Origin of the sequence: Rhizobium sp. NXC14 (genome assembly GCF_002117485.1) — a bacterium.
In the GTDB taxonomy this organism is placed as follows: Bacteria; Pseudomonadota; Alphaproteobacteria; order Rhizobiales; family Rhizobiaceae; genus Rhizobium.
Genome location: NZ_CP021033.1, coordinates 797,235 through 854,905, shown reverse-complemented (window position 1 = coordinate 854,905; position 57,671 = coordinate 797,235). Strand labels below are relative to the sequence as shown.

52 protein-coding genes and 2 pseudogenes (2 of these 54 cut by a window edge) are annotated in these 57,671 nt (G+C 58.9%); 24 read left to right on the top strand and 30 right to left on the bottom strand.

The features are described 5' to 3' along the window. Positions 1-868: the 3' portion of a DUF2493 domain-containing protein gene (locus NXC14_RS32055; RefSeq protein WP_085782093.1), read on the top strand. The gene continues 74 nt to the left of window position 1, outside the view; only the last 868 of its 942 coding nucleotides appear in the window; its start codon lies off the left edge, out of view; it ends in the stop codon at positions 866-868. A 78-nt stretch (positions 869-946) separates the two neighbouring features. Here the strand turns inward: NXC14_RS32055 and NXC14_RS32050 are convergent, their stop codons facing one another. The 3 genes from NXC14_RS32050 to NXC14_RS32040 form a co-directional block, all read right to left on the bottom strand. Next, on the bottom strand, positions 947-1,453 hold the full coding sequence (locus tag NXC14_RS32050; RefSeq protein ID WP_085781988.1) for an RES family NAD+ phosphorylase: 507 nt from the start codon (positions 1,451-1,453) through the stop codon (positions 947-949). Continuing rightward, positions 1,450-1,935 carry a DUF2384 domain-containing protein gene (locus tag NXC14_RS32045; protein WP_085781987.1) on the bottom strand — a complete coding sequence of 162 codons (486 nt, stop codon included), beginning with the start codon at positions 1,933-1,935 and terminating at the stop codon, positions 1,450-1,452. Before NXC14_RS32045 ends, NXC14_RS32050 begins: the two co-directional genes overlap by 4 nt. Positions 1,936-2,114: 179 nt before the next feature. After that, the gene (locus NXC14_RS32040; RefSeq protein ID WP_085781986.1) at positions 2,115-2,378 is read right to left on the bottom strand and encodes a WGR domain-containing protein; all 264 of its coding nucleotides are present in this window, start codon (positions 2,376-2,378) and stop codon (positions 2,115-2,117) included. Positions 2,379-3,007: 629 nt separating this feature from the next. Here NXC14_RS32040 and NXC14_RS32035 point away from each other — a divergent pair. The 4 genes and pseudogenes from NXC14_RS32035 to istB all read left to right on the top strand — a co-directional run bounded on the left by NXC14_RS32035 (position 3,008) and on the right by istB (position 6,360). Then, entirely contained in the window at positions 3,008-3,331 is a 324-nt protein-coding gene (locus NXC14_RS32035) for a DUF736 family protein (protein WP_085781985.1), read from the top strand. 317 nt (positions 3,332-3,648) lie between these two features. Next, on the top strand, positions 3,649-3,816 hold the full coding sequence (locus NXC14_RS33240) for a hypothetical protein (RefSeq protein WP_198175588.1): 168 nt from the start codon (positions 3,649-3,651) through the stop codon (positions 3,814-3,816). Between the two features lie 310 nt (positions 3,817-4,126). Further along, positions 4,127-5,684 (top strand): annotated as a pseudogene (istA, locus tag NXC14_RS32025) (IS21 family transposase). After that, on the top strand, positions 5,626-6,360 hold the full coding sequence (istB, locus tag NXC14_RS32020) for an IS21-like element helper ATPase IstB (protein ID WP_085777969.1): 735 nt from the start codon (positions 5,626-5,628) through the stop codon (positions 6,358-6,360). The pseudogene istA and the gene istB overlap by 59 nt, the downstream one beginning before the upstream one ends. Here the strand turns inward: istB and NXC14_RS33825 are convergent. The 5 genes from NXC14_RS33825 to NXC14_RS31995 form a co-directional block, all read right to left on the bottom strand. Then, positions 6,357-6,731 carry a heme-binding protein gene (locus tag NXC14_RS33825; protein WP_085781983.1) on the bottom strand — a complete coding sequence of 125 codons (375 nt, stop codon included), beginning with the start codon at positions 6,729-6,731 and terminating at the stop codon, positions 6,357-6,359. The two genes, istB and NXC14_RS33825, sit on opposite strands and share 4 nt — an antisense overlap. Position 6,732: 1 nt before the next feature. Further along, positions 6,733-7,452, bottom strand: coding sequence for a hypothetical protein (locus NXC14_RS32010; RefSeq protein ID WP_085781982.1), 720 nt, complete (start codon positions 7,450-7,452; stop codon positions 6,733-6,735). Between the two features lie 24 nt (positions 7,453-7,476). Continuing rightward, positions 7,477-8,307 carry an alpha/beta hydrolase gene (locus tag NXC14_RS32005; RefSeq protein ID WP_085781981.1) on the bottom strand — a complete coding sequence of 277 codons (831 nt, stop codon included), beginning with the start codon at positions 8,305-8,307 and terminating at the stop codon, positions 7,477-7,479. 1 nt (position 8,308) lies between these two features. Next, complete coding sequence (locus NXC14_RS32000) at positions 8,309-9,112, bottom strand: SDR family NAD(P)-dependent oxidoreductase (RefSeq protein WP_085781980.1); 804 nt, start codon at positions 9,110-9,112, stop codon at positions 8,309-8,311. A 103-nt stretch (positions 9,113-9,215) separates the two neighbouring features. Further along, positions 9,216-10,199 (bottom strand): MDR family oxidoreductase, encoded by a 984-nt coding sequence (locus NXC14_RS31995; RefSeq protein ID WP_085781979.1) that lies wholly within the window; start codon positions 10,197-10,199, stop codon positions 9,216-9,218. A 123-nt stretch (positions 10,200-10,322) separates the two neighbouring features. Here NXC14_RS31995 and NXC14_RS31990 point away from each other — a divergent pair, with 123 nt between their 5' ends. Next, positions 10,323-10,727, top strand: a complete 405-nt coding sequence (locus NXC14_RS31990; protein WP_085781978.1) for a helix-turn-helix domain-containing protein — start codon at positions 10,323-10,325, stop codon at positions 10,725-10,727. Positions 10,728-10,989: 262 nt separating this feature from the next. On the opposite strand, the gene NXC14_RS31985 is transcribed toward NXC14_RS31990, so the two are convergent. Next, entirely contained in the window at positions 10,990-11,889 is a 900-nt protein-coding gene (locus tag NXC14_RS31985) for a LysR family transcriptional regulator (RefSeq protein WP_085781977.1), read from the bottom strand. A gap of 96 nt (positions 11,890-11,985) precedes the next feature. On the opposite strand from NXC14_RS31985, the gene NXC14_RS31980 reads away from it, so the two are divergent. Then, a complete protein-coding gene (locus NXC14_RS31980) occupies positions 11,986-12,510 on the top strand; it encodes an SDR family NAD(P)-dependent oxidoreductase (RefSeq protein ID WP_085781976.1) in 525 nt (174 codons plus the stop codon). A 400-nt stretch (positions 12,511-12,910) separates the two neighbouring features. Here the strand turns inward: NXC14_RS31980 and NXC14_RS31975 are convergent, their stop codons facing one another. From NXC14_RS31975 to NXC14_RS31955, 5 genes are all read right to left on the bottom strand, one after another. After that, positions 12,911-14,143 carry an MFS transporter gene (locus NXC14_RS31975; RefSeq protein WP_085781975.1) on the bottom strand — a complete coding sequence of 411 codons (1,233 nt, stop codon included), beginning with the start codon at positions 14,141-14,143 and terminating at the stop codon, positions 12,911-12,913. A 60-nt stretch (positions 14,144-14,203) separates the two neighbouring features. Beyond that, positions 14,204-14,962: an SDR family NAD(P)-dependent oxidoreductase gene (locus NXC14_RS31970; protein ID WP_085781974.1), complete on the bottom strand. Its 759-nt coding sequence runs from the start codon at positions 14,960-14,962 to the stop codon at positions 14,204-14,206. A 140-nt stretch (positions 14,963-15,102) separates the two neighbouring features. Beyond that, positions 15,103-15,642, bottom strand: a complete 540-nt coding sequence (locus NXC14_RS31965; RefSeq protein WP_085781973.1) for a carboxymuconolactone decarboxylase family protein — start codon at positions 15,640-15,642, stop codon at positions 15,103-15,105. Positions 15,643-15,780: 138 nt separating this feature from the next. Continuing rightward, a complete protein-coding gene (locus NXC14_RS31960) occupies positions 15,781-16,743 on the bottom strand; it encodes a GlxA family transcriptional regulator (protein ID WP_085781972.1) in 963 nt (320 codons plus the stop codon). Positions 16,744-16,824: 81 nt separating this feature from the next. Beyond that, positions 16,825-17,226, bottom strand: a complete 402-nt coding sequence (locus tag NXC14_RS31955) for a helix-turn-helix domain-containing protein (protein ID WP_085781971.1) — start codon at positions 17,224-17,226, stop codon at positions 16,825-16,827. A 115-nt stretch (positions 17,227-17,341) separates the two neighbouring features. Here NXC14_RS31955 and NXC14_RS31950 point away from each other — a divergent pair, with 115 nt between their 5' ends. From NXC14_RS31950 to NXC14_RS31935, 4 genes are all read left to right on the top strand, one after another. Beyond that, complete coding sequence (locus tag NXC14_RS31950; RefSeq protein WP_085781970.1) at positions 17,342-18,364, top strand: zinc-binding alcohol dehydrogenase family protein; 1,023 nt, start codon at positions 17,342-17,344, stop codon at positions 18,362-18,364. Positions 18,365-18,439: 75 nt separating this feature from the next. Beyond that, positions 18,440-18,748, top strand: a complete 309-nt coding sequence (locus NXC14_RS31945; protein WP_085782092.1) for a putative quinol monooxygenase — start codon at positions 18,440-18,442, stop codon at positions 18,746-18,748. Positions 18,749-18,799: 51 nt separating this feature from the next. After that, on the top strand, positions 18,800-19,513 hold the full coding sequence (locus NXC14_RS31940) for an SDR family oxidoreductase (protein WP_085781969.1): 714 nt from the start codon (positions 18,800-18,802) through the stop codon (positions 19,511-19,513). A 132-nt stretch (positions 19,514-19,645) separates the two neighbouring features. Continuing rightward, positions 19,646-20,794 (top strand): major royal jelly family protein, encoded by a 1,149-nt coding sequence (locus NXC14_RS31935; protein ID WP_245362245.1) that lies wholly within the window; start codon positions 19,646-19,648, stop codon positions 20,792-20,794. 77 nt (positions 20,795-20,871) lie between these two features. On the opposite strand, the gene NXC14_RS31930 is transcribed toward NXC14_RS31935, so the two are convergent. Beyond that, positions 20,872-23,424, bottom strand: coding sequence for an MFS transporter (locus NXC14_RS31930; RefSeq protein ID WP_085781967.1), 2,553 nt, complete (start codon positions 23,422-23,424; stop codon positions 20,872-20,874). 197 nt (positions 23,425-23,621) lie between these two features. On the opposite strand from NXC14_RS31930, the gene NXC14_RS31925 reads away from it, so the two are divergent. Together NXC14_RS31925 and NXC14_RS31920 are read left to right on the top strand one after the other, a co-directional pair. Beyond that, entirely contained in the window at positions 23,622-24,236 is a 615-nt protein-coding gene (locus NXC14_RS31925) for a response regulator transcription factor (protein WP_085781966.1), read from the top strand. Positions 24,237-24,364: 128 nt separating this feature from the next. Continuing rightward, entirely contained in the window at positions 24,365-24,760 is a 396-nt protein-coding gene (locus NXC14_RS31920; RefSeq protein ID WP_245362244.1) for a response regulator, read from the top strand. A gap of 174 nt (positions 24,761-24,934) precedes the next feature. Here NXC14_RS31920 and NXC14_RS31915 read toward each other — a convergent pair whose 3' ends face one another. The 3 genes from NXC14_RS31915 to NXC14_RS31905 all read right to left on the bottom strand — a co-directional run bounded on the left by NXC14_RS31915 (position 24,935) and on the right by NXC14_RS31905 (position 28,121). Next, positions 24,935-25,435, bottom strand: coding sequence for an AraC family transcriptional regulator (locus NXC14_RS31915; RefSeq protein WP_085781965.1), 501 nt, complete (start codon positions 25,433-25,435; stop codon positions 24,935-24,937). Between the two features lie 531 nt (positions 25,436-25,966). Next, positions 25,967-26,842, bottom strand: a complete 876-nt coding sequence (locus tag NXC14_RS31910; RefSeq protein WP_085781964.1) for an N-acyl homoserine lactonase family protein — start codon at positions 26,840-26,842, stop codon at positions 25,967-25,969. A gap of 61 nt (positions 26,843-26,903) precedes the next feature. Next, positions 26,904-28,121 (bottom strand): MFS transporter, encoded by a 1,218-nt coding sequence (locus tag NXC14_RS31905; RefSeq protein ID WP_085781963.1) that lies wholly within the window; start codon positions 28,119-28,121, stop codon positions 26,904-26,906. Between the two features lie 260 nt (positions 28,122-28,381). Between NXC14_RS31905 and NXC14_RS31900 the strand changes: the two genes are divergently transcribed. Together NXC14_RS31900 and NXC14_RS31895 are read left to right on the top strand one after the other, a co-directional pair. Beyond that, entirely contained in the window at positions 28,382-29,191 is an 810-nt protein-coding gene (locus NXC14_RS31900) for an SDR family oxidoreductase (protein WP_085781962.1), read from the top strand. A 10-nt stretch (positions 29,192-29,201) separates the two neighbouring features. Continuing rightward, the gene (locus NXC14_RS31895) at positions 29,202-29,651 is read left to right on the top strand and encodes a cupin domain-containing protein (RefSeq protein ID WP_085782090.1); all 450 of its coding nucleotides are present in this window, start codon (positions 29,202-29,204) and stop codon (positions 29,649-29,651) included. A gap of 327 nt (positions 29,652-29,978) precedes the next feature. Here NXC14_RS31895 and tehA read toward each other — a convergent pair whose 3' ends face one another. The 3 genes from tehA to NXC14_RS31880 form a co-directional block, all read right to left on the bottom strand. Continuing rightward, entirely contained in the window at positions 29,979-30,977 is a 999-nt protein-coding gene (tehA, locus tag NXC14_RS31890) for a dicarboxylate transporter/tellurite-resistance protein TehA (protein WP_085781961.1), read from the bottom strand. Positions 30,978-31,222: 245 nt separating this feature from the next. Beyond that, entirely contained in the window at positions 31,223-31,528 is a 306-nt protein-coding gene (locus NXC14_RS31885) for a c-type cytochrome (RefSeq protein WP_085781960.1), read from the bottom strand. Positions 31,529-31,630: 102 nt separating this feature from the next. Next, the gene (locus tag NXC14_RS31880; protein WP_085781959.1) at positions 31,631-32,587 is read right to left on the bottom strand and encodes an alpha/beta hydrolase; all 957 of its coding nucleotides are present in this window, start codon (positions 32,585-32,587) and stop codon (positions 31,631-31,633) included. Positions 32,588-32,819: 232 nt separating this feature from the next. Here NXC14_RS31880 and NXC14_RS31875 point away from each other — a divergent pair. After that, positions 32,820-33,190 (top strand): annotated as a pseudogene (locus NXC14_RS31875) (DUF983 domain-containing protein). 70 nt (positions 33,191-33,260) lie between these two features. On the opposite strand, the gene NXC14_RS31870 reads toward NXC14_RS31875, so the two are convergent. Beyond that, entirely contained in the window at positions 33,261-33,977 is a 717-nt protein-coding gene (locus NXC14_RS31870) for a cysteine hydrolase (protein ID WP_085781958.1), read from the bottom strand. A gap of 1,068 nt (positions 33,978-35,045) precedes the next feature. Here NXC14_RS31870 and NXC14_RS31860 point away from each other — a divergent pair. From NXC14_RS31860 to NXC14_RS31825, 8 genes are all read left to right on the top strand, one after another. Continuing rightward, the gene (locus tag NXC14_RS31860; RefSeq protein WP_157131535.1) at positions 35,046-35,471 is read left to right on the top strand and encodes a hypothetical protein; all 426 of its coding nucleotides are present in this window, start codon (positions 35,046-35,048) and stop codon (positions 35,469-35,471) included. A 338-nt stretch (positions 35,472-35,809) separates the two neighbouring features. Then, positions 35,810-37,978, top strand: coding sequence for a type I secretion system permease/ATPase (locus tag NXC14_RS31855; RefSeq protein ID WP_245362243.1), 2,169 nt, complete (start codon positions 35,810-35,812; stop codon positions 37,976-37,978). Beyond that, positions 37,975-39,438, top strand: a complete 1,464-nt coding sequence (locus tag NXC14_RS31850; RefSeq protein WP_085781954.1) for an HlyD family type I secretion periplasmic adaptor subunit — start codon at positions 37,975-37,977, stop codon at positions 39,436-39,438. The genes NXC14_RS31855 and NXC14_RS31850 overlap by 4 nt, the downstream gene beginning before the upstream one ends. 162 nt (positions 39,439-39,600) lie before the next feature. Next, positions 39,601-40,128: a hypothetical protein gene (locus tag NXC14_RS31845; RefSeq protein ID WP_245362242.1), complete on the top strand. Its 528-nt coding sequence runs from the start codon at positions 39,601-39,603 to the stop codon at positions 40,126-40,128. 282 nt (positions 40,129-40,410) lie between these two features. Next, the gene (locus NXC14_RS31840) at positions 40,411-40,764 is read left to right on the top strand and encodes a hypothetical protein (protein ID WP_085781953.1); all 354 of its coding nucleotides are present in this window, start codon (positions 40,411-40,413) and stop codon (positions 40,762-40,764) included. 1 nt (position 40,765) lies between these two features. Continuing rightward, positions 40,766-49,051: a hypothetical protein gene (locus NXC14_RS31835; RefSeq protein WP_085781952.1), complete on the top strand. Its 8,286-nt coding sequence runs from the start codon at positions 40,766-40,768 to the stop codon at positions 49,049-49,051. A 594-nt stretch (positions 49,052-49,645) separates the two neighbouring features. Continuing rightward, entirely contained in the window at positions 49,646-49,897 is a 252-nt protein-coding gene (locus NXC14_RS31830) for an antitoxin (RefSeq protein ID WP_004669942.1), read from the top strand. After that, positions 49,894-50,205, top strand: a complete 312-nt coding sequence (locus tag NXC14_RS31825; RefSeq protein ID WP_012490253.1) for a type II toxin-antitoxin system RelE/ParE family toxin — start codon at positions 49,894-49,896, stop codon at positions 50,203-50,205. Before NXC14_RS31830 ends, NXC14_RS31825 begins: the two co-directional genes overlap by 4 nt. 389 nt (positions 50,206-50,594) lie before the next feature. On the opposite strand, the gene NXC14_RS31820 is transcribed toward NXC14_RS31825, so the two are convergent. The 8 genes from NXC14_RS31820 to NXC14_RS31785 form a co-directional block, all read right to left on the bottom strand. After that, the gene (locus NXC14_RS31820; RefSeq protein ID WP_085781951.1) at positions 50,595-51,659 is read right to left on the bottom strand and encodes an LLM class flavin-dependent oxidoreductase; all 1,065 of its coding nucleotides are present in this window, start codon (positions 51,657-51,659) and stop codon (positions 50,595-50,597) included. A gap of 48 nt (positions 51,660-51,707) precedes the next feature. After that, the gene (locus NXC14_RS31815; protein ID WP_085781950.1) at positions 51,708-52,712 is read right to left on the bottom strand and encodes a C-terminal binding protein; all 1,005 of its coding nucleotides are present in this window, start codon (positions 52,710-52,712) and stop codon (positions 51,708-51,710) included. Positions 52,713-52,727: 15 nt separating this feature from the next. Next, the gene (locus NXC14_RS31810; protein WP_085781949.1) at positions 52,728-53,627 is read right to left on the bottom strand and encodes an ABC transporter permease; all 900 of its coding nucleotides are present in this window, start codon (positions 53,625-53,627) and stop codon (positions 52,728-52,730) included. Beyond that, positions 53,620-54,453, bottom strand: a complete 834-nt coding sequence (locus NXC14_RS31805; protein ID WP_085781948.1) for an ABC transporter ATP-binding protein — start codon at positions 54,451-54,453, stop codon at positions 53,620-53,622. The genes NXC14_RS31810 and NXC14_RS31805 overlap by 8 nt, the downstream gene beginning before the upstream one ends. A gap of 71 nt (positions 54,454-54,524) precedes the next feature. Then, positions 54,525-55,574 (bottom strand): ABC transporter substrate-binding protein, encoded by a 1,050-nt coding sequence (locus NXC14_RS31800; protein ID WP_085781947.1) that lies wholly within the window; start codon positions 55,572-55,574, stop codon positions 54,525-54,527. Between the two features lie 269 nt (positions 55,575-55,843). Beyond that, positions 55,844-56,404 (bottom strand): FMN reductase, encoded by a 561-nt coding sequence (msuE, locus tag NXC14_RS31795; RefSeq protein ID WP_085781946.1) that lies wholly within the window; start codon positions 56,402-56,404, stop codon positions 55,844-55,846. A 38-nt stretch (positions 56,405-56,442) separates the two neighbouring features. Continuing rightward, the gene (locus tag NXC14_RS31790; protein ID WP_085781945.1) at positions 56,443-57,438 is read right to left on the bottom strand and encodes a 2-dehydropantoate 2-reductase N-terminal domain-containing protein; all 996 of its coding nucleotides are present in this window, start codon (positions 57,436-57,438) and stop codon (positions 56,443-56,445) included. Positions 57,439-57,440: 2 nt separating this feature from the next. Further along, a protein-coding gene (locus NXC14_RS31785; protein WP_085781944.1) for an acyl-CoA dehydrogenase family protein crosses the window boundary here: on the bottom strand, positions 57,441-57,671 show its final stretch. It continues 966 nt past the right edge of the window; the window shows 231 of its 1,197 coding nt (coding positions 967-1,197); its start codon lies off the right edge, out of view; it ends in the stop codon at positions 57,441-57,443.

The window sequence follows — 57,671 nt, the reverse complement described above, 5'->3', positions numbered from 1 at the left end:
CGAGATGCAGATTTATGGCCATCGCCCTTTCCAGGACGAACCGGACCCGCGCCCGCTGCCTGAGGAACCGGTCGTCCAGTCGGCGCTGACCGCCATGTTCTCCGCCCTCTTCGAAATGCTCGGCGACTCCCGTCTGGAGCCCGATCTCGAGGATCTCCTATGGTCGACGGTCAATCTCTTCCATCGCGCCGGCGAGCGCATCCAGCGGGAACTTCAGAGCAACGAGGATGGCCAGCGCAATGGCCAGCGCGAGCAGGACGGCTCGGAGGTAAAGAGCGTCGAGCTAGAGCGCCTCGTCGCCGAAGGCATCACGCTGCTGGAGCGCCGCAATGCCTTCGAGTTCATGCGGGACTATGCAGCCGATCTTTTCGAGGCGCAGACCGGTTCGGCCTGGCGGCCGCGCACCGGCTCCAAAGTCAACCACGCCCACGTCACCGCGGCGATGATCGACTCCCGGGACTTCCTGTCTGCACGCCGCCGCGTCGAAACCGAAGTGTTGATCCCCGCCGGCACCAAGATCGGTTTCTCAGGCGGCATGGACTACAACGATCATGAACTGATCTGGGCCAGGCTCGACCAGGCCCACGCCAAACATCCCGACATGGTCCTGCTGCACGGCGGCTCGCCGAAGGGCGCCGAGCGCATCGCCGCCTGCTGGGCCGAGGCCCGCAAGGTTACGCAGATCTCCTTCAAGCCGAACTGGACGAAGTATGCCAAGGCTGCTCCCTTTCGCCGCAACGACGAGCTGCTCTCCGTCATGCCGGCGGGCGTCATTATAGTCCCGGGTTCCGGAATCACCGGCAATCTCGCTGACAAGGCACGCCGTCTCGGCATTCCGGTCTGGGAGATAGCGGAGGATGGCGCGTGAGCGCCATCTCTTCTGGCGGCGGCCCCGATTGCAATTGAGATCGCATTATAGATTGCACGGGCGTGACCAAGGGCCAGTTCAGGTCGTTGGCGTGTGGGGCCGCGTATCGAGGCCAAAGATCTCTTGGAACTTCAGCGTATAGGCGTCCGCCGCTTTATCGGCCAGAAAAATCAGGTTCCAACTGTATGGAGAGACCGCGCTCGGGATCGCGACGAAACGGTGGCTTTGAAGCAACGCGTCGCCAAATGTTTGCTGGCCGGCGCCGGGAATGCCCGGACGAAGCCAGTCGGGATTGGGCACGCTCGCCGGATCGACGACATGAACATCGCCAGCATCGACAATGACGGCGGCGGTCATGATATGCGCCACGGTGTCTAGCGCCCTGAAACCCTTGTGGACAGCGACCTCAAGGATCGCTGTCGCGGGATCGAGCGAGCAGTAGACCGCGCGAACACCCTTGCTGTTCCAGCGGCCGCCGACCCTGTAGGCGCCTTCCCCGCTATTCCAGGTCGGCGCATGGACGGCCTGGTCGAGCCGCCACGCAACCAGCTCGGTCCCGCCGAGCGCGACTGGCAAAAGGGTCATGCATAGACGCCATACTCGAGGCGATCGAGATGATTCTCGACGAGTTCGACGCCGGCGGGTGTCCCTAGAAGGTCGATCGGTCGGCGCTGGTCAAGACCGACTGCGGGACGCTCCAGCCACTGTTCGGCTTCTGCTTGGGATCCGAAGATATCCGTCGCTTTTGCCAGGATCTCGGCAAATTTCCATGTACGGCCACTCTGTTCCTGGCTGAGTGGTTTGGAAGGCGTGTCCTTCCGCCGCTGCCATGTGCGAAGGCTCATGCCCACCGCCTTTTCCAGGGACTCGTTCTTGCCAATGACGACGAGCGTGCCGACAAGATGATCGAGCGCTGATGCGGGCAGGCCATGCAGAAGTAGTTCATGAGCGTCGAGTGCGTTGGTCAGGCGACGCGACAGAATGCGCGAGCCGCCGAGCAAGGCTTCGATTTTTTGCAGTTCACCACCGACTGCTGCTGAAGAAGATGCTTTTGCTGCGACGGTCATGATCTTTCCTGCGTCACTTGTCGCGAATTATATGTCATATGTCGCCGTCATTCAAGGTTTGAGGACGCCGCGTGCCCGCCGGACTGGACTTTGTTTCGCCGGCGAGCTGGCTCCACCAACCGCGCCGGAACGGGCGACGATCCCTGGCGCGATGATTGCCGCGGTCTTTTGAAGCCAGATCAGGTCATGACCGGCGCCGTCGCAGTCGGTATGTAGCCTTTGCGGTATTTCCGTCGTGCGAGGCCGAGAAAATGTGCCACGGCTTCCTCTTCGGTCGCGAACACGTCGGTCCTCTCGCTGCCACGCCTGCCGATCCGTCCCCAGTTTCGAACGACCGCAGTTTCGCCGAACAAGGTCGGTCGGATCGCAAGCATGTAATAGCGCGCCATGTTGCGACTGGAATCGATGCGGCGACAATGGAGGTGGAAAGACATCCGGCTCATGTCGAGAATCTTCCCCGCTGGGACCGGCCCCGTCCAACGATAGTTTTGAATCCTTCCCAGCCGATCGATTCCAGTTTGTGATGTATTGACGCGTCAGGACCTGCAAGCAACATCCTCTAAGCCGGCCCCAGGAGATTGGGCGGCTCCCGGGCACGATGGTTTGGTGTTCGGCGGAGAACGTCGGATCCGCAGCCGGCACTGCTGGGCGTGCCGGTCAAGATCCGGCATTCGGTCTCGGAGCGGCAGCTCCAAACGGCATTGCACATGGCCCGAGCGTCGATGCGATGGCTGCGTCGATTACGTCCGGCCGATCGATGATTGCGCAGCTGGCACGCGCTTCACGCCTTGTCGTGGCCAGGACCGGCGGGGACTCGAGTGCGTGGGGATTTCAAAACCCCCTGGCTCTCTCGCAACGCGCGATAGGGGGCTGCCATGTTGGTCTGTCCCGCCCTTCGGTCGCCGTTCAGGACCATTCCCGTTCTCTTGTGTCGCCTTTCTAAGGGACCGGCCGCCGTTAACGTCAACCCGCAAGGGGTTCCCCTGCGCTGGCGCTCCGGTGACGCCTGCGGCTCGGCCCCTTCTTCGGGCGCCATCGGGAATGGTCCCGAGCAACCGAAGGAGACAGAACCATGGCCACCACGATCGCAACGCTCACGCAGAAGACCGACGGCAGCCTCGAAGGCATCTTTGCGACCATCAGGGTCAACGCCCCGATCGCTATCGTCCCGAATGCCAGCAAGGCGAGCGACGACGCACCCGACTACCGCATCATCCACCGCAAGACCGGCTTCGAAATCGGGGCGGCGTGGAACCGCATTGCCCGCCAGACCGGCGAGGAATATCTCTCCGTCAAGCTGGAGGCCCCTGAGATCGGCGTGATCTTCGGCAACGTGGCCCAGGCCCCCGGCGGTGACCCCGGCAAGAAAGTCATCCTCTGGAACAGCCCGGCCTGATGCGACCGGCCATCCCCTTCACCGGGGCTGGCCCCTCCCCGGAAAATCAAGCCGGCAACGGGCATCGAGCCCGCTGCCGGCTTTTCTGGTGACATACGGAGAGGGAAGGTCTGCTCAGTCCGTCCGAGGGTGCCATGGCGAAATGAAGGCCTCAAGGACGAGCGGTTCCCCCCAATTTTGCCTCCGCTCCGGTTTCCTCCGCTGCAACAAAATCGGCTCCCCCACTCGCCGGCTCCGCCGGTTGCGTCCGCAATCCTTGACCCCTCCATCCCGCCATGACCGCGGGCGTCGCCTTTCACAACGTCAAGGAGACGACAATGACCGCTTGCATCGACGAAATGATCGAACTGCTCAGCGCCGAGTTGCGGAACGCCGATCCCGCCGAGCGCCGCCAGATCGAGAACGAACTCGAACTGGCGCTGGCGGAGCGCGAGGTGATCTGGGCCGAGCAGGATGGCCGCATCGACGCCGAGCCTCCGTTCTGACGGAGGCTTCTTGCCGAGTTCGTGACCTGGCGGCCGGATCGACCGGCCGCCAGGCTGTCAGGGATTTCATCCCTCGACACTCCCGCCGGCTCACGCCGGATACGGTCGCGTCCCCTGCGGGCCCGCGGGTCTCTTCTCTCTCTGACGTCCTAATTTACTCCAGCAAAGTCGGGTAGCAGCGGGGCATTGCTGCCCCGCCTGTGTTCCGGCGTGCAAATTTGACCCCCTTGGCGGGGTAATCGGCGTCCAATTTTGACCCCCCTCAGATTTCATCTGACCATCCGGCTTTTAGCGGCGGATGGAGCGGGAGTTGAAGCGAGTGGATACGATTGCGCGTGTTCGACGGGCCTTCCATGTGCAGGGCTGGTCCGTGAAGAAGATCGTCCGGGAACTTCATGTGTCGCGCAACACGGTTCGCAAGATACTGCGTTCCGACGAGACGGATTTTACCTATGAACGAGAACGGCAACCGTTGCCAAGGATCGGAGCCTGGAAGGCGGAGATTGAGCGGTTTCTGACAGCCAATGAGGGCAAGCCGTCGCGCGAGCGGCTGACGTTGATCCGGATTTACGAGGAGGTTCGGGCACTCGGCTACGATGGCAGTTATGACGCGATCCGGCGATACGCCAAGACCTGGGCGAAGAACCGGGGAGCAGTGACGGCGGAAGCCTATGTGCCTCTCTATTACGCTCCAGGTGAGGCTTACCAGTTCGACTGGAGCCACGAGATCATTCTGGTCAACGGCGTGACGACGACCGTCAAGGTCGCCCATGTCCGGCTCTGCCACAGCCGGATGATGTTTGTCCGGGCCTACATGCGCGAGAGCCAGGAGATGGTGTTCGACGCGCATGACAAGGCCTTCGCCTTCTTCCGTGGCACCTGCACGCGCGGCATCTACGACAACATGAAGACGGCGGTCGAAGCGGTGTTCGTTGGAAAGGAGCGACAATACAATCGCCGCTTCCTGCAGATGTGCAGCCACTATCTGGTCCATCCCGTTGCCTGCACGCCTGCATCCGGATGGGAGAAGGGACAGGTCGAGAACCAGGTTGGTCTCGTGCGCGAACGCTTCTTCACCCCACGCCTTCGCGTCAAAAGCCTGGAAGAGCTGAACGTCTGGCTGCTCGATAAATGCATCGCCTACGCCAAGGCACATCGCCATCCCGAGCAGACGGAGCGGATGATCTGGCAGGTGTTCGAGGAGGAGCGCGGCAGCCTGGTGCATTACGTTGGACCGTTCGACGGTTTCCACTGCGTCCCGGCCTCCGTGTCGAAGACCTGCACCGTCCGCTTCGACAACAACAAATACTCCGTCCTCTCAACGGCGGTCGGCCGCCCTGTCGAGGTTCACGCCTATGCCGAGAAGATCGTCATCAGGCAGGACGGGGTGAACGTCGGTGAGCATCAGCGCTGCTTTGGTCGTGGCGAGACGATCTACGATCCTTGGCATTATGTACCTGTTCTAGCTCGCAAACCTGGCGCTTTGCGCAACGGGGCGCCTTTCCGCGAATGGGTTTTGCCCGCAGCGATGGAGAAAGTGCGCAGGCGGCTGAAGAGCGTCTATGACGGTGATCGGCAAATGGTCACCATCCTCGGCTGCGTTCCGGCGGACGGTCTGGCGGCTGTCGATGCTGCCTGCCAGGAGGCTTTGGATCAGGGCGTCTGCTCGGCCTCGGTGATCATCAATATTCTGGCCCGCAGCCGTGATCCGGCTCCGGCCGCAGCTCTGCAAACCCCGGATGCGCTGCGTCTGACCCATGAACCGGTCGCCGACTGCGCACGCTATGACAGCCTCAGGAGGGCAAGTTGATGGAACGCACGCAGGTTCTCGAACTCATGAGCACGCTGAAGCTCTATGGAATGCGTAGCGCTTACGACGAGGTCATGGGTAACGGCATCAAGCGGCAGCACGAACCGCCCCGCATCGTCGGCGATCTATTGCAGTCGGAGATCGCCGAAAAGCAGGCACGCTCCATTCGCTACCAGCTCAGCATCGCCAAGCTGCCGCTTGCCAAAGACATCGACGACTTCGACTTCGCTGATACGCCCGTCAATGAATCCCTGGTGCGGGAATTGGCCACCGGCACCTTCGTCGCCGATCAACGCAACGTCGTCCTCGTCGGCGGCACCGGAACCGGGAAGAGCCATCTCGCCATCGCGATTGCCCGTGCACTGATCCGCAACGGAACACGCGGGCGCTTCTTCAACGTCGTCGATCTGGTCAATCGGTTGGAAACGGAAACGCGCAGCGGCAAGCAAGGTCGGACGGCCGACTACCTCAACCGTCTCGACTTCATCATCCTCGACGAACTCGGCTATCTGCCATTTGCCCAGGCAGGCGGTCAGCTCCTGTTCCATCTGATCAGCAGGCTCTACGAACACACGTCGATCATCGTCACCACGAACCTGGCGTTCGGCGAATGGCCGACGGTGTTCGGCGACGCCAAAATGACGACAGCACTTCTGGATCGTCTGACCCATCATTGCGAGATTGTCGAAACCGGAAACGAGTCCTGGCGCTTCAAGAACCGCTCTCAAAGCTAAAGCCGAAGACGATCATCACCCGCACTTGGCCTACCCTCTGCAACCCCGGCCAGCGCCGGGCAGGCCAAGTGCTGATCTACACCACCAAGGGGGTCAAAATTGGATGCCGATAAGGGGTGAATTTTGGACGCCGATTGACAGATGAGCGGCACGAAGGCGGAGGAGGGCGCCTGGAAGGCCCGAGACGTGCGAGCCTTCCCGATAGCGAGGTCGAAAGCGCCCGCCCATGCGCCATCCATCCGAGCCATGGCGACGAAGTCGCCGCCATGGTCGAGGACGACGATGCTGGCACGAACTCCGATCTTCGCCGCGCGGACTTCGGCCACGGCGATCATGTCGCGCGCTGCCGCAAGATCAATGGTGCTGGCCATGTCAGGTCAGTCTGATCTCGGAGAGGTCGATTGACACGACGAGCGGTTCAGGCACGCGCTGCCCGTCCGGCTGGCGCGGATAGATCCGGCGTTCGGTTGGGAACTTCAAGCCCTGCACCTCAAGGTAGCCGCCGATATAGTGCGCTCCCGGCGTGTTCCCGGCAATCTCGACGTCGTAATCATGACGCTTCAGAAGGCCGTCGGCGCCGACATAGAGGGCCTGGACCGTACTGTGCGTTGCGATTGTCGAAGGGAACGTCACCTTGAGCCTTTGCCAGGTCTCGCCGTTCTCCTGCCAGTCTTCGAGCTGCTCGCTGACGACGCCCGGCGCGGCAAGAAGGAACGGCACGTTGAGGTAGGTCCACATCGCGACGCCGGCGAAGTAGGCAAGCTGCGGCTCGGTCCAGGCCGTCTCGAGCGAATGGCCTTCGAACGAGGAGCGAGGATCTGGAAGCGACTCGAGCACCGAGCCTTGTGAATCCTTGATGATGACCAGACCGGGTTCGAAGCGGGTGACCTTCTTGTCGGGCCCGAGCGGAGAATGGGAGGCCCACTCCTCGCGGAGGCCGACGGTGACGTTCGTCTCGTCGAGCTTTCCGCTCTGGCCCTTCAGGGCCCAGAGCGCGCCGCCCTGCTTCAGGTGCGCCGTCAGCGACGAATATCTATTCCAGGTGTCGAGGCCGCCATGGGCATCGACGATCTTCTGCGCAAGCGAATTCATGTCTGTTTCCTTGATTGTCGACGATCAGGCGTCGAGGAAGGTCTTCACGTGGGAGACGAAGGTTTCGGGGTACTGGAAAAGCGCACCGTGGCCGGAGTCCGGGTAGATGACGAGCGTCGCCGAGGTCATCGCCTTGAACATCTCGTAGGCGTTGATGGACGGAAACATCGTGTCGTCGCTACCGTGGACGATGAGCGTCGGCTGCTGGATGGCTTTTAGGGATGCGTGTTCCGGGTCCTTTTCCGCGCACCAGCTGATGATCGAAGCCGCCTGCGGATTGCTGACGTCCTCACTGCTGTCGGAATCACGGTCTTTGGTCCGTGCAAGAGCGCGCTCGACGAACGCTTCGCCTGCCCGCTGGCTCTGCTCCGACGGCGTGAAGAACAGCGCTAGCCGGACGTCTCGGGCGTTCTTCGCGAAGGCCTCCTCGACAACCTGAAGGAGATGTTCTTCGCCTCCTTTTGGTGCGGAGCCAGCGATAATCAGCCGCCGCACCTTCACCGTCGTCCGGGCAGCCATGACCTGGGCGAGGAACCCGCCGAGCGAGAAGCCGAGAAGGTCGACCTGCTTGAAGCCGAGCGCGGAGATGAAGGCTTCTGCGTCACGCGTCTGCTGTTCGACGTTATCCGGCACAGTGCCCGAGGAGGAGCCGACACCAGCGTTGTCGAAGACGACGACGGTTCGATCCGCAGCCAGTGCGTTCACGACGGCTGGATCCCAGGCGTCCATTGTCCCGGTGAAGTGCTGCAGAAGTATAAGCGGCGTTCCAGTATCCGGTCCAAGGCGGCGGTAGGCAAAGCGGATGCCACCTGCTTCGACATATCGGGTGGGTGCAGTTTCAAGCTTGTCTGTCATGTCATGCGCTTTCGGTCTGGGAGGAAAGGTATCGTTCGGCGACGGCGCGCCGGGAGAGGTTTGGCGCCATCGACATGCGGGCCTGCTGCATCGCCTTCCACGGGGCTTCGTCCGGGAGAGGAGGGATCGTGACAGGCTCGCGCCGGTCGAAACCGACCAGCGCAGCGTCCACGAGATCCTCGACCTCCATCAACATCTCGATCGGGAACGAGTTGACGTCCTTGCCCGACCGTTCCCAGAGCTCCGTCCGCGTCGCACCGGGAAGGACGGCCTGTGTATAAACGCCCTTGTCGGAGTAATGCGCCGTCATCGACTGGCTAAGATTGAGCAGAAACGACTTTGAGCCGCTGTAGATGCCGTCGTAGCGTTCAGGTGCGAGGGCGAGAACCGAGGCGATGTTGACGACGGCACCGTGGCCCTTGGCGACGAATGCCTTGGCGGCCGCCGCGGCCAGTCGCGCAGGCGCGGTAATATTGAGGGCGATGATTCGCGAGATCTCTTCGGGGCCGTTCTCCAGCAGGCTGCCGTTCAACGACATGCCCGCATTGTTGACGAGGAGCGAGACATCGCCTGCTGCCAGTCTGGTCTCGACTGCATCGAGATCCTCCGGTCTTGTCAGGTCCGCGGCCAGCACCTCGATCGTCGTGCCGGTGTCCTTCAACCGACTGGAGATCGCCTCCATCTTCGACCGGTCGCGTGCGGCCAGTACGAGGTCATACCCGCGCCTCGCCAGCCGGTCGGCATAGACCGCGCCGATACCGCCGGACGCCCCGGTGACCAGTGCAGTTCCAAGTCCATCTGCCATTGTCTTTCTCCATTTGTTTCGTAGGCGCACGAGCGCCGTCCCGGCGTCTAAAGAGCCGGTTACGCTCTCGCGTGTATTGTAGGATTCGCGTTCTGTCGGGCTGTTAGCTGCCGACGTCGACCAACGTTCGTCCCCGCACCTTGCCCGAGAGCATGTCTCGGGCAACGGTTCCGACGTCGGCAAGCCCGACGACGGAGATCGTGCTGGAGAGCTTCTCAAGATCGAGATCCGTTGCGAGCCGCTGCCACGCCCGCTCACGGACGCAGAGCGGCGCTCTGACCGAGTCTATCCCTGCAAGCGTGACGCCGCGAAGGATGAACGGGAGAACCGATGCGGGTAGATCTCTCCCACCGACGAAGCCGCACGTGGTCACGACTCCACCGTATGCGGTCTGCGCGAGGATGTTCGCCAGTGAATGCCCGCCGACGGCGTCGATGGCGCCCGCCCAGCGTTCGCTGGAGATCGGCGGCCCTTCGGCGCTCAGCGTGTTTCGATCGATTACCGTCGTCGCTCCGAGATCTCTTAGATACCGTTCCTCTTCGGCCTTGCCTGTGGACGCGGCGACACGGTAGCCAAGCTTCGAGAGCAGAGCGATCGCGATCGAGCCGACACCGCCGGAGGCGCCCGTCACGAGAAGCTCGCCCTTCTCGGGCGAGATGCCGCCATGCTCCAGCGCAAGCACGCTCAGCATGGCGGTGAACCCTGCCGTCCCGATCGCCATGGCGTCCCGTGTCGAGATGGAGGGCGCGAGCTTCACTAGCCAGTCCGCGGGGACGCGGGCCTTTTGCGCGAACCCGCCGTGATGCGTCTGGCTCAGGTCCCAGCCGGTGGCGACCACCTTGTCGCCGGCTTTGAAACGAGGATCGTCTGTACTCTCGACGGTGCCTGCGAAGTCGATACCAGGGATCAGCGGGAACGTCTGGATGATCTTCTGCCCCGCAAGCGCGATCGCATCCTTGTAGTTGACGTTGGACCATTCGACCGACACGGTGACGTCGCCCGCCGTCAGTACGTCGTCTTCCACCGTCTCGACCGTCGCGATCACGCGGCCGCCATGCTGTCTTGCGACGATTGCCCGGAAAGTCATCGATGTTTCCTTGTTCGTGAAGCTCGTGATCCACACTTAAGCGCACGCGGAAATCATTGAAAGAATGCACATTTAACGCCTATACTTCCATAAATGTAAGTAAGGCTTGAAGGAGACCCTGTCGTGAGACCCAAGCGTCTTGAGCCGAAGAGCGGATGTGCCGCCGAACTCACCATGTCGGTCATCGGTGGTCTCTGGAAGCCCACAATCCTCGTCAATCTGCTGATGGGCAAGAAGCGGTTCATGGAGCTGAGCCGGCTGATCCCTGACGCGACGCAGCGTGTTCTGACCCAGCAGCTCCGCGAACTCGAAGCCGATGGCATGATTACCCGCCAGGTCTATCCCGAGGTTCCGCCGCGCGTTGAATACGAGGCGACGGATCTGGCACGTTCGGTCGCGCCGATCATCGGCAGCCTGCGCGACTGGGGGAACGAGTTCCGAGCATACCAGCAGCGATTGTCGGAACTCGTGCCGTCGTGCCCGGCTGAGAGCGGCGTCACCGCCGCGATGCCCGAGGCGGCGGAGTAGGAGCTGGATGTGGGAAAAGATTTGTCTTCGAGAAATGGTAACCGCGTTCCGCACCCTATAGCAAGTCGACGATCGCTAACCGTATCCTCGGTGTGTTCTCGAGTCGGTTTGCACGACCTTTCGGCTCCGAAGCAGGGGGGCTACTCATATCTCCATTTCGGCCATCCCCGAGAGCAAGTAGCTTCCCTACAGGGAATTTCGGCGCGAGCATAACGACTGAACGACGGGGTCGACTGTTCGAGTGCCGTCAAAGCACTAACCTTCACGTCAGGCCTACCTTTTTGACCACGCTGATGAATGCTCTCAGCGCTGGCGGGACGAGCCGGTGGCCCGGATAATAGAGGCACAGCCCTTCGTATGGTGGGGACCAGCCGTCTAACAGAGACACCAAGGCGCCCGTCTCCAGATGACCTCTGCAAAGTCTCTCCGGAATGTAGGAAACTCCCATGCCCCGGAGGGCAGCTTGGAGAGCAAGCTCCGATCGATTGACCGTAAGCGCCCCATTGGGCTCGACAGAAATTCTTTTACCGCCCTTTTCAAACTCCCAGCGATAGGGAACACCGCTCGCGGGTCTGGATCGAATACAGTCTAAACCTTCCAATTCTTCTGGCGACGAAGGAAGGCTGCGGCCCTTCAAATAATTCGGCGATCCTACGACCCGCATCCGCGACATTTCCCCGAACTTCAGAGCAATCATGTCCTTGGGGATGTCATCGCCCAGCCTGAATGCCGCATCAAAACCCTCCGCCACGATGTCAACAAAGCCGGAGTTTGCGACCAGTTCGAGCTGTACGTGGGGGAACTCGTTGAGGAAGGCCGGAACAACCTCTTCCATCAGGAGAGTCGCCACGACATCGGATGCCAACACGCGCAGAACGCCGCGCGGACTGTTCTTAATATTTGCCGCCTCCACCAATGCTTCATCCAGATCGTGGATCAGCGGGGACAGCCGGCTGGAAAGGGCTTCCCCGGCCGCCGTCAGAGATACGCTTCGTGTGCTTCTGTGAAGGAGACGTGTCTCAAGACGCTCCTCAAGGCGTCGAATGAAATGACTGAGCGTCGATGGCGCAATGCCGAGTTCGTCGGCCGCTTTACGAAAGTTCCGATGGCGCGCGGCAGCGAGGAACGCGCCAAGTTCAGCGAAGGTCGGCTTCTCATTCATGGCCAGATTGCTAACAGTCTATCCAGCACTGTGCAATTCTCCTTTATAAACCTCGTCGGTATTTGAGAGGACATTACAAATGTGAGGACCTCTGAAATGCATAAAGTTTGGTTCATTACTGGAATTGGCCGCGGGCTGGGACGGGCGCTAGCCGAGCAGCTGCTTGCGGCCGGGCACTTCGTTTTCGGGACTGCCCGCAGCACGTCGGGCCTGCAGGAGCTGATTGCGCAATATCCTGATACGCTTGCGGTTGAGGCGCTAGATCTTGCCGATGGTGCTCCGCGATTTGCGGATGTCATCGAAGCCGCGGTCACGCGGTTTGGCGAGATCGACGTCCTCGTCAACAACGCCGGCTACGGCCTCTTTGGTGCCGCGGAGGGCATAGAGGAAGAGCACTTGCGGCGGCAACTCGAAGTCAATCTGATCGCCCCCATGTTGCTCACCAAGCATGCTCTGCCGCATATGCGGGCTCAAGGGAAGGGGACGATCGTCGCGATTTCAAGTTATGGGGCCAGGCCACGCATCCCGGAGCATCCGCTTACCATGCGAGCAAATGGGGGATCGAAGGCTATTTTGAATCGCTTTCTAAGGATATCGGCTCCTTTGGGCTTCGGGTGTTGATCGTAGAGCCTGGTGCGGCGCGCACATCCTTCCGCGGCGCTGCAGCCGAGCATCTGTCGGACACGCCTCCGGGATATGATCAAACTCCCATCGCCTCTCTCGGATCGGTCCTGCGAGATCCTGCTCGCAACCCCATCGGCGACCCGACAAAGATTGCAGCCGCGATTATCGAAGCAACCGACAATTCCACGGAGGCTCTACGGCTGGTTTTGGGTAGCGATGCTTACACCAATATCACGACTGCCCTGTCCCAGAGGCTGAACCAAGTCGAGAACCAACGACTCTCGGCCTCGTGGACAGATTTCACGTAATCCCCATCGGATATGCGAGCTTACTCCCTACTGATGGCGCCACTGCATACGTCTGCCGTGGCGCCATCTCTGGTTCTACGTCGTTCCCGTCAGGATTGTCTGCGTCTCCAGATTTCGTCCAGAGTCACGGCGACGAGTTCCATCACGGCGGCCGCAGCACCGATCATCCAGACATCGCCAATCGCGATGATCCCGGCGCCGATAGCGCTGCCGATGGAAAAGCCGAGATACATAGTGGAAGAGTTGAGCGAGAGGGCGACGGAAGCGTGAGCGTGCCCGCCTGCAACGATCAGACGCGCCATCTGCGCGGGAAAGAAGGACCAGACACTGAAACCCCATCCGGCGACGGCGAGAAGTACCAGAAGAACCGCAGCCAAACCCGGCACCCTCGTTGCAACTGCGAGGATGGCGAAGGAGAGGGCGAGCGCGACGAGGGAGAGATTCGCGACCTTGAGCGATCCAAACCGATCGTTGAGTGCACCGCCGGTGAAGACGCCCAGTGCCGCGAATACGCCCCAGAGCGTGACGGTTGCCGCAATACCTCTGTCGGCGAAGCCGAGCGTCTTGGAGAGATAGGGTGCGATGTAAGGGTAGGCCGTATAGGCACCCATCGACCAGAACAGCGTCACCGACAGGAGTTTCAATACGGGCGCTTGGCGGATGACGCTGATCCGTTCACTCAGGCTCGCGATCGCCATATGGGCTCCCGCATTACGTCCGACTCCTGTCAGGATGCCGATGATCGCGATAGCTCCCATGCCGGCGACCATGAAAAAGGTCGAGCGCCAGCCAAATGTATGGCCGATGATCGAACCAAGGGGCAGGCCGAGCGCGATCGCGATCGTCATTCCACCGCTGACGATCGCAAGCGCGCGTCCCCGTTTTTCTGAGGGTACGATCATCCCGGCAAGCGCATTGGCGTTCGGCGCATAGAGACCGGCGGCGACCGCCATCAGGATGCGGGCAAATATCAGCGTGCCAAAGCCGGGCGCGAAGGCCGCGATCAGATTGCCGGCGGTGAATAGCGTCATGGCAAGCAGCAGTGTGTCCCGCCGACGCAAACTGCCGGTCGCGACCGTTGCGACCGGTGAGCTGAGGGACAGTACCAGGGTAAAGACCACAACCAGCATGGCGGTTGCCGACAGGCTCATGCCGAGATCGGCTGAGATGGTCGGCAACAGTGGGGCGATCATGAAACCCTCGGTGCCAATCGCGAAGGTGCCAAGTGCCAGGAACCAAGCCGGCAACATCGATGGCTCGGATGGGTGCAGATCATCACTGTTCACGGGGGTGGCGGATTTCAGGTCATGTTTCTGTAGCATCGTAACCTCCAGCCAAATGGCCCGGCTGCCTTCTCGGCAACCGGGCCCCGGCCTGCCGTGTCAGACGGGGATCGGGTTTGAGATCAGCGATTCGTTGAAGGCGTTGAACAGCGCGTGCTCTCCGCTGCCGGGATTGTCGCGGATCGCCTTGATCTCCTCGACATAGATCTCCTCGGCTTCGGTACCGAGACCCTTCATCGTCTTCTCGATGAAGATGTCGAGCGGCATTGCGCGGGGATCGCCGCTCTTCTTGATCAGATCGGTATCGACCCATGGCGGCGCGATTTCCTGGACGCTGACATTGGTGCCACGCAGCTGGAAACGCTGCGACAGAGCGTAGGAATGCAGCGCCGCCTTGGTGGCGGAATAGACAGCGGTGGAGGCGAGCGGCAGATAGGCCAGAACCGATGTGTTATGGATGATCGTCGCCTTCGGCTGAGCCTTAAGATGATCGATCAGCGCCGAAGTCAGGCGGATCGGGCCGAGCAGGTTGGTGTCGATGATCCGCCGCGATTGCGCGTCATCGATCTTTCCGCCGGCGTCGTCGAACGGCATGATGCCGGCATTGTTGACGAGGACGTTCAGCGCCGGATAGTTGCGGATCAGCCGTCCTGCGACGCGCTCGATATCTGCTGGATCGGCGATATCGAGCTCGACGCCTTCCATACCGGGATTGGCTGCTGTCACCTCGTCGAGCAGGGCCTTGCGGCGGCCAGCAATGATGACCTTGTTACCGAGGCGCTGAAAGGACTCCGCCAATGCGCGGCCAATGCCGGACGTGCCGCCCGTGATGAAGATCGTATTGTTCTCAAGTTGCATGAAAGCTCTCCTTGGATTCTGGCTTTGGGTAGAAGCGGTGTTTCGATGGGAAGATCATGCCTCAGCGTTTGGACGGCTCAAATGACAACTAAACGTCATTTTAGGACATGCAGCTCGCATGATCGGGATGAAGAACTGCGTCAGGCGACCCGTTCGACCTTCGGGAAATCGAGGACTGTGCCGACGGTGTTGTTGACGCTGTTGGTGAGGATGTTGACCGCCACGTGAGCGATCGTCTCAAGGATTTCCGCGTCGGTCAGGCCGTAAGCTTTGGCTGCCTCAAGCGCTGGAGCCGCTCCCTGTCCATGAGTGGCGTTGATTGCCAGAGCGAGCTCCAGAATGGCCTGGGTTTTCGGATCCGACGTTCGTCCCTGCTGGGCATTGCCTCGATCCTCGGCGCTGACCCCGGCCGCGCGTGCGCCGCCAGTATGGGCGGCGAGACAATAATCACAGCCGTTTGCGGTTGCGATGGCGATAGCGATCTGCTCCTGCGCCGCAGGGGAAAGGACGCCGTCGCGCAGAAACCCCTTGGAACCGGTATAGACGTCGAGTGCGGCCGGCGCATGGGCGAGAACCCGATAGAGGTTGGGAACCTTCCCCATCGCGGCCTTTGCCGAGGCAAAGACCTCTGCCACATGCGGTGTTACTTCATTGTCTGAAAGTGCTGAAATTGCTGACATGATTGGTCTCCTTGAACCGAGGCGATAATCCCCGGGAGGAGAGCGTCAAGATTGTAACTTCGCGCTGCCGATAATTGCTGATAATCGCTTTTGGCGCGTCGAGCCCACATCGTGATCGGATCGACCAATTTGGGAACTTCAGGCGGCGAATTCTTCCGTACATCCACCTTCGATCAGCTGGAGGCTGCGACGAAGGGTTTGTGGTGGCTGCCCGAAGAAGCGCAAGAACGCACGGCGCATGCGGTCCCGGTCAGCGAAGCCGGTATCCCTTGCCACAATATCCATCGGGTGGCGACCGTCTTCCAGCATGGCTTTCGCTGCCTCCAGCCGCAGGCGTTCAACTGCCTTTGCCGGGGATTGCCCCGTCTCGTCACGAAACAGACGGCTGAATTGGCGCGGGCTGAGGCTCGCTGCTTCCGCCAGTTCCTCGACGGTCAGCGGATTGCGAAGGTTCTCCTTGGCATAAATGAGGGCACGACGCACCCGATCCGAACGGGGCTCGAGTTCCAGCAAAGCGGAAAACTGCGATTGGCCCCCCGGCCTGCGATGATAGACAACCATCTTGCGGGCGATGAGACGTGAGAGTTCAGCACCGTGATCATCCTCGATCATGGCGAGCGTCAGGTCGATGGCAGCGCTCATACCGGCAGACGTCCAGATATTGCCGTCATGGACGAAGATCCTGTCTTCATCGACTGCTATTGAAGGATAGCGCTCTCGCAACGTCCGGGCATGGGCCCAGTGTGTTGTCGCGGTGCGACCATCGAGTAAGCCGGCTTCGGCCAGAAGGAAAGCTCCGGTGCAGACACCGGCGACGCGACGCGACTGGATCGCGGCATCACGAATATAGGCAAGCAGCGTCGGGGAGGCCGGCTTGGGAAAGAGTTCTCCGACCACCATCAGCGTATCGGGATAATCGCCGAGCGGTTCGGTCTCGATACGGATGCCGAGTGACGAGCGGATCGTGCCGCCCTTTTCGGACATCACCGTCAGGCGATACATCTCCCCGCCAAGTGCTTCATTGGCGAATTCGAAAGCGGTCAGAGCGGCCATGCCCATGACCTGGAAGCCGTCTTCCATGATGAAACCAACGCGTCGCATATCGACTGCCGCCTTGAGCCGTTATTGATGGAGAAGCTAGATGAGGTCCGCTGATCTCCGCCTCGGTGAGACGGAGGGTGCTCAGGCGTGGGCCACGCCACGCTCGGTAACTTTCGCCTCCCGCGGATCGAGACCACGCGGCTTGCCGTAAAGGCTTATGTTGGCGTCGCCCCAATATTTAAGTGCAAGCAGGATCGGCTCCATGCTGCGGCCGAGTTCCGAAAGGCTATATTCGACCTTCGGCGGGACCTGCGCATAGACCTTGCGCTCGATCAGCCCATCGTCCTCAAGCTCACGCAACTGATTGGTCAACATGCGTGGCGTGACATTGGCGATATGCTTGCGGAGTTCATTGAACCTCAACGTGCCGGACAGGAGGTGGAAAAGAACCACCGACTTCCATTTTCCATCGATGAGGCCAATCGCAGCCTCGACCGAGCAGCCAGGAGAACAATCGAAACGGGAATGTCTGGCCTTTGCCATAACAGTATCCTTTTTGATACTACGTGCGTTCTTTGTGCGTATTGCGCTAATACGAATATAGATCATTTTGGATCCATATCAATCAGCAATCCCTCTTTCATCAAAGGAGCAAACCATGAAAGCAATCGGTTACAAGACAGCTGGCGCCATTGAACGGGACGATGCCTTGCAGGATATCGAACTTCCCCGTCCAGTACCGGCGGGCCGCGACATTCTCGTCGAGGTCGAGGCGATTTCGGTCAATCCGGTCGATACGAAGGTTCGCAAGGGTGCCAATCCGGAAGCGGGTCAATGGAAGGTTCTCGGCTGGGATGCCGTCGGCAAGGTGGTCGAAGCCGGGCCTGACGCGAAAGACTTCAAGGTCGGGGACGAGGTCTTTTATGCCGGCTCGCTGATCCGTCCGGGCGCCAACAGTCAGTTTCATCTCGTCGATGAGCGGATCGTTGGACGCAAGCCGGAGACGGTATCCAATGCCGAAGCTGCAGCTTTACCGCTGACGGCCATCACGGCCTGGGAGATGCTGTTTGATCGGCTGGATATTCGCAAGCCCGTGCCAGGTGCGGCAAACGCGATCGTCATTATTGGCGGTGCCGGTGGCGTCGGCTCGATTGCGATTCAGCTCGTACGGGCGCTGACAAATGTGACGGTCATTGCCACGGCATCACGCCCGGAAACACAGGAATGGGTCAAGACCCTCGGCGCTCACCATGTCATCGACCATTCCAAGCCGCTTGCCGAACAGGTTGCCGCCCTCGGTATCGGCGCGCCGGCCTTCGTTTTCTCCACGACCGAGACCCATCGTCATCTGAAGGAGATTATCGAGCTCATCGCGCCGCAGGGCCGCTTCGGTCTGATCGACGACCCGGACGGCCTTGATGTCCTTGGCTTCAAGCGCAAGGCAGCGTCGATCCACTGGGAGCTGATGTTCACGCGTTCGATCTTCGAGACCGCCGACATTGCCGAACAGGGCAAGCTGCTCAACGAGGTTTCCCGGCTGATCGACGAGGGGAAGATCCGGACAACCGTGACCGAAACGATTTCTCCCATAAACGCCGCAAATTTGAAAAAGGCGCATGCCGCGGTCGAAAGTGGAAAGACCAGAGGCAAGCTCGTGCTGGAAGGTTTCGGCGCCAAGTGAAGAGCCGGGGCGGAAGGTCAACAGTCTTTCCGCCCCGATATTCGGACGGTGGTGACCCTAACAGAGGACAGGACGATGAATGAGAATGCTTCGGAGGTGATTCACCTCGTTGCGAGGTTAAAGGCAAAGCCGGAGCAGCGGTCTGCGCTCTTTGATGCATTGAAGGCGATCGTGCCGGATGTGCGAAAGGAAGATGGCTGCCTGCTCTACGATCTTACCGTGGACCGCGACGACCCAAATTCAGCTGTGATGTTGGAAAGCTGGCGAGATGGCTCGGCTCTCGAGGCTCATGCGCAGGCGGCTCCATTCCAATCGCTAGCGGCCCGTCTTGATGTGCTTCTTGCGGAACCGTTGCACCTGCAACGCCTTCAGCAACTCCTCTGAAAACCAGATATTGCCGAGCTCACGACCGAGTGAGGCAGGAAGGGAAATATCATGACATCTCTCGCAAACAGCCGCATCCTTGTTGTTGGCGGCAGTTCGGGCATCGGCTTGGCGGTGGCAGAAGCAGCCATCGCCGCCGGTGCTGCCGTCACGATCGCCTCTCGGTCGCGTTCGAAGCTTGATGAAGCGTTGAAGTCCTTGGGACCGCAGGCTCGATCGGTGGTTCTCGATACAGCGGACGAAAACGCACTCGAAGCTTTTTTCAGCGCAAACGAGCCGTTCGATCATATCGTCGTGTCAGCGGCACAGACGCCCACGGGACCTGTGCGCAAGCTTGCGCTTGCCGATGCGCAACAGGCGATGGAGAGCAAGTTCTGGGGCGCCTATCGGGTGGCCCGTCTTGCCCGGTTCACGGAACGTGGCACCTTGACGCTCATCTCGGGTTTCCTGAGTGAACGACCGTCGGCCACGTCGGTGCTGCAGGGCGCCATCAATGCCGCGCTCGAGAGCCTTGCACGGGGCCTCGCACTCGAGCTTTCGCCCGTTCGGGTGAACACGGTGTCGCCCGGGCTGATCGATACGCCCCTCTGGTCGAGGATGGACCATGACGCGAAGGACGCAATGTTCGCAAAGGTGGCTGCGAACCTGCCGGCAAAGACGATCGGAAAGTCGACCGACATTGCAAATGCGGTGCTTTTCCTGATGGCAACACCGTTTGCGACTGGCTCGAATGTCCGCGTCGATGGCGGCGGCGCCATCGCGTGAGGTCTAGCTCTTACTGAAACCAAACCTTGCACGGACCCTGTCCGTGCGAACCGTCTCGAATCTTGCCCCTCTGGCTCCAGCGGCTCCCCGTTCGGCCAGGGATCGATGGGCTATGCTCTAATGGAGATCCTGATGATAAAGAAAACGCTGTTGTTGCTGGCTACCACCGGCTTGATGCTCGCATTACCCGCTACCCAGTCCTTTGCAGAAGATAAAGCGCCAAAGCTCGAAACCGTCGCGACGTTCAACGAGGCGATGCCGACCGGGGTGACCGTCGCACGTGACGGCCGCATCTTCATCAACTATCCGCGTTGGGGCGACGACGTTCCGTTCACCGTGGCGGAGTTGATCAACGGTAAGGCGGTGGCCTATCCCGACGCAGAGATCAACAAGGCGGACCCGGAAAATCCGGCCAAGAGCCTGATCAGCGTCCAGAGCGTCGTCGTTGATCCTGCCAACCGCCTGTGGATCCTCGACACCGCGGCACCCGGTTTCAAGCCGCCGATTGAAGGCGGCGCCAAGCTGGTCGCCGTCGATCTCGCGACCAATAGGGTGGTCAAGACCATCGTCTTCCCAGCCGACGTTATCCTCAAGTCGACTTATGTGAACGATATCCGTTTCGACCTGACCAAGGGTCCGGAGGGTGTCGCCTATGTGACCGACAGCTCCCTGACGGGTCCCGGCGGCATCATTGTTGTCGATCTCGCGTCCGGTAAAGCCTTCCGTCGTCTGACGGGAGATCCGAGCACATCGGCTGACAAGGATTTCATTGCTCTTATCGACGGCCAGAAGTTCATGAACCGTCCGAAAGATGGAAAGCCGTCCAAAATTCAGATCGCCAGCGATGGAATTGCGATCTCTCCTGACGGCGAAACGCTATACTATTCGGCGGTATCTGGACGCCATCTTTACGCCGTGCCGACGGCCGCACTTCTCGACCAGAACGTCAGCGAAAAGCAGCTTGCCGCCAAGGTGAAGGATCTTGGCTTGAAGGGCGCTTCCGACGGGCTAGAAACAGATGACAAGGGCCGCGTTTATGGCGGCGACTACGAGCATGACAGTATCCGGGTGCTCGACAAGGGCAAGTGGTCGACGCTCGTCCATTCCCCTGAGATCCAATGGGCGGATACTCTCTCTATCGCGGCGGATGGCTACCTCTACTTTACCGCCAACCAACTCGACAAGCAGGCTGGTTTCCACCAGGGCGTCGATATGCGCAAGAAGCCCTACAAGCTGCTCCGCATCAAGATCGACGGCGGCCCGGTTCTGTTGAACAGGTAGATTGCCTGATTGGCTTTTGCATGCGACCAGCGGCGATGATGGCCTCCATCGCCGCTGATTTCATTGGGCAACGTCCCTTATGCGGCGGGAATGCCGGTAGCGCCGTGGGCGGACGTCGTAGCCTGGGGCAATATCATCTCGAACATGGCGCCGCCGTCGGGGTGGTTCCGTGCGGTGAGCGAGCCGCCGTGTGCGTCGACGATCGTCTTGCAGATCGAGAGGCCGACGCCCATTCCTTCGGATTTGGTTGTGAAGAACGGGTCGAATAGCTTTGCAAGGTTGTCTGATCGAATTCCGGTCCCGTTGTCGCGGACGGTCAGCCTTATGGTATCGCCTGAACCCTGGTCGGTGAGGAGATTGAGCTCCCGCTTCTCCAGCGAGGTCTCGCCCATAGCGTGGATGGCGTTCGTAATGAGGTTCGCGATCACCTGCTGCATTTCCACCCGGTTGGCAAGAATCACGTGGTCGAGATCTGCAAAGATCGATTTGACGCGCGTCGCGGAGGAGACGACCTCTCGCTCCAGCAGTCCGATGACCTCCAGGACGAGCTCTTTGAGATCGACAAGTTCAGGTCTCGGCTGATTTCCTTTGATCTGTTCGCGGGTGCGCTGAATGATCTGGCTGGCACGCATACTGTGCTGCACGACTTTTTCGGCGGCGTTATGCGCTGCCTGTATGTCCGGCGTTTCAGATTTCAGCCAGCGGATACAAGCCTGCGCGAACATAACCGCAGCACCGATCGGTTGATTGACCTCGTGAGCGATGGTGGCGGAGACCGCCCCCACGGTTGCCACTCGACCAGCACGGGCAAGCTGCACTTGCGCCGCAAGGAGCGCCTCTTTCGCTTGCTCACGCTGTGTCACGTTGATCATTGCGCAAGCAACACGATCGAGTGCCTCGCGGTCCGGTGTCAGTGCTGCGATGAACAAAACTGTAACCGGTTTACCGTCAAGGGTCAGCAGATGTAGTTCCTTCTCGTATCGCTCAGCGCCGTCTTCCATCGCCAGGATAAGCGAAAGAAACGTGTCCGCATTGCTTGGTAGAAACCGGCGCACAGGGCCTAAGAGCTCTTCCGGAGAGCGACAGGCAAATAGTTTCACCGTGGCGTCGTTGACGTCAACAAAGTGTATGAGATCCGCGCACTCGTCGGCGAGACCGGGATGACGCTCGAAAAAGCCTCGAATGCTGCCTCCATTGGCCGCACCTATCTCGTCGAGTCTCTCGCGCAGCCTTGAAAGGTCGAGTTCGCAAAGGGAAACGTGATTCTGCTCGAAAATGGCGCGGTACCGTTTTTCACTCTGCGTGAGGGCATGCATGGTTCGGGCGCGGGCGCTCGCATCAAAGGCGACAAGGCTTAGTCCGCCGGTGATCGCCAGATAAAAGCCTACGGCGAGGAGACCGCTGGTGGAGGCGAGCGTCTGGGCGATGACGGGAGAGAAGGCGCCACCGACAATGCCGCCAATGTTGAAGGCAAGAGACGTCCCGGAATAGCGGACACGGGCGGGAAACAAGCTCGGTAGCCAGGCGCCGAGCGGTCCGTTGACGAAGCCCATGGCACAGAGAGAAAGAGCCAGATAGAGGAAGATAGTCGAGAGTGAGCCACTGCTCATCATCGGGGATATGGCGATCCCTGACAGGATCGTCCCGACGCATCCCCAGATCAGCACCCGTTCGTGGCTCAGGCGATCGGCAAGCCAGCTGGCAACGATAATCGAGCCGGCCATGAACAGGATCGCAATCAGCTGCACTCCGAGAAATTCAGCCCTTGTATAGCCGAGGCTTGTCGTGCCGTAGCCGAGCGCAAACGCGGTCACAACGTAGTAAAGAGAGAAGCATGCAACGACGCCGAAGGCACCGATGACAAGCTGAGAGGAATGGTCGCGCACGACCTCGAAAAATGGAACGCGTGCGGGCTTCGTCTCAGCTACCGCCTCAGTGAATTCTGGGGTTTCGACCAGGTTGAAGCGCAACCAGAGGCCAAAGCCGACCAGTGGAAGGCTGACCAGAAAGGGAATGCGCCATCCCCAACTGGCGAACTCGGCCGGGGTCAGCGAGACCGTCAGGAACAGGAATAGCCCATTGGCCAGGAGGAAGCCGATCGGTGCGCCGAGCGGCGCGAACATTGCAAAGCGCGCTCGCCATCCAGGAGGAGCATTTTCCAGCGCCAGCAGGACGGCGCCTGTCCACTCCCCGCCCAGCGCCAGGCCTTGGCCAAAACGCAACAGGCATAGAAGCGCCGGAGCCAGCCAACCGGCGACCGCGTAGCTTGGAAGAAGGCCAATCGCAGCGGTGGAGAGGCCCATCAGTAATAGCGACGCCACGAGTGTGGCCTTGCGACCCACCCGATCTCCAAAATGCCCGAAGACAATGCCTCCGATCGGTCGTGCGATGAAGGCGATGCCGAAGCTTGCATAGGCTCCGATAAGCTCCAGCGACGAAACGGAAGCCGGGAAGAAGAGTGGCCCGAATATCAAGCTCGCAGCAGTGGCATATATGTAAAAATCGTAAAACTCGACCGACGTCCCTATGAGGCTCGACACGAGAATTCGAGAGGTTATCGCGGCCGGTCTGGTGGTTCCTCCACCTGTCGAACGGAAGTTCGAGGTCTCGGTCGGCAAGGCATTGGCCATGAAATGTTTCGCTAAAGGAATTAATCGGATCTGACTGGTATTCTGTTAGCACTTCATGGGTCCGTGCGCACCCGTACCCGAGCAAATCACGCAAGGAGTAGCTTCGGTGTCTATGGCGTGTGAGGCTGAAGCCCTGTAGGAAGACTTTGCGACGACGTTTCACATACTCGCATCCCGACTTTGCCTGGAGAGAACCCATGACCGACGCCACACCCCTTGTTACCATCGTCGATGACGACGAAGGGATGCGGGAAAGCGTCGGCGAAATCCTCCGGTCCGTCGGGATCGAGTCGGTCGGATTTGGCTCCACCGCGGAACTCTTGGCGGCAACTCTACCCGATCGACTGGGATGCTTGATCCTCGACGTGCGGCTGCCCGGTCTCAGCGGCTTGGAGCTACAAGCCAAACTCGCGTCAACAGGCAATCGAAAGCCGATCATTTTTATGAGCGGCTATGGGGACGTCCCGATGACGGTCCGAGCGATGAAGGCGGGGGCGCTTGACTTTCTGCAGAAGCCATTCCGGGATCAGGACATCATAGATGCTGTGACTGCCGCGATCGAGAAAGACCGAGAGCAACATTCGCAATGGTCTGCAACGATGGAAATCAGCAAGCTTGCAGCCGCTCTGACGCCGCGCGAGACGCAGGTCATGGATGCCGTTGTCCGGGGTCTGTTGAACAAGCAGATCGCCCATGAGCTGCAGTTGAGCGAGATCACCGTCAAGATCCACCGCGGCAATGTCATGCGCAAGATGAAGTCGGCTTCGGTCGCCGACCTGGTTCGTAAAGCGGAGCTGCTTAAAACCGGCTGACGCAACCATAACTCGCCGAATGCATTCGTAAGATCAGCCTGCCGCATCGGTCGGTTTATGATCGGTTCGGCATATGGCCATACGATTGTATAATTATCGGGAAGCCAGCGACAGGCTATTTTACCGATATGACTGAACGTGTTGCGGAAAGGACGTCGCCGGTGTTCCTCGGCAAGAAAACCATTGCTATCGTTGATGACGACGAGGCGCTGCTTGAGGGCACATCCGGGTTCCTTGAGGCGATGGGCTATGATGTCCTTGCGTTCGGATCCGGAGAAGCATTTTTGGAATCTCCCCATAAGGATCGTGTCGATGTCCTCTTAACCGACATCAATATGCCTGGCATGAGTGGGCTTGATCTGCAAAATGTTGTTCGCGCCCAGCGTCCCGGTATTCCGGTCGTCATGATGACAGCGTTGCGAGACGACATGTTGCGTCAACGCGCGATAACGGGCGGAGCTCGGGAGCTGCTGCAGAAGCCAATCCTCGCCGATGATCTCATTCGCTGCCTGGAAGATGTGTGAGGGCAGGCGCCCCCCTATTCAGACGCTCAAATCTTGCATGAGCGTCCGCAGACGATGCCGGCCGATAACAGAAAACCTGTAAGCGCCGGCAGGGGGCGGTTACAGGTTCCCTCATTCACAAATGATGCGGAGCGTCACCGCCCGAATGCCGGCGGTGACGAGCGTCGAGATGTTTCAATGGAGGGTGCGTTTCGCTTCTGTCCGCTGGGGCTTTCGCCAGGCGTTCGGCGTCGTTCCGAAAGTACGGCGAAAAACCTTGCAGAGATGTGCTTGGTCGGACATTCCGCAGTCCAGCGCAATTTCGCTCAGGGAAGCGTCTGTCTTCGCCATCAGTTGCTTGGCGAAAGCCATCCGGCGGCCGAGAACATAGTCGTAAGGTGACTGGCCAACCGTTGCCCGAAAGGCCCGAGAAAAGTGACTGCTGCTCAAGCGGGCAAGATCTGCGAGTTCCTCGATCCTGATCGTTTCAGAAAGATGATCTTCGATGAACTTCAACACCTTCTTGTATTGCCACGGGGCAAGCCCACCACGAACAACTTCGGTGCTCGCATCCGGGAAGAAGGCGGGCATCTTGGCGATGTCCGCGTCCATAGCAGATGGGTGAGCTCCGGTGGCGATGCGGGAGCGTACGGCATCAGCATTGTTTGTCCAAGATATGTTTGCAGCAGCGGTCATCTCGTTAACTCCTTGGTTAAACTCAATGATCTCACTTTGCCGAATGCACCTTGATTTGGCGATTGAACTCAGGTTTTCGCCACCCCAAACCTTTGGATGGGGTGCCGCTGCCAAGGATGTTAGTCACCATTTTCGATGGGTTGGATCGGGCCATGCCACCTGATGGTGGCCGACTTTGCGTGGTTTTCGCGCGGACCTCTCGGAGCTCAAAAGCGTCCTCGTTAAACGCCATCGTGACCCGTAAGCCATTCCTGCACTCGTAGTTTAGGTGCGAGACCATGGGCAGGGCGCAGGCGCAGAGCCAGCCTGCTTCGACGCTGGTCGCCAAGGGGTGAGGTTTGCCAAATCCACTATTTAGAAGCCTGAGCTGACGGCAGCGGAGACCGATCACAAGGTCTTCGCGACAATGACGGGAGGGCTGTTCTGGTGTCCCACGCTATATAAAGCGCCGGTCTTGAAGCGATGGGGCGTAGGCACAAAAAAGGGCGGGGATTTTTTTCCCCGCCCTCGTTGTGTCTTCCGGTTGTTCCCTCAGGCTGCGATGTCATCTGCCTTCCGCAGCAATTCATAGTTGGCTGCGGCAGTCACATCGGCGTTCGGATTGTCTATGGCGTCATGATAGCGACCAATGATCTTTCCGCCCCGAACGAGTGCGGGGCTGTCATGGCTGATCAGGAGGAAGCGGGTCCCGGAAAGGGCTCGCTTGATCGCTTTCTTTTCATCGAGTGTCGACATGGCGCGATTGGCGGTGATTGTCGGCTCGTGCGCTGCCTGATCGAGTATCGGGTCGATCAACTGGTCCGCAACGTGGTAGGCGACGTCACCGGCAATGTTGACCAGGCCCTCGTCCGTTTCAACGAGCACCGATATGGAGCCGGGTGTATGGCCGCCCGTCAGTCGCACCGCGACGCCTGGGATGATTTCCTCCTCGAAGGTTCCGTCGACGTCGAAAAGGCGCAGAGCGCCGCGAGTATGCAGACGGTCGATAAGATGTTTTGTTTCGACGGCCGTGTACATGACCGGACCCATGAGGCCGGAGGCTGCAAATTCCAGCTCGCGGCGTGACATGGCGATCGTCGTAGACATCGGGAAGAGGAAGTCCTGGCCGGAGTGATCGATATGGGCGTGGGTATGAATGACATGCCTGATGTCGTTCATTCTGAGGCCATGGCGTGCCAGGTGGCTTGCTATCGACATTTCTGCCGTCTGTTCCGCGCCGATACCCAAGATTTCATACTGCTCGGCATTTCGCGATCCGGTGTCGACGAGAAGGGGTTCTTCGCCGCCGAGGATAAGGAACCCGAGCGTGGGTATCGTGGTTCGGATGCCCGGATTGCGAAACAGAACAAGGCCGCTCGAATCCAATGTCATATTACCGAAGTTGATAGGATAGACTTTGAGGCTCATAGGTATCTCCTGGGTTGGTGGGCAGGCTGGCGTGACGGGAGGTCGCGCCGGGGAAACGTGATCAGGCCTTGGTGGCGCAAGTCTCAGAGGGCGGCGACAAGGGTTCCCGCCGGGCGTAGGCGACCAACAGGATAAGGGTTGCCAAACAAAGAGCTGACATCACCAAGACCTCCGCAAAGGCCGCATGGGCTAGATCGCTCAGCGTAGCGATCTTACCGAGGATCACCGCCAATATGCCGGTGAACAGGTAGGCGAAAAGAAACACGCCGGAAAGCACTCCGCCCCGGACGTCCTTCGGCGTTACGCCGGTGATGATGGCGAGACCGCCGTACACCATGAGCGCGTAACCGGTACCCGAGGCAGCCGCCATCGCGATGAACAGTGCGAGGCTACGAAAGATCGCGGCCCCCGCAAGCAGGACCATGGCGCCAATAGAAATCACTGTGCCCAATATGGCGGCTTTGGAGGGATCGGCCCTGCGCGACAACAAGCCGGTGATGCCGAGTGAGATACCGAACAGCGAAAGAGCGACACTGTTGACGAACACGTTGGAAGATTGAACCAGCTCACGTGCGAATTGCGAGCCGAGGGAGCCTACCGTCACGCCATGCGTGTAAGCGGTCATGACCGTGATCGCGGAAACGATAAAAGGTCTACGCAGCGATCGTTCGACCCTGGGCAGACGTAGTTTCCACTGGCCTGACATGGCGTTCGTGTCCCTCGGCAGGAAATAGGTCAATCCACCCAAGATGACGAGGAGAAACAGTAAGACCAGAAAGCTCAGGTGGGTTGGAAACGGCGCATACTGGATCAGCAAACCACCAACGAGCAGTGACGCCGCGAAGCCGACTGCTTGACCGGATATAGTCATCGAACTTGCTCGTTCGGTTGCGTCCTTGCCGGCGTAGTCCACCAACGCAGCGGTAGATGGACCAGCGGACAATCCGACTCCAAGCCCCATGAAGACGCGACCGACAAACAGCATCCATACATCGCGTGCGATGGCGAAAAGGAACACGCCTGCGATCGACGCCATAAGCCCGTAGAGCATGGTCATCCGTGGACCGATATGATCGGAGAGATCGCCGAAGGTGATCAGCGTGGCGACCACCACGATTGGGTAGATCGCGAAGATGGTTGTCGTGATCGTTGGCGTAAGATGCCATTGTGCAGAGTACAGCGGATAGGCCATCGCCGGAGCGGCACTGGTCCATAATGTATGGGCAACGATACCTGCCGCCACCCAGAAGCTTGCTTTCTGCGAGAGTTCTGTGGCCATGCCAAATCTCCTTGGGCTTAAAGCAGTACACGTCCAACCGGGAGGACATTGACGACGGCAACCATCTCGCTTGCCGGGCGGCTGAACGATCCGCGTACGTCCAGGAAGTAGGAACTCCGCTCGGCGATTTATTGGATGATTATGCTACGTGAGGGACTGTCTCGGCGCTTTGCCAGGAATGAACGTATCGTCAAATATCGAGAACGGCGTCTGCTTCAGATTTGCGGTGGCACTGCAAACCACTCTGAAGGAGATTTATCATGAGCACTGAAAAAACCACGGCCGTCATCACAGGTGCATCTTCTGGCATCGGCGCGACCTACGCCGATCGGCTGGCGGGTCGCGGCTACGACGTCATTCTGGTCGCGCGCAACAAGGAAAAGCTTGACGCCGTCGCCGAGCGCATCCGCAAAACCCACGACGTAGCGGTAACGGTTTTGACGGCCGATCTCACCAAGGATGCTGATCTCACCGCGCTCGAGGCGCGTCTCTCCGGTGAGGACAGAATTTCTGTTCTTGTCAACAATGCCGGTTTCGGTGGTGCCGGTACGCTTCTGGAAAGCGACATCGACAAAATGGCCGAAATGATTGCCACCAACGTCGCGGCCCCGACGCGGCTGACCTACGCGGTTGTGCCTGGCATGGTGAAGCGAGGCGGCGGCACTATCATCAATATCGCCTCCATCGTGGCGATCGCTCCGGAGCTGCTCAACGGGGTTTATGGGGGCACCAAGGCATATATGCTCGCCTTCACGCAGTCGCTGCAGCATGAACTTTCGGCCAAGGGGATCATTGCCCAGGCCGTTCTACCCGGCGCGACTTCGACAGAGTTTTGGGATGTTGCGGGCGTTGGTGTCAGCAACCTTCCGAGTGAATGGCTCATGAGCACTGCGGATCTGGTCGATTCCGCCCTTCTCGGCCTCGATCGCCAGGAAAAGGTTACCATTCCGTCACTGCAGAATGGTGCGGAATGGGACGCGTATGAGGCTGCCCGTCAGGTCATGCTGCCACACCTTTCGAACGTTCGTCCGGCTCCGCGCTATGCTGCCGCGTCCGAACCCGCTGCGTGAGGAGTTCGCCATGACCACGAAGGAAAGCGCCCGCTCCGCCCGTTTCGATCTTGCATCCATCGTCGCAACATTCCCGCAGACTGCGGACACGCTTCTGGTAGACGAATATCTCCGCGACACTGCCGCTGCGAGCTCACGCGTGTTCCGTGTATACAAAGGAACGCCGCCGCATTTCCATCGCGGCTGTGACGAGTACCTTTACGTGCTCTCCGGACGGGGGACCTTCTGGATGGAAAATCCATCCACCGAGGCGGAATTTAAGCCGGGACAGTTGCTCTTCTTCGAAAAAGGCACCGTCCATGCATTACCCCAAATCGTGGAGGAGCCCGTCGTCTTCCTGTCTGTCGACACACCGCGCCGGGACCCAAAGGATATTGTCTTCGTCAACAGCGACGACGGCACGCCGGAAACCTTCATCACACAACGGAAGCGGGAGCAGACGGCAGACAGCGCGGGTTGAAACACCGCCAGATGCGCTTGCTTCTCGGCCATAGCTGCCGGGGCAATTGCATATACGATAAACGGAGTCGACCGGCCCGGATTTCAGGGCCGGTTTTATTATTTGCTCTTGCGCTGCAGCCGAAACGAACTGCCACCTGGCGGACCACAGGAGAAGGCGAACGTCAGCCGCTCCGCGGAAAATGTACAGTTGGCAGCAACACCTTGCCATTGTCTCTGCCGGCAGCGCGTTTCTCTCAGTCATGTTGGCCCGCCTTCTGCGGGCTCAAGGGCCGATGCTCCCGACGACTTTTATTGACGGGCTTCCTGCGAAGAGCCGCTTTCGGCGCTATGACTGTGGGAACAGCTTGCCGCGGACAAGCGCGATAAGACTCAGCAGCACCAGAAGCGCAATCGCCGCATTGACGAGAACGAAGACAGGCAATGTTAGACTTGCTGCAATTCCTGTCTCTCCACGGTCAGCCATGCGGATCGTCGCCGTCGCCAATGCTGTCAGCCCGAAAGAATAGGCCCAATAGGCGGCCGTGAAGGGTTGCTTGGCTACCCAGGGCAAGGTGCGGATCATCAGCAGCAATTGCAACAGGGCGTAACCAAGCATAGCGTGTGCCAGCATGTCCGGGAGGCCAGAGGTGGCGTTCAGATAGGCGACCGTGCCAACAGCGGGCGGTGCCAATTGGATCCCAATCGTTGGCCGCAAGGGCTCCATAAGGGTTGGTGCAGTCAGCAACCGGTTTAGCAGAACCGATTCGATCGCAAGCCAGGAGAAGAAGCCAGCGCCGAAGGCAAGCTGGGCGATATCAGGATAGCCAAGTGGCGCCGAAACGATCGCAACAACATACGAACCGGCAACCGTGGGAAGGTAAAGGACTGCCGTCGTTGTTGTCGGTTCACGCCCGCCTGACCAAAGGCCGCCGGTGCGCCAGACAGCGAAGGACATCGTCCACACAGCGCCGAGCCAGAAGAGCCCTTGAGCCGCCGCAGTTGAGAAGGGCAGGCAGAGCCCGCCGACCAGCATGGTGGAGACGCCGATGAGACCGACGAAACAGCACTGGACGGGATGCTTGATTTCCTGCAGCGCCTTCTCACGCAGGTACATCCATTTGCGGATATAGCCGATCAATAACAATGCCCATGTCGCGGTCGCGAATGAGGCGATGCCATGGCCCACAATCGGCGCGACGTGCCATAGGTGCTCCGCCGAGCGCCACGCATTTGCCAGGCCGGCCAGCCCAAGAACAATGCCGAACGCAGCTGCGGGTATGGCAGGAATGGACCATGGCGGTTGCAACTTGGGTGTTGTCGTATCGAGAGACGGAATGACGTTCATCGCTGATCTCCAGTGTTAATCCGCTTGCTATCGATGCTGTTCGCGACACGATCGGATGATCGCGTCCCGTTTCAGGGGCTGCGCCAACCATGCATCCAACAACTGCCCATTCGCTTGCCGCCTTTCTTTGCCAAGGAAGACGGTACCATTCAGCACGAGAGGGGCTCTGTCGACCATCGACACGCGGCATTCGAGGCCGCCACCCGTTCGTGAGGACCCTTGATTGTTCATATGGCCTGGCGTGCTCAGGCGGTGCTTTTCACGACGGTCGTCGGCGCTTTCAAGAAGGCGTCGAGATTGACTTCGTCCCAGGTGAGGCCGGAGGCGGTAAGCGCTGTCGAATATTTGTATTGCGGTTGGGAGGCCGCCGGTCTTCCAACGACGTTCTGCAGGCCAGGCCCCACCTTGTTCTGATCGGTGATCGCGTGGCAGGCGCTGCAACGCGCGAAGAGCTTCTTGCCGTTTTCGGCATCGCCGTCGGCGAGTGCCGACGCGCTGGAGAGTGACAGAAAAAGCGCCGTGGCAGCGGCATTGGGTATGATCTTTCGCATGGCAAACCTCATGGATTGGAGCCGGCCGACCGGGTCCGCAACGCCGGCATCATGAAGACATGGAGAGGGACAGGCGGGTGGGGCGACCGCCTGTCCCGCAGATCAGGACTTGATGAAGGATAGAATGTCAGCGTTCAGGACATCAGCATTGGTTGTCAGCATGCCGTGCGGATAACCTTTATAGACCTTCAGCGTGCCCTTCTTGAGCAGCTTGACGGAAAGCTCGGCCGAGGCTGCGATCGGCACCACCTGGTCGTCGTCGCCATGCATGACGAGGGTCGCCACGTCGATCTTCTTCAGGTCTTCGGTCTGGTCCGTTTCGGAAAACGCCTTGATGCCGTCGTAATGGGCCTTGGCGCTGCCGATCATGCCCTGACGCCACCAGTTCTGGATCGATCCCTGAGACACCTTCGCATTGGGGCGGTTGAAGCCATAGAACGGGCCCGAGGCCACATCCATGTAGAACTGTGCACGGTTTGCAGCCAGTGCGGAGCGAAATCCATCAAAGACTTCGATTGGTGTGCCGTTGGGGTTGGCCGCTGTTTTCAGCATCAGCGGCGGAATGGCGGCGACCATGACGAGCTTTGCTACACGACCCTTGCCGTGACGCGCCACATAGGCTGCCGCTTCACCGCCCCCCGTCGAGTGACCGATATGGATGGCATCCTTGAGGTTTAGATGTTCCGTCAGGGCAGCGACATCGGCCGCATAGTGCGCGATATCATGCCCATCGCTGACCTGCTGCGAGCGACCGTGACCGCGACGATCATGGGCGATGACTCGGTAGCCGTGCTGAACGAAGAACAGCATCTGGGCATCCCAATCGTCCGCGGAGAGCGGCCAGCCATGATGGAATACGATCGGCTGACCCTTGCCCCAATCTTTAAAGAAGAGGCTCACGCCGTCCGTGGTCTTGATGAAATTTTCGGTCATGGGATCAATTCCTTTTAGCTTCGTGTTGGAGGCAGAAAGGGCCGGTGTGGCCATTGCAAAAGACAGCGATGCGCCAGCGATCAGCGTCTGCCTGCGCGAGAGTTCGAGTTTAAAGTCGTCGCTCATTGTGACGTTCCGTCGGCTTGAAGGAGTGTGGTTGAACCGTTCTTGTGACGGCATGCCCAAGCGATAGAGGCTTTGAAGGAAATAAGCTTGTACGTTCCGGCCTTCCGCCGAGAGGTTCCGGCAGAGTCGGCGGGTCGGGTGGACCAAGTTCTTGAACCGGATGGTACAAGGCCGCGGAACCGTCTCTGTCTACGCTTTGACGAGCCGAAGAGCTTAAAGAAGGAGAAGAAGCATGTCGGACATTTCATATCCGCCGATTGAGCCCTGGCGGACGGGTATTCGGGGCGCTGTCCACGATGCGAGCAGGGGCATCTGTTTTCCGGCTTTCTGTCTATGCGGCCGTCCTGCGAGGTCTGCGGCCTCGATTACTCCTTCGCAGATCCGGCCGACGGCCCTGCCTTTTTCGTGATCTGCTTTGCCTGCATCCCCAGCGTCTTTCTCGGGGTGTGGCTGGAGGTCAACTTCCAGGCATCGCTCTGGGTGCAGTTGTTGGTGACAGGCCCGTTCATGCTGCTGACCTGCATTCCTCCACTGCGACCTCTGAAAGGCTGGCTTGTGGCGAGCCAGTATTTCTACAAGGCGGAAGAGGGCAAGCTACGTTGACGCCCAGGTGATTTGTACAAGCGGGAAACCCGGCGAAGACATCTTCGCCGGGGTTCTTGGCCGTCTGGTCTTACTTGGCACTTGCCAGACGATCCACCGCGTCTGACGTCGTCCAGAGGTCATTGGCGAACCAGCGGAAGTTGACGAGTGCGGCCAGATAGGCATCGCCTTCCGGCAGCTTGCTGCCAGCCGTCGCGTCGCGCACGACAGCCACTTCGAAGCCCTTCTCAACAAGGTCGCGAAGGTGGGATTCAACGCAGAAGTTGGCGGCCATACCGGCCAGGATGACCTTGTCGATTTTTTTCTTGCGTAGCTGAAAGACGACGTCGTTGGTCTGCGGGCCGGCGATCTTGTGCGGTGAGCAGACGATGGTCTTTCCGTCCTGGATAAACTGCTTGTATTCCGGCATCCAGTCGGCACCGGAGCCGTCGAACCCTTCAAGTGAAAGCGGGTCGCGGCGGTCGAACATGCGCAACTTGTGCATCAGGGTTTCGCCCGTTGCGGCAAAATCCCAACGATGATCGAACGGGTAATAGTAGTGGGGGGAAATGACCACCTCGATGCCGGCAGACTTGGATGCCTGCAGCAATCTGCCGATATTCTCGACCGTATTATGCTCGGTAATGCTCTCCCCGAACGCGCCCCAGGCGGCGCCCTTCGGACTGAGGAAATCGATCTGCGGATCGGTGATCAAAAGGGCCGTGCGGCCCGGCTCGATATCCATTCCGACTTTCGGCAGAGCCGGATTTTCCGGATCGGCATAGGCTGCAGGCGAAGCAGTGGTCATATCACAATCTCCCGTCCTTGGATGATGGCGCGATGGTAGGAGGGGGTTGGAGCGCTGGATTGTATCATCCTACATTCTCAAGTTGCGTGGTTGCCCTTGGCGACCAGAACGCGGCGTTTGCGGTATGATCATCAAATCCGGGGGCTTCGCACCGCAAGGTTTCGAAAGCTCCCCATCGCGTTTCCATTTTCGCCGTTGGTTGCGAACTCCTTTATGACCTAATATTCGTCACCCTCTGAATAGACTGGTCCTCGCTTGGACGTGTCTGCTCTTCAGTGATGGATCAATAGGAGCAAGTGGGTGGCAATCGGTGATGTCCTTGAATTCGGCGGTTTTCGCCTGTCACTAGGCGAACGGCAGCTGAGTCATGATGGACAAACTATCCGCCTGGGCAGCCGCGTTCCTGATATTCTTCATTGTCTCGTCCGAAGGGCAGGCAGCGTCGTCAGCGCGGCGGAGTAGGACCTGGACGTGGAAAAGAATCTCTCTTCGAGAAAGGGAAATCGCGGTCCACACCGATCCCCATCCGTGTGGCAGATGCGCCCCAACCATTGCAAGTCGACAACTGTTAACCGCATCCCCGGCTTGCTCTATAGTCGGTTTGCAAGACTTTTGGCTCCGAAGCAGCATGCCTACTCAGGTCCCCATTTCGGCCATTCCCGAGAGCAAGTAGCTTCCCTACAGGGAAATTCAGCGCGAGCATAACGACTGAACGACGGGGTCGGCGGTTCGAGTCCTTTCAAGGCGAGGGATAGGAGACATCCGGACTAGCGGGCATGTTGCGGCTTCCAGTCGTCTCAGTTGGAGGGCGAGTTCGCGCGTCACTGACAGCGCCCAGGATGCGTTAGCGCCTGAACTTGGCCAATCCCGATGAGGTCGTCGACGAAAATGGGTTCATGGGACCTCTGGATGGCACGAAACCTTGGCAAACTTCAGGGGTAATTGGTGTGCGCCGTTCGGTTCCTCGATCGAGTTAGGCGAATCGTCTGCGACGAGACTGATAGGCTGCACCCGGCCGTGCGGGAGGCCGACCCAAGATTAGAACTCCTGCGCTTGCTCCATCGAACGGTGAAGTTCGACACCGGCGATATAGAAGCAATGCGCTTCAACACGGCCATCGTCCGATTGATGAAATTGTCCAATGCTATGGTGGCGACCGTGCTGCCGCGCGATGACGTGGAGACGTTGGTTTTGCTGTTGTCGCCTTCGCTCCTTCTATCGCAGAGGAGCTGTGGTGCAAGCTTGGTCATAAGGGGACGCTGGCGTTCGTTCCATGCCAAATTTCGATGCCGACTTGGCACAGGAGGCGATGTGCGAGTACGTCGTTCGGAATTAACGGCAAGCTTCGGCGGCATCACGGCGGCAGCCGATCTTGGGGAGGGTTTGCTTGGAGCCGCTCGATCGGAGCCTGAGGTGGCGACGTTGCTTGCCGGCAGGACCGTTGTGAAGAAAATAGTTGTCCCTGGTCGATTGGTTAATCTCGTCGCAAATTAGTGCCAATGATCCATGAGGAGGGTGATGAATTGGATTGAGATGCTAACCTGCGCGCATGACGAACAAACCTATTGACCAAGCTATCGCTCCCAGTTCGCGGGAGTCTCAAGTGAAAATCGGCATAACCACATTCGGTCGTTAGACCGTGAATGATGACCAAGCTAGCGAATGAACGGAAAGGGAAGCTCAGCAGCCCGCGCCGCAACATTTTCCTTTTATAGTTGCAAGTTGTATCATATTGGACAAGCTGTAATCGTTGATTCTTTAGCCTCATCAACTGCGCTGGCTTAAAGTTCAACCGGAAGCTTATGTGTTCGCGCTTGGCGCTGGGGGAAAACTTGGAGACGATCGCGGGGGAACGGCGGCCGGAAGACGGCGTCGGGAAGGAAGCATCTTTTCGTGACATCGGGTTGGAATGCTTATCTGCCATCGGCACCCACTACCGCACTGCAATCGATCTCGAGCATTTACGCCACGAGCTCGATCTCGGAAGCACTCCTGCCGGAACGACGGACCTTGTTAGGGCGGCAAGGCTTGCAGGCTTGCGCGCGCGCCTGTTCGAGACGAGCGACCACTCCAAGCTCTTTGCCGCGCCTCGTCCACTGATCGCGGACACGAAAGGCGGCTTCTGCATTGTTCTCTCCGTAGAGGACGGCGCAGTGAGGATTCTGAATCCTCGCCTCCAGAAGCTGCAGATCGTGCCAGTCGACGAATTCCTGGCGGAATGGACCGGTGCCTTCATCCTGGTGAGCCGCCGAAGTCAAGGCGTTGCCGAACGGTTCGGCCTGAGCTGGTTTTTGAACGCAATGAAGAAGTTCAAGCGAGAGCTGGCTCTCGTCTTGATCGCATCCGTGTTCGTTCAAATTCTGGCGCTGGCGACGCCGCTGCTTTTCCAGATCGTCGTCGACAAGGTGCTTGTCCATAACAGCATGTCGACTCTCATTGCCGTCGTCGTCGGCATGGTTGCGGTCAATTCGTTTCAGGCCTTGATCGAATTCCTGCGCACCTACCTTCTGTCGCATACGGCGAGCCGCATCGATGTGGAACTGGGCGCAGGAGTGTTCAATCACCTGCTAAAGCTGCCGGTATCCTATTTCGAAACCCGAGCTGCGGGGCAGACGGTCGCCCGCGTCCGGGAACTCGATCAGATTCGCCAGTTCTTGACCGGACAGGCGTTGACGGCGGGGCTGGATTTCCTCTTTGCTTCGATCCTGGTGGCGATCCTGTATGCGTACTCGACCGTGCTTGCACTCGTTGTGACACTTTCAATTCCCATCTATGTTGCGATCGCTGCGGTCCTGCAGCCAATTTTGATGCGCAGGACAGAAGAGCGTTTCAACAAGGGTGCTTACAGTCAGCAGCTTCTCGTCGAGTCCGTACTTGGCATCCAGACGGTAAAGACATCCGCCGCCGAGCCCCAGGTGCGGGCAGACTGGGAGGAGCGACTTGCAGACTTCATCCACACGTCGTTCGGCGGGATAAAGATCGCTGCCATCGGACAGAACCTCATTCAGTGGGTCGTTCGCAGCGTTCAGGTCGTGGTTCTGTTTCTCGGAGCCTACCAGGTGATGCACGGGCAGCTCACGGTCGGGGCTTTGATTGCGTTCAACATGATCATGGGCCAGATAACGACCCCGGTACTGCGCCTTTCCCAACTCTGGCAGGATTTCCAACAGGTGCGGGTGTCCGCCGAGCGATTGAGCGATATCTTGAACCATCCTCAGGAACCGAAGAACAGCTCCTTGGGCGCCTTGCCGGCGGCGGTTGGTTCGATCCAGTTCTCAGATGTCACTTTCCGCTATAGACCCGACCGCGCGCCTGTGTTGGAGGCGCTCCAGTTCAGCGTACCAGCGGGCCAGTCGATCGGCATTATAGGTCCCTCGGGTTCCGGCAAGTCGACGCTGTCGAAGCTTGTGCAGCGACTGTACCTGCCCGAGCGTGGTCAGGTGATGATCGACGGACTTGACATATCCCAGGTGGATCCGACCTGGTTGCGACGTCAGGTGGGCGTCGTGCTCCAGGAAAACTTTCTCTTCAATCGATCCATTCACGACAATATTGCTTTGTCGAACCCGGCGATGTCACGCGCGCAGGTGATTCACGCCGCTCGGCTAGCCGGCGCGCACGAGTTCATCGGACAGATGCCGCAAGGCTACGATACGCAGATCGAGGAGCGGGGAGCAAACCTGTCAGGGGGGCAGCGACAGCGTATCGCTATTGCCCGCGCGCTGGCCACAAACCCGAAGATCCTGATTTTTGACGAGGCGACAAGCGCCCTCGACTACGAGAGCGAAGAAGCGATCCAGAACAATATGCGAGAGATTGCGAAAGGTCGCACCGTGATCGTCATCGCCCATCGCCTGGCGGCGGTAACGAAATGCGATCGGATAATTACCCTCGACCGGGGTCGGATCGTCGAAGACGGCCCGCCACGGGCGCTCGTCGAAAACCATGACGGGTTCTTTGCCCGGATGCTGAAGCATCAGAACCAGCAGGTGTTCGTATGAATGTCCGGGTTCAGAAACACTCACACGGCTCTGAACTCGCTCTCGGCGCCGTTCGGGCTGACCGGGCCTATTCGGAGTTCCTTCCGTCGGCAGTTGAGGTGGCGGTCCGACCGGTACCGAAAATAGTCCCGGTCATTCTTCTGGTTATAGTTGCGGCAATCGCTGTGGCGCTTGCGTGGAGTTGGTTCTTCTACCTCCACGTGTTCACCAACGCGGCGGGCAGGGTACGGTCGACGATGCCGTCTGCAGTTGTTCAGCCGATGGAAACCGGCCGCGTCGTTTCGATCAATGTCGAAAATGACCTGAAGGTTAAAGCCCGCGACCCTGTTCTGGTTCTCGACGATGTCGATGTGAGGGCGACGCTTAAAGCTGCAGTCGCTTCGAGACACTCCTGGCAGGCGGAAGTCGACCGACGACAGTCGGCGCTGGCAGGTATCGAAACCGGCGCTCAACGCGCTCCCCGACCTAAATTTGTGTCTGATATCCCGCCAGAGGTCGTTGCCAGGGAGCTTGCTGCCCTGGATGGCGAGTACCAGACCGTGAGCGCCAATATTGCAGCTATTCGAGCGCAACGGCGGGAGGTCGAAGCGCGCAAGAAGCGCTTCGAAAATGTTGCCGTAGCACAGAGAGAGCTTAACGACATCCTCGATCGCAAGATTGGAATTTTCGAAGCCCTTGTCTCGGGCGGCGTCGCCTCAAAGGGCGCGCTGCTCACCGCCGAAGAGGCGAAGGCACGGGCTGACGCCGAACTCGTCGAGAACCTTGCGCAACTCGCCGAGGCGGATGCGAGTATCCAGAACCTCGTGGAGACCGAGCGGCAGACGATTGCAGCCTTCGTCGCCCAGCAGTCCCAGGGCATTCAGGCCGCAGAACGCCAGATCGAGCAAATCGATCAGGAGATCGTGCGACAGCAGGCCCGTCTCGATCAACTCGTTCTACGGGCGCCGATCGACGGTACGGTCCAGCAGCTCTCTGCCACAAGTGTTGGCCAGGTTGTTGGTGCCGGGCAGACGCTGATGGTCGTCGTTCCACGGGAATCGCAATTGGTCGTCGATGCTCTCATACCGTCTGCGGACATCGGCTTCGTGCACGAAGGGAACGAGGTCACGATCAAAGCCGATGCGTTCCCGTTTACACGCTACGGTACCTTTCGTGGAACCGTTACCTCCTTGTCCGATGATGCGATGACGCCTGAGAACGCCCATGCGCTCCAGGATCCAAGCGCCGTTGGTGCGGGTAGGGCTCTGTCGGGTCCGTCGGGATCCCCGACTGTAACCGATTTGTTTTACATCGCCCGAATTTCTATCGCCGATCCGATGCTCAAAGTTGACGGTTCGGAGATGCGATTGGAACCCGGAATGACTGTGAGAGCTGAGATTCAGACCGAAAGCAGGCGCCTAATCGACTACGTGCTCTCGCCGGTGACGGAGGTTTTCGACGAGGCGGGTCATGAGCGCTAAGCTGCATGATGCAGCACCGGGATTGTAGTCGCCGTTTCCCTGCAAAAATAGTGCCGAATTGTCCGATAGACTGACAATAATATAGTTGACGATACAATCAGAGCGTGATCTTTTCAGGCCGCTCGCATCGCTGGAAGACGGATCGCCGCAGGAGAAATGAAGTTGGATACCCTCAAAATTCCGGAAACCGACGTCGAACCTGGGAAGCAGGCGGTGAATGTTTCCGGCGGCTTGCGTGTGCGCGTCCTGGAACCGCGAGATGCGGAAAATGTCAGGGCAATCCTGAGGCAGCATCACGCCATGACGGTTTTCCGCGACCAGCCTTTTTCCGACTGGAAGCTCAACGAGCACTACGATCTGATCTTCTCAAGGCCTCCGAGGATGATCGCTCCGATGGCCGAATGGGACGGGAAAGCGGTGGGTGTCGCATGGGCTATCGCTGACTCCTACATGCTCTCCGATGGGCCGTTGTTCGTGACGGTGCACGTCATCGCAGTCGATCTCGATCTAGGGCCGGTCCGGCGTGCGAAAATCTTCCTGGCGCTCGTTGGCGCCATCCGTCAGTGGGCGGCATCACTCAATGCCAGCCACTCGTTCATCCATGTCACCACCGGATCGAATATTGAAGCAACGGATAGGTTGATGAAGGCGGCGGGGGCTCGGTACGTCGGCGGCGCTTATGTCGTATAGATGCGCGTCGGCGCACAATAAAATCCTTGTCGATACGCACGTGCTTGTTGGCAAAGGAGCCTGCGGCGGCAACTGCCCGGAGAAAGGGGCTGCGAGGGATTGCATCGACACGACTACGACGTCCAGGGTGAGGACAGTGCAATTTATCGTTCAAATGGCGCCACTCGACGCAAGCGTAGTCATTTGACGGGCTAATGAACGCGGCGTGGCGCAGCAACGCTGCGTAGTGACCGTGGTGAAATTGAACTCAGTCACGGTGGCGCCCAACAGTAGGCGGTAGAAATGTATAAACCAATACTCCTGACGGAATACAAAGATGGTAGGCGTGTGTTTCAGTTTGAAAGACCCACCAGCCTACGCGACATAAGCTTGGAAACCTATTATCACGTTGAGATTATTGACGAGCACGACGATAAAATTCAAGAAGGTATTCTTTTTATCTCGAAAGAGGAAAAAGACATACTTGGCAATATAACTCCTAATACTGTTTTTTTTGTTACAGATCGGACGGGAGGCTTACCTAGTTGCGTTTACCTTGATGGGCGTTGCGTTGTGATCAAGCAACCGCTGTCCTCGGAAGAGGTGGAGGCGGAAGGAGCAATTTTCAGAGAAGCTTTGGGTATTGGGAGGGATTGAAATGCCGATAGTTACGCCATTCGACACTGGAAGAAACCTGACCACACTTGCGGACATCCTTACGTCAGATGGCGGTATGTCGCTGTCGGTGGCGGGGAAGCCTGTCTCAATAAGATATCAAGCCGGAACGGTAATCAGCAGCTGGGAACAAATCAATGAAGCCCGCGATGTCTACATAACATTGAACAATTTGAACACCTCACCGACCGCCCGGAGCATCATAAGCAAGTCGGATATTGGTGGCTACCTTGTGAACATCATGGACGCCAAGCTTGGACCGCCATCCGGTGGGAGAGCGTTTTTTGGTGTCGGCATAGTGAATATTAATTTAAGCCAGTTAAACAATAAGTACAAAACAATCGACGGCCAATACGCAAACTTCACAATCCAGCATATTGTAAACCACGAGATCATGCATCCGGCGACCGGTTTGGATGATACTTTGGAGTTTCTTCAAATCGTTAATACAATAAATATGGAAACGCAAGCTGGGCCGCCGAGAGCAGACTACTTTGATGTGAAGTGCTTTCCAGCTCACACGCGCATTCAAGTCGGTGAGAATTCATTCAAACTAATTTCTGACATCAAAGTTGGCGATTTCGTGCTTGCTTTCGATCCGTCCCTTGAAAGCGGACGAGGGCGTCTCGTTTCGCGCCGCGTCACGCGACTTTTCCGAAATGTTACGAAAGAATGGATCAGACTGAAATGGGTGGACGACGGCCAGCCTCGCGAAGTCGTCGCGACGCCGGGACATCATTTTCTCGATGAACTCGGAAACTTCCCCTCATTGGCAGATATGATCGATGCCGGGGTGGCCACCATCGTGTTGGCATCTGGGAAAACGGCACAAGTCTCCGCAGAGAGAATTGTTTACTGCGCCGAAACAGCGCATCTTTTTGAGCGAGCAGTAGCTGGCGCCATGAGCGCGGGTGCCACGGCGCTTCAGCTCACCGAGTTGGATGCTTGGCAGACATATAATTTCGAGGTTGAAGACCTTCACACCTATGTGGCCGGCGGTGTGCGGGTTCACAATATTTCCTATGCATGGGCTCACGAAGAGATCGTGGGAAAGATTGCGGAGGTGAAAGCACTTATTGCTGGCGTTCCGGAAGACTATGCCAGGAGCCTCGGACGAGCCGCAAGGGGCGTCGACGTCGTTGGAGGGGGAAAGCTTGCCGGGTTCACGACCTCAGGCCGTGCTATTTCCCTTAACAAGAACGTTTATTCGAACTTTATTAATTCGCACGGAGGTGACTCCGCAAGTGGTTCTGCCCGGGTCGAAGCGGCAGCACGCGCGGCGGTCGCGGCTGGCGCGAGCCGCATGGATGCGATGGCCGCTGCTTATGGCGAAGCAAAGAACGCAGGCTTCGACATGAGCGATCCCGGTAAAGGTACATGGATCAGCCGGGTCATCGACAATCAGCGGACAGGCTCAAGCGGCAAGGGCGGCGGCGCGGAACGGGTGACGACGAATACGTCATCGACCTCTGTCAAAGGGACCACCACAACTCCTTCAAAAACCAGCGTCAAGACGTCCTCCCCGTCAACGATAACCAGCAGAAAGTCCAGCGCTGGTTCTTCAGGGAAAGGGGGCGGCCGCGATTCATCATCGTCGAGCCATAAAACCACGAGCTCGTCCTCAAGAAACAACTCAAGCAAGAACGGCTCCAGCCGGAGTGGTCGTTCCGGAAAGCCTGTGCTGCTCGATCTCGACGGCAATGGTATTTCCATTTCCGACAGGGCCGATTCCAATCTGTTCATCGATATCGGCGGCGACGGCTACAAGCATCGGACTTCATGGGTCGGCGCCGGCGATGGCGTTCTGATCATCGACGCCGACGGCGATGGCAAGATCTCCAGCCGGAAGGAGGTCGTTCTGACCGACTGGGACCCGTCCGCAGGTTCCGACATGCAGGCCCTGCGACAGGTTTTCGACACCAACGGCAACGGGCATCTTGATGCCGGCGACGCTCAATGGACGAGCTTCAAGGTCATGGTGACGAACGCCGACGGCACGATAACCGCGAAGACCCTGGCTCAACTTGGCATCCAGTCTATCAACCTCAACGTCGACGAAACCAGGATCGATTTCGATGGAGGTTCGTCGATCGACGGCCAGACAACGTTCACAAGAACGAACGGAACGACGGGCACGGCTGCGACCGCTACGCTTACCTTCGATGATGACGGCTTTGCGGTAACCGAGACGTCGTCGACAGATGGCTCGGGTAACGTTACCGTCGTAAGCAAGGCGTTCTCCAAGGACGGCACTCTTGTTTCCGAAACGAGCCGAACGGTCAGTGCCAATGGTCTGCTGGTGACGACCCGCTTTGACAACGATGGCGACGGGGTCGTTGATCGCGTGCTGGCGGATCAGACCGTCGTAAACGGCGACGGATCGCGCACGCGCACCGAGACAAATCGGAATGGCGGCGGCATCGTGCTTGACAGCAAGACGACTACAACAAGCGCTGACGGTAAGACGATCACCATCAACCGCGATGAACTCGGCGGCGGCTTTACCACCGAGCGCGAGACGCGGTCGACCGGCGTGGATGGTTCCTTGACGATCACCGTGCAGGAACTGGCACAGAACGGTTCGACCATCAGCGAGGTTTCCACGGTGGCTAGCGCGGATCGTCTCACGCGGACTGTCAGCCAGGACGCCGATGGAAACTCTTTTTTCGAACGCGTCGCCACGCACCAGACTATTCGCAACGGCGATGGTACGCGCGTCGAGCGTGACAGCGTGTCCGGGGGCAATGGAACCCTTCTATCGAAAACTGAAGCGACGATCGCAGCCGATAACCTTTCCCGGTCGGAGACGCTTGATGCCAACGGCGACGGCGTCAACGACTTCACAACAACGGCGGCGACGTCGAAGGATGCATCTAATACATCGACGACAGTCGAGACCAAGCTTTCCCGCAACGGATGGACATTCGGCAAAACGACGACGGCCGTCTCCTCCAACGGGTTGGTCAAAACGGTCGCATCGGATCTGGATGGGGACAATCTGACGGATCGAAACTCCAGCGACGTGACGACAATCGCCGGCGATCTGAGCAAGACGCGCACAATTATGGCCAAGAGCGGTTCCGGCGCTCTCCTGTCGAAGTCAGTTGAGCAACGGGCAGCCGACGGTCTCGTCGGGTCGATCACCATCGACGGCAATGGAGACGGCGCGACCGACCAGGTGGTTTCTGTCACCAGGGATGGCAGCGGAAACGTCACTGAGACGACGACTGCGACCACTGCCGACGGCTCCCTGATTGCACGCACCGTGAAGACGACGTCTGCCTCCGGCCTGAGCACCACCACGCGGTTCGACCACTACGGAAGAAATCTCTCTGACGAGGTGGTTTCGGACACGACCGTGCGCAATGGCGACGGGTCGTCAACGCAGACGGTGGAGCGTCGGAGCAACGACGGTTCGCTCATCGAGAAGGCCGTCGAAGGCCGCAGCGCGGAGGGCCTCACCGTTACCCGCTCCAGCGACGTCACAGGCGACGGCGTCTTCGATCAGATCAATAGCTCCGTTACCACGCTCAACGTTGGCGGCAGCCAGACGATCGTTTCAGAGGTCAAGAGCGGTGATGGTTCCCTGGTCCAAAAGGAAACGACGGCGATTAGCAGTGACCGCCGCCTGGTGCAGGTGACGCGAGACAGCGACGGCGATGGACAGACCGACTTCACCGAGACGACGACCATCGCGGCGGACGGGTCGAAAACAGTTGATGCCAGTGAGCTTTCCGACACCGGTGTTCTGCTTACCAAGACGGTGGTTACGACGAGCGCCAACGGCTTGAGCAAGCAGGAGGCAAAGGACCTCGACGGAAACGGTTCGACCGATGTTACGACCACTTCGGTCATGACGCTTCAGAACGACGGTGGCAATGTCAACGTCGTATCGGCTCTGTCTGGCAACGGAACGCTTTTGCGCCGAGCTACCACAACGACGTCCGGGAACGGCTTCTCGACGACGACGCAAACGGATCTCGACGGCAACGGGACCAGCGACGCGACTGTGAGTTCAGTTGCAGTCATCAACGACAACGGATCGAAGACCGTCACCGAGACCGCCAAGCAAGGCACGACCACAACCTCGATTTCGACGACAACCACCTCTGCAAGCGGCCTTTCTGTCAACGCCACCCTCGACGCCGACGGCAATGGGACCACGGATTCCTCGACAGCGAGTTCCAAGACCTACAACGCGGACGGTTCGACCGTGGAGGTCACGGAAAAGCGTGCGGGCAATTCTGCTTTGGTGAGCAAGGTCAGCAAGAGCACCAGTGCGAACGCCATGACCATCGCGACGACCTTCGATGAGAACGGGGACGGCACGACCGATCGCCGACTTGATGAGACGATTGCTGCGAACGGCGATCAGACATCCGTGGTTACCGAGCTCGGAGCAGCCGGTGCGACGCTCAGCAAGAGCACGGTCGTCAAGGCGAGAGGCGGACTCTCTGTCACGCAGAGTGTGGACCTGAATGGGGACTCGACGGTTGACCTCTCAAGGGCTTCAGCGGTGACGATTGCCAATGATGGCACGAAGACGACCATCCGTTCCGAATATACGGGAGCTTCGACGCTCACCGAACGGACCACGACCGTCGAAGCGGCGAATGGCCTCTCCAAGACGACAACCTTTGCCGATGGCAGTCTCAATACCCTGCGCTCGTTCGAGCAGACGAGAGCGATCGCTCAGAGCGGCAATACCGTCCTGACCGAAACCTATCGAAAAGCCGATGGCTCGGTGGAAAGCAGTACCGTGACGTCCACCAATGTCGCCGACCAGACGGTGACAGTGACGAAAGACCTGAACGGTGATGGAGCGAAAGACCAGACCATCGTCACCCAGGGCGCAAACGATGGCACTCGGGTTGAAACGCGTTCCGATTACAAGAGCGATGGCGAAACCGTGCTGCGCAGCAGGACGACGATCGTCAGCGCCGATGGACTGGTGACGACAACGTCTTTCGACACCGACGGCAGCGGCACTGCGGACAAGAAGATCACAGAGACTTCCACGCTGAATGCCGATGGAAGCACGTCTCGCAGCACTGAATATCGGGCAGTGGTGAACGGCGATTGGGCCGTCAAGGGCCGCGAAGTCCTTACTGTCAGCGGAAATGGTCTCGTCGAGACAGAGCAATGGGACGACACCGGGAACGGAACCTATACCGCAGGACGCAGCAAGACGACCGTACTTAATGCCGACGGGAGCAAGAGGACGACCGAGATCCAGACGAAAGGCTCGCAGGCAATCCGTGTGACGGAAACGACTACGAGTGCGAACGGTCTCGTCGTGACCACGAAGCTTGATCTCGACGGTAACAGTAGCTTCGACCACACGCAGACGGACACGACGACGCTCAACACGGACGGAAGCACAACCAGGGTTGTCGCTTCGAGCGGGCCGAGCAATGCTGTTTTGTCAACGGTGACGACCACGACCAGTGCTGACGGAAAGACGGTCACGACCCAGGACGTATCGGGCATCGCCGGCGTCGCAAATCGCACGACGACAACAGTCATGCGGCAGCTTGCCGACGGTGGGACGATCGAGACCGAAACAGTTCGGAATGCATCGAACGCCGTGATCGAAGCCACGACCACGACGGTTTCGGGCGACAAACGCACAGTGACGATTGATCGCGACTCCAATGGCGACGGCAGCATCGATCAACGCGAACAGACGGTGGCCACAAACGATGGCAGAACCATTCTGACGGTGACCAACTATTCCTCGGGATCGACAGTTGCAAGCCGCACGGTAAGCACAGAGGCGGCAGACCGACTTTCAAAGGTCATCAACGTCGATAAGAACGGGGACGGTACGTTCGATACTCGCCGGATGCAGAAGAACGCGTTCTTCGCGGACGGCGGGAAGGAGATCGTCACCACCGAAATCGATCTCCTGACTGGCAAAATCAGGTCCGCGACCAAGAACCGCACAAGCGCGGATGGCCTGTCGTTCGTCGAAGAAACGGATGTCGATGGTGATGGCGTCATCGATCAGGTTGTGCGCGAATCCACGCTGGCGTCTGGTACCAGAGTGACAACGGTCACAAACAATGCTGCGGCACGTAAGACGTCGCAGATGCGTTTCGGCGAAATCTATTGGAACGACGCCGTTCCGGCTGCGACGGAAACCACGACCAGCCCTGACGGAGTGATCAAAACCACCCGGATGGATATCGACGGCGACGGTCGGTACGAAGTGACCATGGTCGCCACCCGGCAGATCGACGGCAGCATCAGCACGACGATCACCGAAACGAATGCCAATGGCACCACCAAGGCGAAAGGTCTTTTCCAGACGAGCCACGACGGCGTCGTGACCCTTCTTAACAAGGACGCGGACAACAACGGCGTCTACGAGTATAGCGAAACCACGACGACGAAGCCGAGCGGCGCCGTGACGCAGGTCGCCGTCACCAAAAACAGCAGCGGCGTTGTCACTCAGACGCGCACCGTCGATGTCGATCCGATCGGCAATATCCTCAAGAGTACGACGGTGGATGGTGCCGGGAAGAAACTCCAGGAGCAGATAAAAGCTGCTGATGGAACCTCCACTCGGACGACCTACGTCGCCGCTAGCGGCGCGATTGTCTCGAAGGAGATCCTCGACGATTTCAATGTGATCCGGAGTGCGACGGTATATGATCCGACTAATGCAAATCCCTGGACTCGGGTGGAGCAGACCTACAATTCGTCAGGTGGAAAGACCCTCGAGGTGCAGTATCTGGACAGCGGAACGACGGTTAATGTTATCACCCAGTCGTTGGGCGTCACCACCGGAACGTTCACGTCACTGTCCTATGTCGCCAACCGGATAACCGGCGGCACGACCAACGACTATCTTTTGGGTACCGCCGCGGCAGAATCGATCACTGGCGGTGCCGGCAATGACGTGCTCGACGCGGGCGCGACGACTGCAGGCGCCTGGCAGTACCTGAACGGCGGTGCCGGCAACGACGTCTACATTTATCGGCAGGCCAACGGACAGGTCTTCATCAAGGCTGCCGCCGAAACGTCAACAGGTGGAACTGATAAGATCGTATTCAGCGATCTGAATCTGTCCGATCTGACAGTCGGCTACTACGACTATAACGGAACCAGCACGCCGGCAGAAGGCAATGCACTTCGCTTGACGTGGTCGAAGGGCGGGAAGTCAGGTGAACTCAGGCTTGCCAATATGGGTACGAACATCGAGAAATTTGAGTTCGCCGATGGCACTACCCTCAGCTTCATTGATGCGACAGTCGCGCAGTTATACGGGACCGCTGGCAATGACCGGATATATGGTACAGACGGCGCCGACACGGTCTTCGGACAGGGTGGCAATGATACGATCAACGGTGGCGCTGGCGTAGATTCCTTGATGGGAGGCGATGGAGATGATCGCATCGAGGCCGACCAGTATGATGAGTGGTATTCCGGCGACAACGGAACCGACACGCTCGTGTTCACCGGTGATGGTCGCCTCGACTATTCGCTGGCGCAGGGCGCCTTCGAAAATGTCGAAGGTGGCTTCGGGGACGACATCGTTTACGGTACCGACGGCGCGAACGTGATGAAACTTGGCGCGGGTGACGATTTCGCCCAAGGTTTCGGCGGCGACGACATCATAATCGGTGGCGACGGGGCCGACAGCCTTCAGGGCATGGACGGAAACGACCGCATCGAAATCGATCAGTACGACACGTGGTATTCAGGCGACAACGGGATTGACCTTCTCGTCTTCACGGGTCCCGGATCATTGACTTACGCGTTGGCGCAGGGCGCCTTCGAAAACGTCGAGGCGGGCGACGGTGACGATACCATCTGGGGGACCGAGGACGTGAACTCCATAAAACTGGGTGCTGGCAACGACCTGGCTCTCGGCTACGATGGCAATGACACGATCAATGGTGGGGACGGTAACGACTACATTGTCGGGGGTGCCGGTAACGACACCTTGACCGGTGGAGCGGGGGCCGACTGGTTCCTTTTGGAAAACACGACAGGCGTCGATACCATCACCGATTTCTCGCCGACATTGGGGGATATGATCCAGCTCGATTCGGCTAGCTTCGGGATTCCGGCGGGTTCGAACGTAGCGTCGTACCTGTCGTTTTCGGCAAGCGCGCCGAATGCCGCTCACGGCTACTTCATGGTTACATCAACGGGCATTTCGTGGGATCCGGATGGCAACGGTTCTGCGGCAGCCAAGCAGCTTGCGGCCTTCTCGTCGGCGGCTTCAGGGTTGAGCAGCAGCAACTTCACGTTCGGATGACTATGATGCGGGATCTCCGGTCGCGGCGTTTTCAGCGGCGTCCGACCGGATTTTGCCTCGCGCGGAGGTCTCAATCGGAGCATGCATGACGCAGTATCAAGAGCGGTCGCTTAGCGTGGATCTCTTGCGGGGTGGCTTCCGCCCTGCTCGCCCTTACCTTACGGCTCTCCGATGGAGGCCACAGGCGAGGGCGACGGAATAGGATTTTCGTGCCTGGGACTGCATGGCCGGCTACTGCCTAGTCAAGAGCCGTTGGAAACCCATCTAGTGTTTTCGAGGCAAGCGTCTGCTCTGTTGCAGTTGTGTTCATGTTCTGGGCGAAGAAGATCGCATAATGGATCGACTGGAAGTGGCCGTGTGCCGAAGAAGGGAAAAAACACCGGTCGCCAAACACATAGGTATTTCCGGCGAGCCGTCTCCGGTTCGATTCCTTTGAACTGCAGCCATTTGAAGATCGACGGTTCCCCCACCGAAGCGATACGTGATGAGTGGAGTGATAGCGAATGCTGCTGCTGAATTGGTTCAGAGACATTGTGCGGTGGCCACATACCCACATATGTGCTAATGTAGGTTTTCAGTTCAGGGAGTAGTTCGATGAGCCGATTGACGATCGACATAACGGACCAGCAACATCAGAGCCTGAAGGCGCTGGCAGCTTTGCAGGGCAAGACAATCAAACAGTATGCACTCGAGCGCCTATTTCCTGGCGACACAGATGGAGATCGGGCCTGGCAGGAGCTGAAAACGTTGATGAACACGCGCATCAAGGACGGGCTCGCGGGAAAACTATCGACCAAAACCGTAGGCGACATCCTCGATGAGGAGATTGCCGAGGATCGTGCTTGACAGCCTACATCCTTACGGCAGACGCGGAATCCGATCTACGTTCTGTAATTCGCTACACGCGGGCGCAATGGGGTACTGCTCAGGTGCGCCGCTACGTCTCAGCTTTGGAGCGAGGTATTGCAAATCTCGCTGAAGGCAAGGGTCCGTTCAAGGATATGAGCGCGCTTCATCCGGCATTACGAATGGCGCGGTGCGAACATCACTACGTCTTTTGTCTGCCTCGCGAGGGTGCGCCCGCTTTGATCGTAGCGATCTTTCATGAGCGGATGGATCTCATGAAGCGTTTGGCTGGTCGTCTGGACGAATGATCTTTGGACGAAGGTGAGATTGCGCAGTGCTGGCAGGTCTGCCGATAAAGCGGCACCCCTTCGCATCGCCAATTATTTTCGCGTCAAGAGCCCCAATTCTAACGACGCGCTCTGGTTTTGCTGCGGCTCCCACCGGTAGGCGGGTGGTTATGGTCGTCGATGGCTGACCGCAAGTTCAGTAAATTATTGTTATCGCGCACGATCAAAACAGCACGGTCGACGGTTCATATCCCATCAAGGCGTCCATGGCACAGCTGAAGGTAGATCTTCGATTCCATCAACGGCCGACCGCTAATAACTGGATCTGCAGTTCTAATCCCATTAACTGCAAAACCATTGCCATACCAAGCTTTCCATCAGAAACGTCAAACAAACCCGCGCGCTGAATGCTATCGCAGAAGCGGCAACAGCCGATCACCCTGACGCTTTATCTCCTTCAGATATGGGGTGTCGGATAGGATGAAATGGCTAATACCAAGATCCCGATATTTGCGCAGGGAGCCTGCCACGTCCTCTGCCGAACCGACGAGCCATGTCGTCCCAGCACCGCCGCCGCCGAACTTGCCTGGAGCGGTGTAAAGATTATCATCCAGCACATCGCCGCGCTTGTGCAGGTCCAGCAATCGCTTCTGGCCGACCGCGCCAGCTTTATGATCGCTCCAGTTACCGCTTCTGCCCTCGGCCATCGCAGCAACTCTTGCCTCCGCATCTGACCAAGCCTGCTCCCTGGTGTCGCGGACCAAAGTTGTTATCCTCAGCCCAAACTCCAAGGGCGCGAGGTCACGGTCCAGCTCCTTGCTGAGGGTCTTCAAACGCTCGATCCGCTCACCTACGCCATCGAGCGGCTCGCCCCAAAACAATTGGACGTCGGCTTCGGTTGCAGACACCCGTTCGGCAGCCTCGGAGGCGCCGCCGAAGTAGATTTTGGGGTGGCGGCGGTGGCCTCGCACATCGAGCCGCGGTTCAACGGTGGAACCGGCCACATGAAAATGCTCTCCATTGAACGTGACATTCTCTTCCGTCCACAGCCGGCGGATGAGCCGCATGAACTCTTTCGTACGGGCATAGCGCTGCGTCTGATCGCCTTCGTCGTCGCCATAGGCGGCAAGGTCATCCTGTCCGGAGACGACATTGACCCGAACACGACCCCCCGTCAGTTGATCGAGCGTCGCCGCAGCGGAAGCGAAATTCGCTGGGCGCCAGTATCCGGGGCGGACAGCAATCAGGGGCTCGAACGTGGTGGTGCGCGCGGCAAGTGCTGCTGCGATCGTAAAGGTGTCGGGGCGACCCCAGCCCGTCCCGATAAGCGCCCCTTTCCAGCCGTGATCCTCGAGTGCCCTCGCCTGGGCAGTTAATGTTTCAAGACTGTTGTGATTTTCGGCGGCGGCATCGCCCCTGTGCCCGGCCTTCACATCATTTGGAATGTACCACAGAAATTCGGAGCTATTGGTCATGGTGGAGCCTGGATCGTTCGGATTGGATCGTGGAAAATTGCATGGTGATCAGGCCGTAACACGGTTTCGCAACCTGCCTTCATCGAGCAGGATCCTAACGGTCCGCGCTGCATTGGTGCGCATTTCGACAGCCGCATGGTCAGAGTAAAAGGCGTTGTGAGGGCTAATGACAAGCCGTCCAGAAAGCCAGTCCTCACGGTTTCGCCATGCAACGAGCAGGGGATGCTGGCCGGGTGGTTCCTGTGCCAGCGTGTCGATCGCCGCAGCTGCAAGATGGCCACTGCGCAATGCTGCTTCCAGGGCGTCGAGATCCCCGAGCAGCTCTCCGCGAGCGGTGTTGACAAGGATTGCCCCTGGTTTCAGCTGGGCAAGGCCGTCAGCGTCCAGCATGCCCCGCGTATCAGCGGTTGCCGGACAATGAAGGGTGACGATATCCGACTTGGCGAGAATATCCGCTAGGGCCTCCACGCGCTCATAACCGACAGCCTTCTCATGGCCGGGCGGCTGACCGGGATCGTACCCTAGAATGCGGAAGCCAAAGGGCTTCAGACGGTTGACGACCGCCGTGCCGATCCGTCCCACGCCGATAACGCCAACGGTTGCGCGGTTCGACCGGGAAAGCGGTTTGAGGCTATGGACCTGCCAACCGGATGTATAGCCGCGAGCACGGGCATCATGTTCCCAGAGGCGGCGATGGAGCGAAAGGATCATTGCGATCGCGTGATCGGCAACTTCTTCGGTGCCGTAATCGGGATTGTTGGCAAACGGAATGCCGGCGTTTGCCAAGGCCGCAAGATCGATCTTCTCGTAGCCCACGCCATAACGCACTACGCCGCGGCAGCGATGAAGGTGGGAGATGCTGGGTGAACCAAGCCGTGCGCCCCAGACCATCAACGCGTCGAGTTTTGCCAGACGATCTGGGTCAAACAGCGTCTCGTCCGTGGTCGCGAAAAAATCGATCTCGACATCCTGGCCGAGCACCTCGGCCTCCAGATCTGGACTGCCGATCATATGATCGGTGATACCGACTACGTATTTTTTCTGTGTCATCATTGTTTGCCAATCACGCTATCGCGTCATGCCCCACTTCAGGATCGTTCGCCGTTCCAACTGCCGGAACAAGACATTCTCGACGAGGAGGCCGAGCAGGATGACCGTCATCAGGCCCGCGAACACCCGGTCGGTGTAGAGCTCGTTGCGGTTCTGGAAGATGTACCAGCCAAGCCCGCCGCGGCCTGAGGATGCGCCGAAGACAAGTTCCGCAGCAATCAATGTCCGCCACGCGAAGGCCCAGCCGATCTTGAGGCCGGCGATGATCGACGGGAGGGCAGCCGGCACAAGAATGAGGAAGACGTATCGCAACCCGCGCAGACCATAATTGCGGCCCGTCATGCGCAGGGTCTCCGGTACGCTGGTAAAGCCCGTATACATGTTCAGGGCAAGCGGCCAGAGCACCGAATGGATCAGCACGAAGATGAGACTTCCCTGGCCGAGCCCGAACCACAGGAGTCCGAGCGGCAAAAGTGCGATAGGCGGGAGAGGATTGATCATGGAAGTCAACGTCGACAGGAAATCGCGGCCGAGTTGGCTGGATACGGCAAGCGATGTCAGGACAAATGCCAGAACGACACCCGCGACATAGCCTTTGACCAGAATATCGATGGAGTTTGCCGCCCGGCCAGCTAAAACCCCATTGCCGATATCTTCGAAGAAGGCGTGAAGTGTGTCTGTGAACGACGGCAGGAGAAGGTCGTTTCCCTGAAGTCTTGCGACAATCTCCCACATAACAGCGAGAAAGATCAGGATAAGGGCCTTTCGCAGCCAGGCATATTGCCAGAGGCGCTGCGGCAGCGACACGCGCCGCTCGATGGAACTGCCAGTGATTGGTTCGGGTATTCGCTCGTATTCAGGTCGGATCGGAGGCGTCGGCCGTATTGCGCCAGGGCCAGCGGTAGCAGTGTCACTCATCATCGCTCTCCGTTGCACCGGGCGTTTCGTCGAACAGAAGACGATGAATGCGCGTCGCGGCGGACTGAAACTCAGAGCTTCCACCGCTCTGCAGGTTCCATTCGTGGCTGTTGATCTCAGCGCGCATGCGGCCCGGATGCGGAGACAGCAGCGCGATACGGTTGCCGACGACCAACGCCTCTTCGATGGAGTGGGTGACGAACAGCAGAGTGAAGCGCACCTCCTCCCACAGCGCCAGCAGTTCTTCCTGCATCTTGCGCCGGGTCAGCGCATCAAGCGCGGCAAAGGGCTCATCCATCAGCAGGACCCGTGGCTCCATTGCAAGCGCCCGCGCAATCGCGACCCGTTGCTTCATGCCGCCTGAGAGTGCACTCGGATAGGCTTCGGCAAAACGACCTAACCCGACCTTTTCCAAATAATAGTCCGCTCGTTCGAGAGCTTCTTTCCGGCCGAGGCGCCCGGAGACTCGAACAGGAAACGCCACGTTCTCGCGGACGGTCTTCCACGGCGGCAGCTGGTCGAATTCCTGAAAGACCACTACGCGGTCGGGTCCCGGCTCCCTGACAGGGCGCCCGTCCAACAGAATCTGTCCTTTGCTCGGCGCAATAAAACCGCCGACCGCCTTCAACAGGGTGGATTTGCCACAGCCGGAGGCGCCGAGCAGGACGAAGCGATCCGCTTCCCAGATGTCGAAGCTGACATTCTGCGTCGCGCGCACGATCCGCCCCGGCGCCACATATTCCAATGTAACGCCTTCGACCGCAAGAAGCGGCGTTTGCGCCGAATGACTTGTATTGCCCACGGATGCGGTTGATGTGCCGTCCATTCTATCTCGCAAATGCTCTGCGCGGCCTTCAAGGCCGCGCTATTGCAGGATCAGGTTTGCCCGATGAGTGGTCAGCTGCCGTTGTCGCCATGTGCTTCCGGGAAGAAGTAGTCCTTCCATGAGCTGGCTTCGTTCTTCAAGACGCCGATCTTGTATAGTTCCGAGGCATATATGAAGGTGTTTTTGGGCACGATCGAAAAGTCGTTTTCCGGGTCGTTGATGATATCGAGCACGAGTTTGGGCGAGAGCTTCGATTTTTGCTCGCGGATGAAAGTATCAGCGGCCTCAGCCTTATGTGTGCTTATCCAATCAGCGGCATCGCGAAGCGCTGCATAGAATGCAGCATAGGTTTTCGGATTCTTGTCATGGAAAGCGGTCGTGGCATAAAGGACGTTGAAGGTCGCCGGACCGCCAAGGATATCATAGGAACTGATGACCTTGTGAACTGCCTTGTTGCCCTGCAGCGCCTGATAGTAAAAAGGTGCCGAGGAGAAATGCGAGTTCACTTCCGTCCCGCCTGAAACCAGTGCCGCGGTCGCATCGGGATGGGGCAGGCTGACGGTGATATCGTCGAGTTTCTGAAAATTGTCCTTGCCGAAGACCTTGGCGGCTTCAATCTGCAGCGTTCGGGACTGGAATCCCACGCCGGCCGCAGGCACCGCGATCCGGTCGTTCGGCCCGAAGTCTTTCAGCGAATGGATATTTGGATTGGTCGTCAGCAGGTAGTTGGGCTGTGAGCCGAGGGCTGCGACCATCTTGACGTCCTGATGTCCCTTGGTGCGGTCCCAGGTGGTGAGCGCCGGCGGCACGCCGGCCGCGGCGATATCGAGGTTGTCGGATAGAAGCGCTTCGTTCATTGCCGTCGCGCCGGACACTGTCGTCCATTCGACGTCAATGTCGAGGCCGGCTTCCTTACCACGCTTTTCAATGAGCTTTTGATCGCGAATGACGTCGAGCGTCAGATAGGAAATGCCGAACTGCTGAGCGATGCGGATCTTTCCTTCGGCCGCAGCCTGCCCGGGCGCCAGCACCGCGATGAGACCGAGGGACGCCCCAACGGCGAACAACGAGTTACGCCAATTGAGATGGCGGCGGTTTTTTGGCAAATGACGCGGCGGCATGCGTGCTCCTGGAACAGGCGTTGAGATCTCGAAAGTCATGCATTCGCATGTCTCCTCATGCATCCCCTGAAAGAGGCGCGTGAGATCGCTAGAGGCTATTAATCTCGATAAAATCTATCAACACACTGAAATTTCATTTTCGGGGGCATGTTGAAATCAGAATCCTTCGAAAGCCCTTATTTTCGCAAATTCATCAGCACGCCTCGCCGTCTCTGCCGCTCGCAGTTTGTCGAAAGTCAGTTTGCAGGTGGCCTTCATGTAGCAACGTTTCACTCGGCGGCCGCACGATTGGCCACTGTCGTAGGAAAGAAGGCGCCGACCTCACCGACCGCTTCGTCGATGCGTTTGAGGAGTTGCTCTGATGATATGGCGTAGTCCGCGAAGTCTCGATCCGATGCATAGACCGCAGTGGGCAAGGTGTGGCTCATGAAGAAGCCGAATAGGGGACGAAGCTGGTGCTCCACCATCAGCGCGTGGCGATCACCACCGCCTGTGGCCGTGATGAGGATCGGCTTCGACCTCAGTTCATGAGGATCGATAAGATCGATCAAATGCTTGAAGAGGCCGGGATAGGAGCCCTTATAGGTCGGTGCACCGATGATCAGAATGTCGGCAGCGATGATCTCTTTGAGGACATGTTGAGCCCTGTCGTCGAGCTGTTTGCGCCAAAGCGCAGTACCAAGCGATGGTCCGATATCGACCATGTCGTAAGTGACGCTATCAAAGCCGTAGCGATCGCTTGCACGTCCGGCAACATGCTGCACGAGCGCTGTGGTTTTCGAGGGCCGGCTGAAGCTTCCGGATATTGCGACGATCCTTGGGGTTCCCATGTTCTTCCTTTCGGTCGGTTTGAAAGATAGCAGACAGCCTAAAGTGCAGCCCTGCCGGCAACGATCGGGTAGAACTCGGCTATATCTCTCGTGCCCGGCTGGCGGCCTTCCAGTGCAAGCCGCGCGGCAGCCTGTTGGAAAGCTGCGTTGATAGGAGCCGCTACCCCATGGATGCGGCCCAGCCTGACGATTTCGCCGTTGAGATAATCAACTTCGCTTGTGGTGCCACGGGTGAAACTTTGCCAGGTCGATTGCTGGCCGGGCTTTATGCCGCTCTCTGGTGCGACGCGCCAGGACGAGATGTCGATCGTCCATTCCGAAGGTGCGGCCGGATCATAGCCGGCAGCCAGGAGAACAGCGCGTGCCTCTTTCGCGAGGCTCGCTGCCGCTTTTGAACGAAGCTCGGGCTGACCGGCAAACAGCTCGACCGCATTGGTGACGTTGTGTTCAAGCTTGGCAGCCTTCCATCGACGGATGTCTGGACGCGCCTCGACAAGATAGCCGGCCTTCGCAAGATCCGCAACGATCGACAGGGCCGTATCGTCGAGACCTGCAGGGTAACATCCAAGGGCGACGATGCCGACATTCGGCTCGCCCCCGACGACGACCTCGCCGGTGACCGTGTAGCGCGCCGGAATGCGAATACTGGCCGCATAAACGCGATCAAAGCGCCGCAGAGCGATATCTTCCGCAGCCAGTCCATTTTGCAGCGTCACGAGCGGCAGTTCTGATGCGAAGCCTGATCCCTCGACATCCCGCCAGGCCCAGAACTCGGTCGTGGCTTCGACATCCTGCGCCTTGATCGCAAGGATGAGGATATCATCTCTTCGGAGCGCCGGCGGTGCGGCCGTATCGGCGGTGTTCAGCCGGACGATCCTGTCTTCCGCCGGCCGGCGATAGCAAAGGCCGTGCCTGGCAATATGTGCGATCTGCGCGCCGCGCCCCACCAGGACATAGGAGATCCCGTGGGTTTCGAACTCGGCCGCAAGGCTCGCGCCGACGGCCCCGGCACCAATGATGATGTAGCGTGTCATGATCAGGCCGTTTTCAATACGGTGACATTGAGGGCAGGAGTCGACGGCGCGTCCTTGTCGCTCTTCCAGCGTTCGAACGCTGCCCGCCCGAGAATGGAGATGGACGTGTCCTCCTGCGGGGCATGGACGAGCACCGACTGAATGTCGCGGAAGTGGCGCTCCAGCCCCAGCTCGTTTCCGAGACCGGGATTGCCGATCCCGCGAACGGCAACCTGAACCGCGTCGCGCAGCTG

Bases quoted from the DNA above. Each gene is read 5' to 3' on its own strand.
- NXC14_RS32050 (WP_085781988.1), bottom strand. From the start codon at position 1,453: ATGACCCTTTTGCCAGTCGCGCTCGGCGGGACCGAGCTGGTTGCGTGG.
- tehA (WP_085781961.1), bottom strand. From the start codon at position 30,977: ATGAACGTCATTCCGTCTCTCGATACGACAACACCCAAGTTGCAACCG.
- NXC14_RS32000 (WP_085781980.1), bottom strand. From the start codon at position 9,112: ATGGCAGATGGACTTGGAACTGCACTGGTCACCGGGGCGTCCGGCGGT.
- NXC14_RS31975 (WP_085781975.1), bottom strand. From the start codon at position 14,143: ATGCTACAGAAACATGACCTGAAATCCGCCACCCCCGTGAACAGTGAT.
- NXC14_RS31980 (WP_085781976.1), top strand. From the start codon at position 11,986: ATGCATAAAGTTTGGTTCATTACTGGAATTGGCCGCGGGCTGGGACGG.
- istB (WP_085777969.1), top strand. From the start codon at position 5,626: ATGGAACGCACGCAGGTTCTCGAACTCATGAGCACGCTGAAGCTCTAT.
- NXC14_RS31985 (WP_085781977.1), bottom strand. From the start codon at position 11,889: ATGAATGAGAAGCCGACCTTCGCTGAACTTGGCGCGTTCCTCGCTGCC.
- NXC14_RS31945 (WP_085782092.1), top strand. From the start codon at position 18,440: ATGAATGAGAATGCTTCGGAGGTGATTCACCTCGTTGCGAGGTTAAAG.
- NXC14_RS33825 (WP_085781983.1), bottom strand. From the start codon at position 6,731: ATGGCCAGCACCATTGATCTTGCGGCAGCGCGCGACATGATCGCCGTG.
- NXC14_RS31840 (WP_085781953.1), top strand. From the start codon at position 40,411: ATGTATAAACCAATACTCCTGACGGAATACAAAGATGGTAGGCGTGTG.
- NXC14_RS31950 (WP_085781970.1), top strand. From the start codon at position 17,342: ATGAAAGCAATCGGTTACAAGACAGCTGGCGCCATTGAACGGGACGAT.
- NXC14_RS32035 (WP_085781985.1), top strand. From the start codon at position 3,008: ATGGCCACCACGATCGCAACGCTCACGCAGAAGACCGACGGCAGCCTC.
- NXC14_RS31955 (WP_085781971.1), bottom strand. From the start codon at position 17,226: ATGGCAAAGGCCAGACATTCCCGTTTCGATTGTTCTCCTGGCTGCTCG.
- NXC14_RS31970 (WP_085781974.1), bottom strand. From the start codon at position 14,962: ATGCAACTTGAGAACAATACGATCTTCATCACGGGCGGCACGTCCGGC.
- NXC14_RS31880 (WP_085781959.1), bottom strand. From the start codon at position 32,587: ATGAGCGACGACTTTAAACTCGAACTCTCGCGCAGGCAGACGCTGATC.
- NXC14_RS32045 (WP_085781987.1), bottom strand. From the start codon at position 1,935: ATGACCGTCGCAGCAAAAGCATCTTCTTCAGCAGCAGTCGGTGGTGAA.
- NXC14_RS31815 (WP_085781950.1), bottom strand. From the start codon at position 52,712: ATGATGACACAGAAAAAATACGTAGTCGGTATCACCGATCATATGATC.
- msuE (WP_085781946.1), bottom strand. From the start codon at position 56,404: ATGGGAACCCCAAGGATCGTCGCAATATCCGGAAGCTTCAGCCGGCCC.
- NXC14_RS33240 (WP_198175588.1), top strand. From the start codon at position 3,649: ATGACCGCTTGCATCGACGAAATGATCGAACTGCTCAGCGCCGAGTTG.
- NXC14_RS31870 (WP_085781958.1), bottom strand. From the start codon at position 33,977: ATGACCACTGCTTCGCCTGCAGCCTATGCCGATCCGGAAAATCCGGCT.
- NXC14_RS31925 (WP_085781966.1), top strand. From the start codon at position 23,622: ATGACCGACGCCACACCCCTTGTTACCATCGTCGATGACGACGAAGGG.
- NXC14_RS31915 (WP_085781965.1), bottom strand. From the start codon at position 25,435: ATGACCGCTGCTGCAAACATATCTTGGACAAACAATGCTGATGCCGTA.
- NXC14_RS31935 (WP_245362245.1), top strand. From the start codon at position 19,646: ATGATAAAGAAAACGCTGTTGTTGCTGGCTACCACCGGCTTGATGCTC.
- NXC14_RS31960 (WP_085781972.1), bottom strand. From the start codon at position 16,743: ATGCGACGCGTTGGTTTCATCATGGAAGACGGCTTCCAGGTCATGGGC.
- NXC14_RS31800 (WP_085781947.1), bottom strand. From the start codon at position 55,574: ATGCCGCCGCGTCATTTGCCAAAAAACCGCCGCCATCTCAATTGGCGT.
- NXC14_RS31920 (WP_245362244.1), top strand. From the start codon at position 24,365: ATGACTGAACGTGTTGCGGAAAGGACGTCGCCGGTGTTCCTCGGCAAG.
- NXC14_RS31905 (WP_085781963.1), bottom strand. From the start codon at position 28,121: ATGGCCACAGAACTCTCGCAGAAAGCAAGCTTCTGGGTGGCGGCAGGT.
- NXC14_RS32005 (WP_085781981.1), bottom strand. From the start codon at position 8,307: ATGACAGACAAGCTTGAAACTGCACCCACCCGATATGTCGAAGCAGGT.
- NXC14_RS32010 (WP_085781982.1), bottom strand. From the start codon at position 7,452: ATGAATTCGCTTGCGCAGAAGATCGTCGATGCCCATGGCGGCCTCGAC.
- NXC14_RS31835 (WP_085781952.1), top strand. From the start codon at position 40,766: ATGCCGATAGTTACGCCATTCGACACTGGAAGAAACCTGACCACACTT.
- NXC14_RS31900 (WP_085781962.1), top strand. From the start codon at position 28,382: ATGAGCACTGAAAAAACCACGGCCGTCATCACAGGTGCATCTTCTGGC.
- NXC14_RS31910 (WP_085781964.1), bottom strand. From the start codon at position 26,842: ATGAGCCTCAAAGTCTATCCTATCAACTTCGGTAATATGACATTGGAT.
- NXC14_RS31790 (WP_085781945.1), bottom strand. From the start codon at position 57,438: ATGACACGCTACATCATCATTGGTGCCGGGGCCGTCGGCGCGAGCCTT.
- NXC14_RS31820 (WP_085781951.1), bottom strand. From the start codon at position 51,659: ATGACCAATAGCTCCGAATTTCTGTGGTACATTCCAAATGATGTGAAG.
- NXC14_RS32040 (WP_085781986.1), bottom strand. From the start codon at position 2,378: ATGAGCCGGATGTCTTTCCACCTCCATTGTCGCCGCATCGATTCCAGT.
- NXC14_RS31830 (WP_004669942.1), top strand. From the start codon at position 49,646: ATGAGCCGATTGACGATCGACATAACGGACCAGCAACATCAGAGCCTG.
- NXC14_RS31930 (WP_085781967.1), bottom strand. From the start codon at position 23,424: ATGGCCAATGCCTTGCCGACCGAGACCTCGAACTTCCGTTCGACAGGT.
- NXC14_RS31810 (WP_085781949.1), bottom strand. From the start codon at position 53,627: ATGAGTGACACTGCTACCGCTGGCCCTGGCGCAATACGGCCGACGCCT.
- NXC14_RS31850 (WP_085781954.1), top strand. From the start codon at position 37,975: ATGAATGTCCGGGTTCAGAAACACTCACACGGCTCTGAACTCGCTCTC.
- NXC14_RS31805 (WP_085781948.1), bottom strand. From the start codon at position 54,453: ATGGACGGCACATCAACCGCATCCGTGGGCAATACAAGTCATTCGGCG.
- NXC14_RS31940 (WP_085781969.1), top strand. From the start codon at position 18,800: ATGACATCTCTCGCAAACAGCCGCATCCTTGTTGTTGGCGGCAGTTCG.
- NXC14_RS31895 (WP_085782090.1), top strand. From the start codon at position 29,202: ATGACCACGAAGGAAAGCGCCCGCTCCGCCCGTTTCGATCTTGCATCC.
- NXC14_RS31965 (WP_085781973.1), bottom strand. From the start codon at position 15,642: ATGTCAGCAATTTCAGCACTTTCAGACAATGAAGTAACACCGCATGTG.
- NXC14_RS31885 (WP_085781960.1), bottom strand. From the start codon at position 31,528: ATGCGAAAGATCATACCCAATGCCGCTGCCACGGCGCTTTTTCTGTCA.
- NXC14_RS31995 (WP_085781979.1), bottom strand. From the start codon at position 10,199: ATGACTTTCCGGGCAATCGTCGCAAGACAGCATGGCGGCCGCGTGATC.